Origin of the sequence: Sphingobium sp. AP50 (genome assembly GCF_900109095.1) — a bacterium.
In the GTDB taxonomy this organism is placed as follows: Bacteria; Pseudomonadota; Alphaproteobacteria; order Sphingomonadales; family Sphingomonadaceae; genus Sphingobium.
In genome coordinates, this window is the sequence record NZ_FNYZ01000024.1 from 1 (window position 1) to 57,671 (window position 57,671).

The 57,671-nt window shown below is 63.9% G+C and carries 47 protein-coding genes, 1 tRNA gene and 1 pseudogene (1 of these 49 running past the window's edge); 33 read left to right on the plus strand and 16 right to left on the minus strand.

All coding sequences use genetic code 11. From position 1 onward, the window contains the following. From BMY84_RS30655 to BMY84_RS25000, 3 genes and pseudogenes are all read left to right on the plus strand, one after another. A pseudogene (locus tag BMY84_RS30655) lies at positions 1–91 on the plus strand (2-deoxy-D-gluconate 3-dehydrogenase); the annotation flags it as partial. A gap of 84 nt (positions 92–175) precedes the next feature. Beyond that, positions 176–1,381 (plus strand): glycosyl hydrolase 53 family protein, encoded by a 1,206-nt coding sequence (locus BMY84_RS24995; protein ID WP_093087552.1) that lies wholly within the window; start codon positions 176–178, stop codon positions 1,379–1,381. Further along, on the plus strand, positions 1,378–2,334 hold the full coding sequence (locus tag BMY84_RS25000) for a glycoside hydrolase family 43 protein (protein ID WP_256215436.1): 957 nt from the start codon (positions 1,378–1,380) through the stop codon (positions 2,332–2,334). Before BMY84_RS24995 ends, BMY84_RS25000 begins: the two co-directional genes overlap by 4 nt. Here the strand turns inward: BMY84_RS25000 and BMY84_RS25005 are convergent. Then, entirely contained in the window at positions 2,331–3,041 is a 711-nt protein-coding gene (locus BMY84_RS25005) for a GDSL-type esterase/lipase family protein (RefSeq protein WP_256215437.1), read from the minus strand. The genes BMY84_RS25000 and BMY84_RS25005 overlap by 4 nt on opposite strands. A gap of 147 nt (positions 3,042–3,188) precedes the next feature. Between BMY84_RS25005 and BMY84_RS25010 the strand changes: the two genes are divergently transcribed. Then, the gene (locus BMY84_RS25010) at positions 3,189–4,148 is read left to right on the plus strand and encodes an acyltransferase family protein (RefSeq protein ID WP_093087554.1); all 960 of its coding nucleotides are present in this window, start codon (positions 3,189–3,191) and stop codon (positions 4,146–4,148) included. Here the strand turns inward: BMY84_RS25010 and BMY84_RS25015 are convergent. Both BMY84_RS25015 and purD read right to left on the minus strand, forming a co-directional pair. Continuing rightward, a complete protein-coding gene (locus BMY84_RS25015; protein ID WP_093087556.1) occupies positions 4,145–4,741 on the minus strand; it encodes a hypothetical protein in 597 nt (198 codons plus the stop codon). The two genes, BMY84_RS25010 and BMY84_RS25015, sit on opposite strands and share 4 nt — an antisense overlap. A gap of 68 nt (positions 4,742–4,809) precedes the next feature. Further along, positions 4,810–6,087: a phosphoribosylamine--glycine ligase gene (gene purD, locus BMY84_RS25020; RefSeq protein ID WP_093087644.1), complete on the minus strand. Its 1,278-nt coding sequence runs from the start codon at positions 6,085–6,087 to the stop codon at positions 4,810–4,812. 7 nt (positions 6,088–6,094) lie between these two features. Here purD and xseA point away from each other — a divergent pair, with 7 nt between their 5' ends. From xseA to BMY84_RS25035, 3 genes are read left to right on the plus strand one after another with little or no spacing between them, the layout of a single operon-like run. Continuing rightward, positions 6,095–7,588 (plus strand): exodeoxyribonuclease VII large subunit, encoded by a 1,494-nt coding sequence (gene xseA / locus BMY84_RS25025; RefSeq protein WP_093087557.1) that lies wholly within the window; start codon positions 6,095–6,097, stop codon positions 7,586–7,588. Between the two features lie 24 nt (positions 7,589–7,612). Then, a complete protein-coding gene (locus BMY84_RS25030; RefSeq protein WP_093087559.1) occupies positions 7,613–7,825 on the plus strand; it encodes a DUF2093 domain-containing protein in 213 nt (70 codons plus the stop codon). Next, a complete protein-coding gene (locus tag BMY84_RS25035; protein ID WP_093087560.1) occupies positions 7,822–8,655 on the plus strand; it encodes a M23 family metallopeptidase in 834 nt (277 codons plus the stop codon). Before BMY84_RS25030 ends, BMY84_RS25035 begins: the two co-directional genes overlap by 4 nt. A gap of 8 nt (positions 8,656–8,663) precedes the next feature. On the opposite strand, the gene BMY84_RS25040 is transcribed toward BMY84_RS25035, so the two are convergent. Next, positions 8,664–9,206 (minus strand): hypothetical protein, encoded by a 543-nt coding sequence (locus tag BMY84_RS25040; protein WP_143075158.1) that lies wholly within the window; start codon positions 9,204–9,206, stop codon positions 8,664–8,666. A gap of 362 nt (positions 9,207–9,568) precedes the next feature. Between BMY84_RS25040 and BMY84_RS25045 the strand changes: the two genes are divergently transcribed. Beyond that, positions 9,569–12,391, plus strand: a complete 2,823-nt coding sequence (locus tag BMY84_RS25045; protein WP_093087563.1) for a TonB-dependent receptor domain-containing protein — start codon at positions 9,569–9,571, stop codon at positions 12,389–12,391. Positions 12,392–12,551: 160 nt separating this feature from the next. Here the strand turns inward: BMY84_RS25045 and BMY84_RS25050 are convergent, their stop codons facing one another. Together BMY84_RS25050 and BMY84_RS25055 are read right to left on the minus strand one after the other, a co-directional pair. Further along, a complete protein-coding gene (locus BMY84_RS25050) occupies positions 12,552–14,240 on the minus strand; it encodes a 2OG-Fe(II) oxygenase family protein (protein WP_093087565.1) in 1,689 nt (562 codons plus the stop codon). Then, entirely contained in the window at positions 14,240–14,977 is a 738-nt protein-coding gene (locus BMY84_RS25055; RefSeq protein ID WP_256215438.1) for a 2OG-Fe(II) oxygenase, read from the minus strand. Before BMY84_RS25055 ends, BMY84_RS25050 begins: the two co-directional genes overlap by 1 nt. 116 nt (positions 14,978–15,093) lie before the next feature. Here BMY84_RS25055 and BMY84_RS25060 point away from each other — a divergent pair, with 116 nt between their 5' ends. Continuing rightward, the gene (locus BMY84_RS25060; protein WP_256215439.1) at positions 15,094–15,774 is read left to right on the plus strand and encodes a 2OG-Fe(II) oxygenase; all 681 of its coding nucleotides are present in this window, start codon (positions 15,094–15,096) and stop codon (positions 15,772–15,774) included. Position 15,775: 1 nt separating this feature from the next. Continuing rightward, positions 15,776–16,783, plus strand: coding sequence for a hypothetical protein (locus BMY84_RS25065; protein WP_093087569.1), 1,008 nt, complete (start codon positions 15,776–15,778; stop codon positions 16,781–16,783). Here BMY84_RS25065 and clpB read toward each other — a convergent pair. Then, a complete protein-coding gene (clpB, locus tag BMY84_RS25070; protein ID WP_093087570.1) occupies positions 16,780–19,359 on the minus strand; it encodes an ATP-dependent chaperone ClpB in 2,580 nt (859 codons plus the stop codon). The genes BMY84_RS25065 and clpB overlap by 4 nt on opposite strands. Positions 19,360–19,452: 93 nt before the next feature. Next, the gene (locus tag BMY84_RS25075; protein WP_093087572.1) at positions 19,453–21,102 is read right to left on the minus strand and encodes a M28 family metallopeptidase; all 1,650 of its coding nucleotides are present in this window, start codon (positions 21,100–21,102) and stop codon (positions 19,453–19,455) included. Positions 21,103–21,310: 208 nt separating this feature from the next. Here BMY84_RS25075 and BMY84_RS25080 point away from each other — a divergent pair, with 208 nt between their 5' ends. The 7 genes from BMY84_RS25080 (at position 21,311) to BMY84_RS25110 (ending at position 29,650) form a co-directional block, all read left to right on the plus strand. Beyond that, complete coding sequence (locus tag BMY84_RS25080) at positions 21,311–24,175, plus strand: M16 family metallopeptidase (protein ID WP_093087573.1); 2,865 nt, start codon at positions 21,311–21,313, stop codon at positions 24,173–24,175. A gap of 29 nt (positions 24,176–24,204) precedes the next feature. After that, positions 24,205–24,507: a hypothetical protein gene (locus tag BMY84_RS25085; protein ID WP_093087575.1), complete on the plus strand. Its 303-nt coding sequence runs from the start codon at positions 24,205–24,207 to the stop codon at positions 24,505–24,507. 126 nt (positions 24,508–24,633) lie between these two features. Continuing rightward, on the plus strand, positions 24,634–25,083 hold the full coding sequence (locus BMY84_RS25090) for a MarR family winged helix-turn-helix transcriptional regulator (protein WP_093087647.1): 450 nt from the start codon (positions 24,634–24,636) through the stop codon (positions 25,081–25,083). Next, positions 25,080–27,146 (plus strand): FUSC family protein, encoded by a 2,067-nt coding sequence (locus BMY84_RS25095; RefSeq protein WP_256215440.1) that lies wholly within the window; start codon positions 25,080–25,082, stop codon positions 27,144–27,146. Before BMY84_RS25090 ends, BMY84_RS25095 begins: the two co-directional genes overlap by 4 nt. Further along, positions 27,143–27,358 (plus strand): DUF1656 domain-containing protein, encoded by a 216-nt coding sequence (locus tag BMY84_RS25100; RefSeq protein ID WP_093087577.1) that lies wholly within the window; start codon positions 27,143–27,145, stop codon positions 27,356–27,358. Before BMY84_RS25095 ends, BMY84_RS25100 begins: the two co-directional genes overlap by 4 nt. Next, a complete protein-coding gene (locus BMY84_RS25105) occupies positions 27,355–28,257 on the plus strand; it encodes an efflux RND transporter periplasmic adaptor subunit (RefSeq protein WP_093087578.1) in 903 nt (300 codons plus the stop codon). The genes BMY84_RS25100 and BMY84_RS25105 overlap by 4 nt, the downstream gene beginning before the upstream one ends. After that, positions 28,250–29,650 (plus strand): efflux transporter outer membrane subunit, encoded by a 1,401-nt coding sequence (locus tag BMY84_RS25110; protein WP_093087580.1) that lies wholly within the window; start codon positions 28,250–28,252, stop codon positions 29,648–29,650. The genes BMY84_RS25105 and BMY84_RS25110 overlap by 8 nt, the downstream gene beginning before the upstream one ends. Positions 29,651–29,760: 110 nt before the next feature. Here the strand turns inward: BMY84_RS25110 and BMY84_RS25115 are convergent, their stop codons facing one another. Further along, a complete protein-coding gene (locus tag BMY84_RS25115; RefSeq protein WP_093087581.1) occupies positions 29,761–30,279 on the minus strand; it encodes an outer membrane protein assembly factor BamE in 519 nt (172 codons plus the stop codon). Between the two features lie 163 nt (positions 30,280–30,442). Between BMY84_RS25115 and BMY84_RS25120 the strand changes: the two genes are divergently transcribed. The 8 genes from BMY84_RS25120 to BMY84_RS25155 all read left to right on the plus strand — a co-directional run bounded on the left by BMY84_RS25120 (position 30,443) and on the right by BMY84_RS25155 (position 37,589). Continuing rightward, positions 30,443–30,967: a ubiquinol-cytochrome C chaperone family protein gene (locus BMY84_RS25120; protein WP_093087650.1), complete on the plus strand. Its 525-nt coding sequence runs from the start codon at positions 30,443–30,445 to the stop codon at positions 30,965–30,967. Then, a complete protein-coding gene (locus BMY84_RS25125; RefSeq protein ID WP_093087583.1) occupies positions 30,964–31,488 on the plus strand; it encodes a DUF177 domain-containing protein in 525 nt (174 codons plus the stop codon). Before BMY84_RS25120 ends, BMY84_RS25125 begins: the two co-directional genes overlap by 4 nt. A 34-nt stretch (positions 31,489–31,522) precedes the next feature. Further along, positions 31,523–32,089: a hypothetical protein gene (locus BMY84_RS25130; RefSeq protein ID WP_143075159.1), complete on the plus strand. Its 567-nt coding sequence runs from the start codon at positions 31,523–31,525 to the stop codon at positions 32,087–32,089. 52 nt (positions 32,090–32,141) lie between these two features. After that, complete coding sequence (gene dinB, locus BMY84_RS25135; RefSeq protein ID WP_093087587.1) at positions 32,142–33,221, plus strand: DNA polymerase IV; 1,080 nt, start codon at positions 32,142–32,144, stop codon at positions 33,219–33,221. Positions 33,222–33,371: 150 nt separating this feature from the next. Further along, entirely contained in the window at positions 33,372–35,459 is a 2,088-nt protein-coding gene (locus tag BMY84_RS25140; protein WP_093087589.1) for a TonB-dependent siderophore receptor, read from the plus strand. A 5-nt stretch (positions 35,460–35,464) separates the two neighbouring features. Beyond that, entirely contained in the window at positions 35,465–35,776 is a 312-nt protein-coding gene (locus tag BMY84_RS25145) for a ketohydroxyglutarate aldolase (protein WP_093087591.1), read from the plus strand. After that, positions 35,773–37,266, plus strand: coding sequence for a PepSY-associated TM helix domain-containing protein (locus BMY84_RS25150; RefSeq protein ID WP_177204195.1), 1,494 nt, complete (start codon positions 35,773–35,775; stop codon positions 37,264–37,266). The genes BMY84_RS25145 and BMY84_RS25150 overlap by 4 nt, the downstream gene beginning before the upstream one ends. Then, complete coding sequence (locus BMY84_RS25155; RefSeq protein WP_093087592.1) at positions 37,263–37,589, plus strand: DUF3325 family protein; 327 nt, start codon at positions 37,263–37,265, stop codon at positions 37,587–37,589. Before BMY84_RS25150 ends, BMY84_RS25155 begins: the two co-directional genes overlap by 4 nt. Positions 37,590–37,592: 3 nt before the next feature. Here the strand turns inward: BMY84_RS25155 and BMY84_RS25160 are convergent, their stop codons facing one another. Beyond that, positions 37,593–38,963 carry an ATP-binding protein gene (locus BMY84_RS25160; RefSeq protein ID WP_371262450.1) on the minus strand — a complete coding sequence of 457 codons (1,371 nt, stop codon included), beginning with the start codon at positions 38,961–38,963 and terminating at the stop codon, positions 37,593–37,595. Next, positions 38,960–39,691, minus strand: a complete 732-nt coding sequence (locus tag BMY84_RS25165) for a response regulator (RefSeq protein ID WP_093087594.1) — start codon at positions 39,689–39,691, stop codon at positions 38,960–38,962. Before BMY84_RS25165 ends, BMY84_RS25160 begins: the two co-directional genes overlap by 4 nt. 284 nt (positions 39,692–39,975) lie before the next feature. Here BMY84_RS25165 and BMY84_RS25170 point away from each other — a divergent pair, with 284 nt between their 5' ends. The 3 genes from BMY84_RS25170 to BMY84_RS25180 are packed head-to-tail and all read left to right on the plus strand — an operon-like array spanning position 39,976 to position 45,633. After that, positions 39,976–41,109, plus strand: a complete 1,134-nt coding sequence (locus tag BMY84_RS25170) for an efflux RND transporter periplasmic adaptor subunit (RefSeq protein WP_177204196.1) — start codon at positions 39,976–39,978, stop codon at positions 41,107–41,109. A gap of 10 nt (positions 41,110–41,119) precedes the next feature. Beyond that, entirely contained in the window at positions 41,120–44,272 is a 3,153-nt protein-coding gene (locus BMY84_RS25175; RefSeq protein WP_093087595.1) for an efflux RND transporter permease subunit, read from the plus strand. Then, a complete protein-coding gene (locus tag BMY84_RS25180) occupies positions 44,269–45,633 on the plus strand; it encodes an efflux transporter outer membrane subunit (RefSeq protein ID WP_093087597.1) in 1,365 nt (454 codons plus the stop codon). Before BMY84_RS25175 ends, BMY84_RS25180 begins: the two co-directional genes overlap by 4 nt. A gap of 76 nt (positions 45,634–45,709) precedes the next feature. Here BMY84_RS25180 and BMY84_RS29990 read toward each other — a convergent pair whose 3' ends face one another. Further along, a complete protein-coding gene (locus tag BMY84_RS29990) occupies positions 45,710–46,132 on the minus strand; it encodes a hypothetical protein (protein ID WP_177204197.1) in 423 nt (140 codons plus the stop codon). Positions 46,133–46,214: 82 nt separating this feature from the next. Continuing rightward, the gene (locus BMY84_RS25190) at positions 46,215–47,687 is read right to left on the minus strand and encodes an MFS transporter (protein WP_093087600.1); all 1,473 of its coding nucleotides are present in this window, start codon (positions 47,685–47,687) and stop codon (positions 46,215–46,217) included. A gap of 213 nt (positions 47,688–47,900) precedes the next feature. Here BMY84_RS25190 and BMY84_RS25195 point away from each other — a divergent pair, with 213 nt between their 5' ends. Beyond that, a complete protein-coding gene (locus BMY84_RS25195; protein WP_177204198.1) occupies positions 47,901–50,360 on the plus strand; it encodes a TonB-dependent receptor plug domain-containing protein in 2,460 nt (819 codons plus the stop codon). Then, complete coding sequence (locus BMY84_RS25200) at positions 50,335–51,327, plus strand: ABC transporter substrate-binding protein (protein ID WP_177204199.1); 993 nt, start codon at positions 50,335–50,337, stop codon at positions 51,325–51,327. Before BMY84_RS25195 ends, BMY84_RS25200 begins: the two co-directional genes overlap by 26 nt. Before the next feature lie 24 nt (positions 51,328–51,351). Here BMY84_RS25200 and BMY84_RS25205 read toward each other — a convergent pair whose 3' ends face one another. Beyond that, positions 51,352–52,146 (minus strand): DUF1134 domain-containing protein, encoded by a 795-nt coding sequence (locus BMY84_RS25205; RefSeq protein ID WP_093087605.1) that lies wholly within the window; start codon positions 52,144–52,146, stop codon positions 51,352–51,354. A gap of 232 nt (positions 52,147–52,378) precedes the next feature. Between BMY84_RS25205 and BMY84_RS25215 the strand changes: the two genes are divergently transcribed. The 3 genes from BMY84_RS25215 to BMY84_RS25225 all read left to right on the plus strand — a co-directional run bounded on the left by BMY84_RS25215 (position 52,379) and on the right by BMY84_RS25225 (position 55,621). Continuing rightward, positions 52,379–52,470: transfer RNA gene (locus BMY84_RS25215), tRNA-Ser, on the plus strand. Positions 52,471–52,761: 291 nt separating this feature from the next. After that, entirely contained in the window at positions 52,762–54,888 is a 2,127-nt protein-coding gene (locus tag BMY84_RS25220) for a TonB-dependent siderophore receptor (RefSeq protein WP_093087608.1), read from the plus strand. A 181-nt stretch (positions 54,889–55,069) separates the two neighbouring features. After that, complete coding sequence (locus tag BMY84_RS25225) at positions 55,070–55,621, plus strand: arsenate reductase/protein-tyrosine-phosphatase family protein (RefSeq protein ID WP_093087609.1); 552 nt, start codon at positions 55,070–55,072, stop codon at positions 55,619–55,621. Here the strand turns inward: BMY84_RS25225 and BMY84_RS25230 are convergent. Then, the gene (locus tag BMY84_RS25230; RefSeq protein WP_093087611.1) at positions 55,590–56,804 is read right to left on the minus strand and encodes a carboxylate--amine ligase; all 1,215 of its coding nucleotides are present in this window, start codon (positions 56,802–56,804) and stop codon (positions 55,590–55,592) included. The two genes, BMY84_RS25225 and BMY84_RS25230, sit on opposite strands and share 32 nt — an antisense overlap. Then, a protein-coding gene (locus BMY84_RS25235; protein ID WP_093087612.1) for a polysaccharide deacetylase family protein crosses the window boundary here: on the minus strand, positions 56,801–57,671 show its 3' portion. Its footprint extends 110 nt past the window's final position; only the last 871 of its 981 coding nucleotides appear in the window; its start codon lies off the right edge, out of view; it ends in the stop codon at positions 56,801–56,803. The genes BMY84_RS25230 and BMY84_RS25235 overlap by 4 nt, the downstream gene beginning before the upstream one ends.

Sequence of the window (57,671 nt, forward strand, 5' to 3'; positions counted from 1 at the left end):
TGGCGGGGCGGCGGTGTTCCTGTCCTCCAGCGCCGCAAACTATATCCATGGCCATGTTCTGGCGGTCGATGGCGGGTGGCTCGCGCGGTGAAGTGGCGCGCTCCTGCTTTCGCAGGAGCGCGCAATGCCAAGAGGAGGACATAGCCTCCCGCAACACAGAAACAGGAGAGGTTCCATGCCTGACAGACGCACCTTGCTTCGATCGACCGGGCTTGCGGCCCTTGGGCTGACGCTGCCGGCCGGGGCAGCCACCCATAAGGGCGCGCGACCCGGCCCCTATCTGATCGGCGCGGATATCAGCTGGATCCCCGAGGATGAGGCCGCTGGCGCCCGCTATTTCGTGGACGGCGTGCAGAAAGACCCGATCCTGATCCTGCGCGATGCCGGGTTCAATGCGATCCGGCTGCGCATCTTCGTCGATCCGGCCAAGGGCTATTCCAAGCGCGAGCCGGACAAGGCCTGGGCTGGGCTGGCGCAGACAGTGGCGCTGGGCAAGCGCATCCGCGATGCCGGACTCTATCTGGTGCTGAGCTTCCATTATAGCGATATCTGGGCCGATCCGGAGCATCAGGGCGTGCCTGCCGCGTGGACAGGCTATGACTTGCCGCGCCTCGCCAAAGCGGTCGAGACGCACACCCATGACACGCTGGTCGCGATGCGGGCGGGTGGCGCGCCGGTGGATATGGCGGTGATCGGCAATGAGACGACGTTCGGCATATTATGGCCCCATGGCCGGGTGAAACTGTCGACGCCGACGGGCAATCCCGTCACCGACGCCAATCATGCCAAGGTGGGGGCAGTCGGCGGCTTCGATGCCTTTGCGCAATTGCTGCGCGCGGGGATTGCCGGCGCGCGCAAGGCGGAACCGGGCATCGCCATCCAGTTGCACAACCATCTGGGTCGGCACTGGCCGATCGTGCGGGAGTGGACCGACGCGCTGATCGCGCGCAAGGTCGATTTCGATGTGATCGGCTTTTCCTGCTATCAACAGCGCGCGCAGGGCGACTGGGCGACGACTTTTGCCGAGTTCGTGAAGCGCTATCCCGACAAGGGGCTGCTGGTGGCGGAATATTCCAGCCGCAAACGCTATGTGAATGATCTGGTCCATGCCCTGCCCGGCAAACATGGCTGGGGCGCCTTCATCTGGGAGCCGACACGGCATCAAGAAGCGATATTCGACCAGAATGGCCATAATGCCGGTGAGGGAGCCAAGCCCGATCTGCTCTCGCAAGGCCTGAACAGTGCGGAGGCGCCCGGCGGGCTGGCGGGTCAGCCGGCGGCACCCGAACCCGAAGCGGAGGGGCCGATGGGCCATGGCGGGGATTATGTCGCCAATCCGCTGATCGACCTCTATCGCCAGATGGCGAAGGACTATCAGTGAAGCAGGGGGCGATGCGGCGGCGGGATTTCACATTGGGTCTGGGCGCGCTGGCGCTGGCCGGTTGCGCCACTACGCAGCAGGCACGGGCCGACGATCTGCTGGTCTTCGCCTATTTCACCACCGGCAAGGGTGAGGCGGACGGGCTGAAGCTGGCGGTGAGCGAGGATGGCTTTGCCTTTCGCGCGCTGGCGAGCGGGCGCAGCCTGCTGGTGCCGGAGGTGGGAGAGAAGAAGCTGCTGCGCGATCCTTTCCTGTTCCATGACGGGCGGCGCTGGCATCTGCTGTGGACCACGGCGTGGGAAGGCGTGACCATCGGCCATGCGACGAGCAGCGACCTGATCCACTGGACCGGACAGAAGGCGATTGCCGTGATGGCCGATGTGCCGGGCACGCGCAATTGCTGGGCGCCCGAAGCGATTTTCGATCCCCGCACGGGGCGGTATGAGATTTTCTGGTCGAGCACGGTCACGGGACGCTTCGGTGAAACGGCGGGTACCTCCGAATCCGCCTATAATCATCGGCTCTGGCACAGCAGCACCGCGGATTTCCAGACATTCTCGCCAGCCGAGCCGCTGTACGATCCCGGTTTCAGCGTGATCGATGGCACTTTTGCTCATGGTCCCGATGGCGGCCTGTATCTGATCGTCAAGGATGAGACGGTCGCCCCGCCCCGCAAATATTTGCAGGTCGCGCGGGCGCAAAGCCCCACCGGCCCGTTCGGTCCGCTGTCACCGCCTTTTTCGCCCGGCTGGGTCGAAGGACCGATGACGACGCGGATCGGCGACGCGCTGGTCTGCTATTATGACGTGTATAAGGAAGGGCGCTGGGACGCGGCGATGACGCGCGATATGGTGCATTGGGAGGATGTCAGCGCCCGGCTGACAATGCCCATGGGCGCGCGCCATGGGTCCTTGCTGCGGGTGGCGCGCGAAGTGGTCGACGCGATCCGCTAACCTGCCTGACCGCAGCGCTGGATCAGCGGCTGCGGCAGGATCGCGTCCAGTCGCTGGCGCACGACCTGTGCCCAGATGCGATAGCCGTGCGCATTCATATGGATGCCGTCCGACTGATAATTGTCGCCCAGCTTGCCATCGACGAGCAGCGGCGTGGTGATATCGCCATAATAAGCGCTGCGCATATGGGGCAGGAAATTGCGGATGGCCGCGTTGAACAGGCGCTGTTCGCCCAGATATTGCAGGCGTCCGGGGCTAGGCTTGGCCGATAGGAGCAGCACCGGGACGCCGGGCAGCAACCGGTCGCGCAGGTCGAACAGCGTCGCGATCTGGCGCATCACCTTGCGAACGGGCACGCCGCTGGCGATGTCATTTTCCCCCACATAGACGATGAGCGCACGGGGACGCCCTTCTTCCCTGGTATCGATAGTGGCGAAACGGGGCATGATATCCGACAGGGTTGCACCATTAATGCCGCGATTATGCGTCGCCCAGGGGGCCATATCCTGTTGCAGGCTGGTCCAGCGATGGATGGACGAACTACCCACGAACCAGAGCGCGCAATCCTGTTGCCCTACCCGATCGTCCGGCAGGGGCGCATGCACCGACTTGTACCGATTATAAAGGGCGCGCCCGGTAAAGATGAGCGCCACGACCAGCAACAGCATCAAAATCTTGGTGAGAGGCGATGCCTTGATGGTGCGCAATATGACGGTCCCCTGTTTGATCTTCGTCCGAAAGCCCGCTTCCCTCAGAAAGCGGGCATAACGCTTCTATAGTCTATTCGTTCACCAAATTGTTTAAACCGCCCTAAAGGCCATGTGCGCCACAGTCGTTATGACGCTGGGGGACATGTGGGCAAAAATCCGTCGATCGACCTGCTGAAAGGCATGCTGATGCTGCTCGTCATGGCTGGCCATGCCATGGAGCTGACGCATCAGCAGCATCTGGCGCTGTGGATCGGCGCCGGCTTCCGCATGCCGTTGATGATCGGCATTTCGGGCTATCTGCTGAATGTCGCGCGTACGCGATCCGCCCCGTCCGCCGATCTGTTCAAACGCTATGGGGAAAGGATGCTGCTGCCCTGGGCGGTGGCGCTGATCGCCTATGTGCTGGCGACCGGTGCGCCCTTGTCCTGGCAGACGCCGCTGGACCTGTTGCTGCGCCCGCCCTTCCACCTTTGGTATGTGCCGGTCCTCTTCTTCCTGATCGTGACGACGCGGCTGGTGCGATTGTCTCCGCTGATGCTGCTGGCGATCGGTGCGCCGATCAGCGTGGCGACCATGTATGCGTTCGGGCTGGACCATGCCCCGATCGGGACGAGCCTGTTGTCCCCCGACAGCCGCTATATCCGTTACCCCGTCTATTTCTTCTTCGGGATGCTGATGGCGGAACGGGGTTTGGCGACCCGCTATCTGGGGATCGTGCTGCTGGTGCTGGCGCTGGGCCTGACCTGGTGGTCGGGATTGCAGGGCAGCGGCCATGCGCTGGCCTATGTGCCCGCGCGGCTGATGATGAATCTGAGCCTGATCGCGCTGTTGCCGCTGCTGTCGACGGTGCGCCTGTCCTTCGCGCCGCTCAACCGGATCGGCCGGGACAGCCTGTTCTTCTATCTGTGGCACCCGATGGTCATGGGCATGGTGCTGATGAGCGGCTTGGGCGGCCCGATGACGCTGGCGCTGTCGGTGCTGCTGCTGGCCGGGGTCAGCCGCGCGACCGCCGCCAGTGCGCCGCTGCGCCGATGGCTGGGGAGCGCACCGCCATCCCGGCGCCCGCAAGCGGTGCCGGAAGACGGGCTGCCCCAACCCGCTTAAATCTTACCGTATTTCGCCTCGAAACCGGCAATGTCCCCGGCGGCGAGATATTTGGCCTGATCGATCCACTGGTCGCGCACCGGGCGCCCTTTGAAATTGCCCAGCTTCGCGTCGATCGTCGCAATGTCCGTATCGGTCCAGGCGGCGATCTGGGCGAAGCTGGTGACGCCGAGGTCGGTCAGCAGCGCCTTGAGCTTGGGGCCGACACCCTTGAGCCGGAGCAGGTCGTCGCCTTCATCGGCCGGGGTCGTGACGGCCGGAGAGACAGGCACGGGTTCGGCGACTGGCTCGATAATGGGCGCTTCGGGTATAGCGGGTTCGACCGGGGCAGGCTCGACGGCGACGGGTGCAACCGCGACAGGTTCCGGCTCAGCAGGAACGGGTTCAACTGCGACAGGCGCAATCACCACGGGTGCAGGAACCACCGGTTCGGCCAGCAGCGGCGCGGGCGCCGCTTCGACCGGAGCGGGTGGCGTGGCGGGTTCGGCGGGCAACTCAGCCTTGCGCTTGCCCGACAGCAGGAAGATCAAGACGATGATCACGAGCAGGGCCACCAGCAGCCACAGCCCATAGTCCATGAAAAATTCCTGCATCGCGCATCACCTCTCTGATCGTGCGTATCGGCTTATTTAAGGACGCTTGCGCGTGCGGGGCAAGGGCGTCACGCCTTTTCGCGCGCGACTTCCCGCCAGCCGATATCGCGACGGCAGAAGCCGGTGGGGAAATCGATCGCATCGACGGCGGCGTAAGCGGCCGCCTGCGCCGCGCCGACCGTGTCACCGGTGGCGGTGACATTGAGAACGCGGCCGCCATTGGCGACCAGCACGCCGTCCTTTTCGGCGGTTCCGGCATGGAAGACCTTGGCCCCGCCCTGTTCGGCCGCATCAATGTCGGCAATCGCACCGCCCTTTTGCGGCGTATCAGGATAGCCCTGCGCCGCCATGACGATGGTGAGCGCAGTGCGGTCGGCCAGTTCCACCGGCCCCTGCTCCGCCAGCCGACCCTGCGCCACGGCGAGCAGCAGGTCGACCAGATCGCCGTCGAAACGGGTCATCAGCACCTGACATTCCGGGTCGCCGAAACGGGCATTATATTCGATCAGCTTGGGGCCTTCGGCGGTCAGCATCAGGCCGGCATAGAGGACGCCCGAATAGGGAATCCCCTCGGCCGCGAGCGTATCGACGGTCGGCTGGATGATCTTTTCCAGCACTTCGGCTTCTAGTGCCGGGGTCAGGACGCGGGCGGGGCTGTAAGCGCCCATGCCGCCGGTATTGGGACCGGTGTCGCCGTCGCCGACGCGCTTATGGTCCTGCGCAGAGCCGAAGGGCAGGATAGCGCTGCCGTCGGTGAGCGCGAAGAAGCTGGCTTCCTCGCCGGTCATAAATTCTTCGAGGACGACTTCCTCGCCCGCCGCGCCGAACGCGCCGGAGAACATGGAATCGAGCGCGGCGAGTGCTTCATCGCGGGTTTCGGCGATGATCACGCCTTTGCCCGCCGCCAGCCCATCCGCCTTGATGACCACCGGCAGGGCGAAATCGTCCAGCGCGGCGATCGCGCCGTCCTTGCTGGTGACACGGACATAAGCGGCGGTCGGAATATTGGCGCGCTGGCACAGATCCTTGGTAAAGCCCTTCGACCCTTCCAGCTGGGCGGGCTTCTTGTTGGGGCCGAACACCGGCACGCCCATGGTGCGGAGGTTATCGGCCAAGCCATCGACCAAAGGCGCTTCCGGCCCGATCACCACCAGGCCGATCGAATGGCGGACGCAGAAATCCAGCACCGCGCGATGATCGGTAGCGTCGAGGTCGACCAATTGCGCATGCTGGGCTATGCCCGGATTGCCCGGCGCGGCATAGAGCGTCGTCAGCCGGGGCGATTGCGCCAGCTTCCACGCCAGCGCATGTTCGCGGCCGCCGCCGCCAAGCAGAAGGATGTTCATTTCGCCCATGGTCCCGGAATATGATGCCTATGACAGTTCGGGCCGCCTGTTAGCCGAGGAACGGGCGGGGGACAACGCGCCGCCGCTTTCGGTCAGCGAATTGTCGGGCCTGCTGAAGCGCACGGTCGAGGATCGGTTCGGCCATGTGCGGCTGCGCGGCGAGATTTCGGGCTTCAAGCGGGCGGCATCGGGGCACCTCTATCTGGCGCTGAAGGACGAGAATGCCGTGCTGGACGGGGTGATGTGGAAGGGCGGCGCGCAGCGGCTGGCCTTCAGCCCGCAGGACGGGGTGGAGGTGATCGCGACCGGCAAGCTGACCACCTATCCGGGGCGATCCAAATATCAGATCGTGATCGACCGGATGGAACTGGCCGGCGAAGGCGCGCTGATGGCGCTGCTGGAGAAGCTGAAGGCGAAGCTGGCGAGCGAAGGGCTGTTTGCGGCGGAACGCAAGAAACCCCTGCCCTTCCTGCCGCGCACGATCGGCGTGGTGACGTCGCCGACCGGGGCGGTGATCCGCGATATTCTCCATCGGCTGGCCGATCGCTGCCCGACCAATGTGCTGTTGTGGCCGGTGCTGGTGCAGGGACAGGGCGCGGCCGAGCAGGTGGCGCGTGCGGTGCGGGGCTTTTCGGCGATGGATGGCAGCGGGCCGCTGCCCCGGCCGGACCTGGTGATCGTAGCGCGCGGTGGCGGGTCGATCGAGGATCTGTGGAGCTTCAACGAGGAAATCGTGGTGCGGGCGGTGGCGGATTGCACCATCCCGATTATCAGCGCCGTGGGGCATGAGACGGACACGACCCTGTGCGACTATGCCGCCGACCGGCGGGCGCCCACGCCGACTGCGGCGGCGGAAATGGCGGTGCCGGTGCGGGCGGAATTGCTGGCGGGCCTGTCCGAAATGGGCTTGAGAGCCGGGCGCGCGGTACGGCGGGGCGCGGCGCAGGCACGGGAACGTCTGGAGATGCAGGCGCGGTTGATGCCGACGCCCGACATGTTGCTGGCGCCGCAGCGGCAGCGGCTGGATCAATTGTCCGACGGGCTGGTGAGCGGATTGCGGCACCGGCTGGCGGATGCGCGGGCGCATCTGGGGCAGGCGGGCGGCGCATTGCGGCCGGCGCTGTTGCAGCAATATATATCGCGGGCGGGCGAGCGGCTCGACCGGTTGATTTTGCGACCCGCTTATCTGACGCGCGCCTTGTCAGACCGGGCCACCGCCTTCGACCGGGTGTCGCGTCATTTCGCCTCGCTCAATCCCGACCTGCCCTTGCAGCGGGGCTATGCGCGGGTGATGGCGCAGGGCCAGTTGGTGCAATCGGTGGCGGCGGCGCAGGCGGCGGGACAGGTGACGCTGCACTTCAAGGATGGCACGGTGGATGCGGCGGTCGGGGACACCGCAACGCTTGAGAAGAGTGCGCCGGCCGTTATATCTTCTCCATCCCGCCCCGCGCGCAAAACGCGCGAGGACGGCGAAAAGCAGCAGCAGGATCTGTTTTCCTGAGCTGCGCATAGTTTGAGGCCTGCCATGTTGATGTCCAATCGCGACCGGATCGCCCGGCTCCATTATCTGCCCTACAGTTTCCGCGTGTTGCAGGCGGGCGACCATGTGCTGTGCGCGGTGACGGGGCGACGGATCGCGCTGGAGCATCTGCGTTACTGGAGCATCGCCCGGCAGGAACCCTATGCCAGCGCGGAAGCATCCGTGCAGGCGGAGATGAAGGCAGCCAGCGCGGGATGAGGGCGATTGCGGCCGCGCTGCTGCTCCTGATCGCGGGGACGGCGACCGCCCAGCCGGGCGCGGCGGACTTCCATCTATCGGGTCAGGCGATTCAGGGCGGCGCGCTGACCGGCACGGCGCCCTCCGGCACGGTGATGCTGTTGCTGGACGACAAGCCGGTGTCGGTGGACGCGGATGGTCGGTTCTTGATCGCCTTCGACCGCGATGCCCCGCCGACTGCCCGGCTGAGCGCGCGGATGCCTGACGGGCGGACATTGGACCAGTCGCTCACCGTCGCGCCGCGCGACTGGCGGATCGAGCGGATCAATGCGCCGATGCGGCCGACGAAGAGCACCGAAGCCTTTCTGGCGCTGCGCAAACCGGAGCTGGAAGCGATCGCCGCTGCCCGGACGACGGTGACGGACGCGCAGGGGTGGCGGCAGCGCTTCGTCTGGCCGCGTATGGGCCGGATTTCCGGGCTGTTCGGGGCGCAGCGCATCTATCAGGGGACGCCGGGCGCCTATCATGGCGGCGTGGATGTCGCCGCCGCGACGGGCGAGCCGGTGGTGGCACCCGCCGATGGCGTGGTGATCCTGGCCGCCAGTGACAAGCCCTTCACACTGGAGGGGCATCTGCTGATGATCGACCATGGCCATGGCCTCAACAGCGCTTTCCTGCACCTGTCGCGCATCGACGTGAAGGTCGGCGACCATGTGGCACAGGGGCAACGCATCGGTGCGGTCGGCGCGACCGGGCGCGCCACCGGGCCGCATCTGCACTGGGGCATGAAATGGAATGACGCGCGGATCGACCCGCTGCTGATCGCGGGGCCGATGCCGGCGGAGCGGTAGGGGCAGCCTTATTTGATTCGGCGAGCCCGGACAGCAGGCCAACCCGCAGGACGCAAAAGGTAGCTGCCCAATGCCGCTTTCTTCACCGTCACCGCCATGTTCACCTCTGGAACGCGGAAGGCGATGGTTTCCAAAGTCTGCCATTCGGAACCATCAGCCAGTTGCAACCGCCATCTGTCGCGAACAGTGGGCTGAAAAGAAACAACTTTAGTCTGGATTTCGTCCAGCGCTTCTTCCCGACCATTGCCACCTGAGCTTTCAGCCAAAGGCACAGCAGGCGTCGCCAAACCGAAATTCTGCCGCACGGTCTGACGGACGCTTTCCTTGTCGATGACCGCCACTTCATTCTTGGCCTGCGCGTCGCTGATCGCCGCGACCTGTTTATCATAGCAGGCCAACCTCATGTTCGCATCGGCCAACGATCGACATTGCAGCATGTCATCAAACAGTTTGGCGGACCCTATAGGCCGCGCATCTCGCGCTGACGCCTGGGTTGCCAATAATAGTCCCGAAATCAGCACCGAAGCCGAAAAATTGAGGCGCTTCATCATGCACTCCCGCTCTGTCGGCGACGGTGTTGCGCATTGGATAAGGGCTTGGCAAGTCGATTAGCGCAATTTGACTCTGCCGACGTCTAACGATGCAGCCGTGGAAATGATCTATCGCGGGGTGCACATCGCGCCGGGGAACTGAAATTTAGCGCCACATTTCACACTGTGTCATTTATGATACAACAGCACCAAAAAGGCGCTACACCCTAAGGCTCTGCCTTTACACCCTTGTTCCGCCCGCGCAGTTTGGCGGCAGTCATGGTGCGGTCCGTGCTGTCGGGCATTTTCTGGACCGCATCCATGCATTCTAGATGGCAGCTTAAACTGCATACTCCAGAGCAAGGGACTGGATTGTGAAAACTATGTCGAAGATTGCGCTTTTGCGCACCGGTGTCGCGCCGGCTATTCTGGGCGCGGCACTTATCTCCTCTGCCGCCATGGCACAGGAAACCGCAGCCGGCGCCGCCGCTTCGGATGACGTTATCGTCGTTACCGGCTCGCGCATCGCGCGCCGCAACCTCGACACGCCGGCACCGATCGCCGTTGTTGGCCAGGAAGAGTTCAAGCTGTCGGGCACCGTCAACGTCGAGCAGGTCATCAACACCCTGCCGCAGGTGATTCCGGGTACGACCTCCTTCTCGAACAACCCGGGTGGCGGCGTTTCGACGCTGAACCTGCGTGGTCTGGGCGAAACCCGTACCATGGTGCTGGTCAATGGCCGTCGCTGGATGTTCTATGATGCGTCGCAGCTGGTCGACCTCAACACCATCCCGACCTTCCTGTTGCAGGACGTCAACGTCGTGACTGGCGGTGCGTCGGCCGTGTATGGTTCGGATGCTCTGGCGGGCGTCGTGGACTTCACCCTGCGCAAGGATCTTGTTGGCGTCGAAGCCGGTGGCCAGTATAACATCACTGGTGAAGGCGACGGTCGTCGTTACGAAGCCTATATCGCGTTCGGTACCGAACTGGGCGACGGTCGTGGTCACGCTACGGTCTATGGCGAATATTATAACCGTTCGTCGATCATGCAGAGCGGGCGCAGCTTCTCCAACGAAGCACTGGGTGAAAATGACGATTCGACCGGCCTGATCCCGGGCGGTTCTTCGACCACCCCGAACGGCCGCTTCACGTCGACACTGGCTGCCGCCAATTGCCCCACCGGCAATGTCTTCTGCTCGCCCGGCGCCTATTTCACCGCTCCCGGTGTCAGCCGTCCGCGCACCGCAGCAGACCTGTACAACTATGCGCCCGATAACTATCTGATGGTGCCGCAAGAGCGCTATCTGATGGGCGGCTATGCCGACTATGAAGTTGTCGACGGCCACACTGCCTATACCGAAGTCACCTTCGTCAACAACCGCGTCGCCAACGAACTGGCCGCAACGCCGGTCACCGGCACGTTCAACGTCAATATCGATGCCGTGTCGTCCTTCCTGTCGGCCAGCGACGTTGCGGCCCTGCGTCAGCTCGACACGTCCGGCACCGGCGTCGTTCCGCTGTCGATCCAGCGTCGCGTCACCGAAACCGGATCGCGCAACTCGCTCGACGAACGCAACGCCTTCCGCTTCCTGGTCGGCATGCGCGGCGAAATCACCGACAAGATCGGTTATGACGCCTATTACAGCTATGCGCGTACCCGCAATTCGAACATCCAGGCAGGCAACATCTCGCGCTCGGCCTTCCAGGCCGGTCTCGATGGCAGCGCTTCGGCGATCAACATTTTCGGTCCGAACACGCTGACCCCGGCAATGGTCGACCAGATTTCCATCCTGGCGCAGAATGGCGACGTTTCGACCCTTCAGGTTGCAAACGCGTCGATCAACGGTTCGCTCTTCAACCTGGGCATGGGCGCCGACGACGTCGGTTTCGCGCTGGGTGGCGAATATCGCAAAATGGCATCGGAATTCATCCCCGATACCGCTCTGTCGTCGGGTGACGTGATCGGCTTCAACGCCGGTGATCCGACTGCCGGTTCGTACAACGTCAAGGAAATCTTCGCGGAACTTCGCGTGCCGATTGCTGCGCACCAGCCTGGCATCGAACTGCTCGAAGTAAACGGCGCTGCACGTTATTCCGACTATTCGCTCGGTAATGTTGGCGGCGTATGGGCCTATTCGGCCGGCGCCACCTATGCGCCGATCCGTGACATCACCTTCCGCGGCCAGTATCAGCGCGCGGTTCGTGCACCAAACGTGAGCGAACTGTTCGGTGGCCAGGCAGTCGGCTTCCCGACCGCCGTTGACCCCTGCGCGCAGGCTTCGGCAGCGACCGACACCACGATCCGCGACCTCTGCATTGCCACGGGTGTTCCCACCACGGCAGTCGGCACCGCCGGTGTGCAGATCAACTCGCAGATCCAGGGCCTGTTCGGCGGCAACCCCGACCTGCGCGAAGAAACCTCTGACTCTTACACGGCTGGTGTCGTTCTGCGTCCGAGCTTCGTTCCGGGCCTGTCGATCACCGCTGACTGGTACAATATCACGGTCAAGAATGCGATCTCGACCCTGGGTGGTGGCCTCGGCAACTCGCTGAACCTGTGCTACAATGTCATTCAGGACATCAATAGCGCTTACTGCCAGGCCTTTGTCGGCGCCCGTAACGCTCTGGGTCAGTTCGACGGTGAAGTGCCGCCGGCAATCCTGAACGCCAACGTCGGCAAGCTGGAAGTCGAAGGCATTGACGTCGAACTGAACTATTCGAAGCCGCTCGACTTCGCTCTGCTGGGCGATGGCCAGTCGCGTATCAGCTTCAACTTCATGGGCACCTACACCATCAAGAACAACATCACGCCGGTCGCTGATCTGCCTGATGAGGTGAACGAGTGCGCTGGTAAGTTCGGTGTTCTGGCCTGCGGCAATCCGACGCCCAAGTACAAGTGGACGAGCCGTCTGTCGTGGATCGACGGTCCGCTGACCACCAGCGTACGCTGGCGCCACCTGTCGTCGGTTCGTGACGACGATCCGGACTCGCTCTACTTCGTCGAGAAGATTCCGTCCTACGACCAGTTCGACCTCAGCTTCTCGCTGGACGTGACGGAAACCTTCAACATGTCGCTGGGTATGAACAACATGTTCAACAAGAAGCCCAAGATCCTTGGCTTCAACCAGGAACAGGCTAACACCTATCCGGGTACCTACGACGTGCTGGGCCGCGACTTCTTCGTGTCGGGTCGCCTGAAGTTCTGATCTCGATTATCGGCAAAAGAGAAAGGGCGGCGAGCAATCGCCGCCCTTTTTTTGTCTCGCGACGCAAATCCCGCAGATGGGATAGCGAATGGCTGCGGTGTTTCACGCTTTACCATGGATTTGGCGAGATAAGCCTGTTGGATGAGAGAAGGACGCTCGATCAGCGCTTGAGCGCGATATCGAAGGCAATAGTCATGCGCTCGCCGTGCATGAAGGGGCGCGTGCCATGATAGAGGGTACTTGGGAAGAGGGCGCAATGGCCCACAACCGGGTCGATCACGCGAAGCGGCGGTAGACCAAGGCGCAGGTCGCGGGGCGAACGGCCCAGTTCCAGCGCGCCCGGCAAATCACCAGCCTCATCCACCCCGATCGTCGGCAGAACCAGATAGAAGGCCGATGATATCACGCCTTGCTGGTGGATATGTTCATTATGATGGCCGGCCCGACGCGCGCGGATCGACCAACTGCCGGTAATCGTCCAGTCCCGGTCGCGGTGCCGCAGCAGCGGATGGGCAGAATCAAGGGGCGGCAATGCCGTGCGATAGGCTTGCAGCATCCGTTCGATATGCTGCCGCAGAAGAGCGATGTCGGGTTCGATCCGGTCGAACAATGCGCCGCGCGTTTGCGTGCCGGCGCGGATCGACTGTCCCAGCGGCACGCTGCCCCCATCATGAAGGCGGTGCAGCAGATCGACGATATCCGCCAGCGCCTGATCCGGCATGGCGGCGGAGCGCAACTGTACCAATCCGTCCTGACCGTGAAGCCAGGCGCTGCGCGGATCATCCATGAGGCGCCAGGCCAAGTCCCTGAGCGCCCAGGCCGGCACCGAATTCGGCTGCTGATCCAGAACTTGCGAAAGCAGTCGATCAGCCTGATCGGGCGCCTTTTGCCGCAACCTGTGCCGCGCCTCGTGCAACCAGCGATGTGGATTGTGCACCTGAAGGTCGGCGAAAATCCGATCGGCCCGATCATCATCACCGGCCACGCCAGCATAAGCCGCTTCGGCAAGACGTAAATCCTGCGCATCCGCCAGCCTGTTTGCGGCATCGCCGGCGATGACCGCAGCTTCAGCGTGACGATCCACGCCGGCGAGCGCTTCGCACCAGGCAAGGATCAAGGCCTTGTCATCGGGACGCTCGCGCGCAGCCAGAGCATAGGGGTCGGAGAAATTTTCGGTATTGCCTCGCGCCCAGTGGAGTTCCGCCACGAATTGCAACGCATCGATCCAACCGGGGGCCTGCTGGTTGAGAGCCAGGCCGATTTCCAGTGCGCGATCGGATTGGCCATCCCTGTCCAGCACCTGCGCATAACCGAGCCAGGCATGGGCGTCGCTCTGCTGGCCGGAGAGCAATTGTTCGAACCGTCGCGCAGCATCGGTTTCACCGCGTTCCAGGGCGATGCGCGCGCGCCCGTACCGGGCGCGCTGATGGTCGGCGTCGAGGGCGAGGCACGTGTCGTAGCTGGCGGAAGCGGCCGCGCTCAGGCCAGCTTCACGCTCGATCGACGCGCGGACCGCCCAATAGCGAACATGGGTCCGCAACTCCTTTTCCCGATCGATGAGCGCTGCCAGCGCGTCGCCACTGCGATCGAGCCGGGATAGGGACAGCGACCGGTTGAGCAACGCCTCCATATCTTTGGGCGCAAGTTTGAGCGCCTGATCGAAATAGATGAGTGCCCCCTGATAATCGCCAATGCCGAACAGGAAATTGCCGGCACTGTTGAACAGGGCGCCATTATGTGGGGCTTGCCGTGTCGCTTCGCGATAGAGTTGCCGGGCGGCGGCTTCATTGCCGGCAGCCGCCAACTGTCTGGCCCGATCCCGGATGGCGGCAATGTCCCATCCCGCCATCAGTCGCGGAACCAGCCCGTAATGGCGAAGCGCCCAACCGGCGCAAAAGGCGGGACATAGCTGACCTGATGGGCTTGCGGGACGCGCAGCAGATTGAGGCTGTTGAAACGGGGAAGCCAGCCTTCGACGATATCCCCATCCTCATTCAGGAAGTTGAGATAGCCGCCCCAGTCCGGTTTCCAGCCAGGATCGGAAAAATTCAGTACATAAGCGACGCGCCACCCTTCTTCCCTATGGCTGTCATTATGGACCGACAGAAAGTCGCCGGGACCAAAAAGGGTCGCCTGTGCATCCGCCTTGATCAAGCCAGGAATACCGGTGATGGTCCGCACCAGATTCAGAAAGGGATCGGCATTGATATATTCCAGCAGAAAGTCGTGCGGGCTGTCGGGCGCCCATTTTTCCAAATAGGCCGTCAGGATCGGATATTGGCTGAACTGGACCGCATAATCACCCGCCGCGGCGGCGCGCTGAATGCTCTGGCCCAGTGCCTGCCGTTTCGCGGGCCCGATCGCGACCGCTTCATGCCGCCGCAGCATCAGCGGTGGTTCCTTCCCGACCTGACAGGCCAGCCCCCAACTCGTATGCTGCTGTAGAACTTGACGCACCGCCTGCGCGGTCTGTGGCGTCAGAATGTCGCGGACCTGCACTCGCCCGTCGCGCGCGAAGCGGCTGCCGAGAGCGGCGATATCAAGGGTCGGATTGAGATCGAACAGGGCAACAGTCATGCCCGGCATGTACCATCGATCGCGGTCGCGGCCATAAGCATCTTTCCCAATTCGCCTGAATATGTCAGACGCCGGCCATGCAGATACTCCCGCCTCTGGCCCTTAATCCGGATCTGGATGTGGGCATGCTACGCGATATTTATGCGCGTACCGGCCGGGTGACCATTCGCGACTGGCTGCCTGTCAATGTGGCGACGACATTGGCGGCGATGCTGAGGGGGAGAACCGACTGGTGCCAGATCCTGAACAGCGGGAACAAGGCGCTGGAACTGACGCGCGATGCCCGCGCGCAACTGTCCCCCGCGCAGCAAGGCGCCCTGGACGAGGCGGTGTATGGTGCGGCACGCTATGGTTTCCAATATCGCTATGAGAGCATTCGCGTGCCCGATTGTGCGACCGAACGACAGGCGAGCGCCGATATACTTTGCCGCTTCGCCGAATGGATGTCAGGCGACGCCGTGTGTGCGGTGCTGCGCCAGATCACCCAGGACGATGATATCTGCTTTGCCGACGCCCAGGCGACAGCCTATTCGCCCGGTGATTTCCTGACCGGTCATGATGATGCTGTTGCCGGTAAAAATCGGCGGGCCGCTTATGTCATGGGCCTGACCGCGCAATGGCGCCCAGAATGGGGTGGGTTGCTGCTGTTCCACGACAGCGACGAGATCACAGAAGGGCGGCCGCCGCAATATAATGTGCTGAACCTGTTCCGCGTTCCACAAATCCATAGCGTGACCGAGGTAACAAAGGCAGCAGCATATCGTCGCTATTCCATCACAGGATGGTTGAGAAGCCAACGGCCCTGACATGAGCACCTGTAGCGACATCGTAGCGGACCCGCATTTCATGCCTGTGGGCATCACGCCCGACCTTTGTCGAATCCGCTTTGCCAAGGTGCGGCCCGAAATTATTCGGACGCATCCATTTCTGGATGGCCGCTCTCACTTCACCGAGGGAAACGAAATCCTGCTGCCCGTCGATGATGTAGCGGCCGAACTGGCGAGCCGGGCAGATATCCGGACGTCCACTATCCTGCATGTATCCTTCTGCGGATCGACTCTATTGTCGAGACTGCTGGACATACCTGGCCAGTCACTTGGATTGCGCGAACCGGCAGTCCAAATCTGCCTGGCCGATGCCGTGACTGCTCATCCCGGCAAAGTATGCGAGGTTGCCAGCGTGATCGACGCACTGCTGGGGCGCACGATCGAGGGGCAACAGACGATAGTCAAGCCAACCAACTGGGCCAATAATCTGTTGCCGACCTGGAACGAGCGCAACTCAATCAACCCCATTTTCATGGTGATGGCCCCCCGCCCCTTTCTCCGCGCCGCTTTCCGCGGTGGTCGCGATCGGTTGACCTACACGATGAGAACAGCCCAACATCTGGCACCGGGATTGAAGGATGGTTTTCGTCGGTTGGCAAAGGCGACCGGGTCGACAACTGACCCTTTGCAACAAGCAGCACGACTGACCCTGCTCGCCTTGTCCTTTCAGTTACTGATGTTTGAGGAAGCCCGAAATAAGGGGGGATGGTCGGCGGAGCGGGTCGTGGCCTTCGACGAATTGCATGACGACCCCGTCGGCATAGCAGCACGGACATCCCGATTGCTGAACCTGGACATAAGCCCCGCCATTATTGCTCGCCATTCCGAAACCATATTGGCCCGCAATGCCAAGTTACCCGATCGGCAGTTTCGAGCCGACGAGGAGGCCGAGAATAACCGGGTAATCGAGCAACATCATGGCCGCACCTTCGACAAGGCCCTGGAATGGGCCTATGCCGAAGGTTTGTACCTCATCATCGACGGTTAGGTGACAGTAAGCGCCAGTGCCCCGTCGCCATCCTCGACCTTTACCGTAGACCCATCGGGCACTTCGCCGCGCAGGATGAGGTCGGCCAGCGGGTCTTGCAGGTAGCGCTGGACCGCGCGTTTGAGCGGCCGCGCGCCATAGACTGGGTCATAGCCGACCCGACCCAGCCAGGCGCGGGCGCCTTCGCTGAGGTCTAGCGCGATCTTGCGATCCTTGAGCAGCTTGCCGATGCGCGCGACCTGAATGTCGACGATCGGCGCCATATGGGCAGCACCCAGACGGTGGAACAGGATCACCTCGTCCAGACGGTTGAGAAATTCCGGACGGAAATGGGCGCGGACGATGTCCATCACCTGATCTTCCACCTTCTCCACCGGCTCGTCGTCGGCAAGGCCGGTCAGATACTGGCTGCCCAGGTTCGACGTCAGCACGATGATCGTGTTGGTGAAGTCGACCGTGCGACCCTGCCCATCGGTCAGGCGGCCGTCGTCCAGCACCTGGAGCAGGATGTTGAACACATCGCCATGCGCCTTTTCGACTTCGTCGAACAGGACGACCTGATAGGGGCGGCGACGGACGGCTTCGGTCAGGACGCCGCCTTCCTCATAGCCGACATAGCCCGGAGGCGCACCGATGAGGCGGGCAACGCTGTGCTTCTCCATGAATTCGCTCATGTCGATGCGCACCATCGCGCTGTCATCATCGAACAGGAAGCCGGCCAGCGCCTTGGTCAGTTCGGTCTTGCCGACGCCCGTGGGGCCGAGGAAGAGGAAGCTGCCGAGCGGGCGGTTCGGGTCTTGCAGACCGGCGCGGCTGCGGCGCACGGCGGTCGACACGGCCTTGACCGCATCGGCTTGACCGATGACGCGCTTGCCCAGCGTCTCTTCCATCGCCAGCAGCTTTTCGCGCTCGCCGGTCATCATCCGCTCAACCGGGATACCGGTCCAGCGGCCGACAACGCCGGCAATATCCTCCGCCGTCACTTCCTCGCGCAGCATCGCGCCTTCCGAGGCGGTTTCCGCTTCGGCGAGGCGCTTTTCCAGCGCGGGAATAGTGCCGTAGGACAGCTCGCTCATCTTCGCGAGGTCGCCAGCGCGCTGGGCCTGCTCCAGTTCGAGCCGGGCGGCGTCGAGCTGTTCCTTGACCTTGGCTTCGCCGGCGATCTTGTCCTTTTCCGACTGCCAACGGGTGGTGAGCGCGGCGGATTGCTCCTCCAGATTGGCGAGGTCTGCTTCGAGCGCGATCAGACGATCGGCCGATGCGCGGTCCGTCTCTTTCTTCAGCGCCTCGCGCTCGATCTTCAACTGGATGATGCGACGGTCGAGATTTTCAATCTCTTCGGGCTTGGACTCCACCTCCATGCGCAGGCGGCTGGCGGCCTCGTCCATCAGGTCGATCGCCTTGTCGGGCAGGAAGCGGTCGGTGATGTAGCGGTTTGAAAGGGTCGCCGCGCTGACCAGCGCGCCGTCGGTGATCCGCACACCGTGGTGGAGTTCGTACTTCTCCTTCAGGCCGCGCAGGATGGAGATGGTGTCTTCCACCGTCGGTTCGCCAACGAAGACGGGCTGGAACCGCCGCTGGAGGGCCGGGTCTTTTTCCACATATTTGCGATATTCATCGAGCGTGGTCGCGCCGATGCAATGGAGTTCGCCGCGCGCGAGGGCAGGCTTCAGGAGATTGCCAGCATCCATCGCGCCTTCGGACTTGCCCGCGCCGATCAGCGTGTGCATCTCGTCGATGAAGAGGATGATCTGGCCGTCGGCGCCCTTCACCTCGTCCAGCACGCCCTTGAGGCGCTCCTCAAACTCGCCGCGATATTTGGCGCCCGCGATCAGGCTGCCCATGTCGAGCGCCATCAGGGTACGATCCTTGAGCGTATCGGGCACGTCGCCATTGGCGATGCGCAGCGCGAGGCCTTCGGCGATCGCGGTCTTGCCGACGCCGGGTTCGCCGATCAGCACCGGATTATTCTTGGTGCGGCGAGCGAGGATCTGGATGGTGCGGCGGATTTCCTCGTCCCGGCCGATGACCGGATCGAGCTTGCCCGCGCGCGCCGCGTCGGTCAGGTCGCGGGCGAATTTCTTGAGCGCGTCGTAACGATCCTCCGCGCCTGCGGTGTCGGCGGTGCGGCCGCCGCGGAGGCTGTTGATCGCGGCGTTGAGCGCTTCGGGCTTCACGCCAGCGGCGGCCAGCGCTTTGCCCGCCGTCGTGGTGGTGGCGAGGGTCAGCGCAAGCAGCAGCCGTTCTACGGTGACGAAGCTGTCGCCCGCCTTGGTCGCCACCTGTTCGGCGGAATCGAGGACGCGCACGGCGTCATTGTCGAGGCCGGGGGTTTGCTGCGCGCCGCTGCCGGAAACGGACGGGACTTTCGCCAGCGCCGCATCGGTGTCGCGCAGCGCGACTTCGGCGGAACCGCCTGCGGCCTTGATCAGGCCCGACGCCATGCCCTGCTGGTCCTCCAGCAGCGCCTTGAGCAAATGTTCCGGGCCGATCCGCTGATGACTCATGCGGATCGCCACGGTTTGCGCCGACTGGAGGAAGCCCTTGGCGCGGTCAGTGAATTTTTCGAGGTTCATGCCATCCTCTTGATAAAATGCCACTTAGGGAAAGTGATTGCCCGCGATGTAGTGTTGCCTAAAAAGCACACAAGGGGCGATGCGCATTTATCCTTATTTCGTCGCTTTCTGCGCTTGGGGCGCGAACAGGTCGCCAAAGAAATCCCTGGCGAACCAGAGCGGCGGGGTGTCGCCATCGGCCATGGCGCGGGTGATGCGATAATTGGCCTGGGCAAAGCGCGCGCCGGCTTCCCAGTCGATCTTCTGGTTCATGTCGTCGCCGGGATGATGATAGGCGCCGTTCAGGAAATCGCCCCATGCCTTTTCGCCGCCATTGGCATAGCCGGTGGCGAGGAAGACGGCGGGCACGCCCTGCTTTACGAACTTATAATGGTCCGAACGGACGAAGATCGTTTCCTGCGGCATGGGATCGGGCGAGAGCTTGACGCCCATCGGCGCGACCGCCTTGGCCACGATCGGGCCGAGGGTGGAGTGATCCGCACCGAAAGCGATCAGGTCGGTGAAGGGATAGAGCAGCAGCGGCATGTCGAGATCGACATTGCCGACGATCTGGCTGATGGGCACGGAAGGGTGGCGGGCATAATAGTCAGCGCCGAGCAGGCCCTTTTCTTCGCCGGTGGAGGCGAGGAAGATGATCGAGCGGCGCGGCTTGTCCGGCGATTGCGCCATGGCGCGGGCGACCTCCAGCATGGTGGCGATGCCAGCGCCATTGTCCAGCGCGCCATTGTTGATGCGGTCCTTGTCGGCCGGTTTGCCGGGCTTTACCGGGCTGACGCCGATATGGTCGAGATGGGCGGACAGGACGACATATTGATCCTTGAGCGCCGGGTCGCTGCCCGGCAGGATGGCGACGACATTTGGGCTGGTGACGCGCTGGCTGACGCTGTCGGCCTTGATCGTCACGCTGGTCTTGAGTGCGAAGCCCTTGGGCTTGCCGCCGACCTTGTCCGCCGTCTTGCGGATCGCAGCAATGGTCGTGGACGCGCCGGCGAAGACGGCTTCGGCGGCGGGATCGTTCAGTGAAGCCGAAGCGCGGATGCCCGATGCTTCATCGAAGGGCGTACCTTCGGGCGAAACCCAGGTGAAATCCGGTTCGTCGGCGAACTGCACCATACGCGCCCAGGGCCGCGCCTTCATCGACTGGAGCGTGCCGAGCGAGAGCATGCCGATCGCGCCATGGGCCTGTGCCATCTGCGCTTTCGACGCGGAGAGATGCGCGCCCTCCTCGCTCGGCAGCCCCTTGGGATAGCCGCGCAGGGTGACGACGATCTTCCCCTTCACGTCGAGGCCGGCATAGTCGTTGAGACCGAAGCGCGCATTTTCAAGGCCATAGCCGACGAAAACGAGCGGCGCCGTGACGTCCAGATGCGGTTCGGCCGCGTTCATGCCGACCAGCACGTCACCGGCATGGGTGAAGCTCTTCGCGCCGCCGGGACCGGTGATGGTCAGGGTCGCGGGCGTCTGCGCCCGGTCGGTCTTCTGGAAGGCGATGCGCTGATACCAGTCGCCGCCATCGCCGCCCGGCTTGAGGCCCAGTTGCGCGAACTGGCTGGCGACGTAGCGGGCGGCGATCTCATGCCCTTCACTGCCGGTGTCGCGCCCTTTCAGCAGATCGTCGGCGAGGAAGGCGACATGGGCGCGCACGGCTGCGGCGGAGAAGACCGGATCGGCCACCTGCTGCGCGGTCAGCGACGCGGGCAGGATCAGGGCGGTGGCGGCAGCCAGCAGGGCAAGGCGGGTCATGAGAGGGCTTTCGGATAAAGAGCTTATAGCGACAGGATTGCCGTCCGCCGGCGCCGCTGTCCAGCACGCTCTTTGCTTGCCGCATTCTGCGAGCCGTCGGCTGTTCCAGCCGCCTTCAGAATGCTTTGCCGTATTGCGCCTCTATCACGCCCCGCTATGTTGCCATCCCATCGCGACCATCCCCGTCGCATCCTGCCAGAGGCTCTTCATGACCCTATCCCCCCTGTCGCGCCGCCTGTCCCTGATGATCGGCCTTTCCGCCCTTGCCCTGACGCCGATGACACAGGCTGTCGCGGCGACGGCCCCCGCCGTGGCACCCGCGCCGCTCTCCAGCCTCGTGTCGAAGGTCGACATTCCCTATGAGGAGTTCACGCTGGCGAACGGGCTGCGCGTCATCGTGCATACCGATCGCAAGGCGCCGGTGGTGGCGGTGTCGATCTGGTATCATGTCGGATCGCGCTTCGAACCGGCGGGCAAGACCGGCTTTGCCCATCTGTTCGAACATCTGATGTTCTATGGCTCCGAAAATGCCGATGGCCCCTTCTTCGGCCGACTGGAGGATATCGGCGCGACCGACTGGAACGGGACCACCTGGTTCGACCGCACCAATTATTTCGAGACGGTGCCGACCGGCGCGATCGACCGGGCGCTGTTCCTGGAATCCGACCGTATGGGTCATTTGCTGGGCGCGGTGACGCAAACCAAGCTGGATACCCAGCGCGGCGTGGTGCAGAATGAAAAGCGCGCGGGCGAGAACCAGCCCTATGGTCTGGTCGAATATGCGCAACTGGCGGCGCTGCTGCCCGAAGGCCATCCCTATCGCCATTCTACCATCGGATCGATGGCCGACCTGAATGGCGCGAGCCTGGCGGACGTACAGAACTGGTTCAAGACCCATTATGGGCCGAACAATGCCGTGTTGGTGCTGGCGGGCGATATCGATGCGGCGACCGCCAAGGCGAAGGTGGAAAAGTGGTTCGGCAATATCCCCGCCGGCCCCGCCCCCAAAGATGTGGACGCGACCGTCCCGACTTTGGCCAAGGATGCAGAAGTGGTGATGCACGACAATGTCGCCGCCACCCGCCTCTATCGCAACTGGATCGTGCCGGGCGTCAATTCGGCCGACCTGCAACAGCTGGATCTGGCGATGACCGTGTTCGGCGGCCTCAAATCCTCGCGCCTCGACAATGTTCTGGTGCGGGACGAGAAAGTCGCGGTCGGCGTGTCGGCCAGTATCCAGCCGTTCGAGAAGCTGAGCATCGCCGAGATCACCGTCGACGTGAAGCCGGGTGTGGACCCTGTGGCCGTGGGCAAGCGGCTGGATGCGCTGCTCGCCGACTATCTGGCGAAGGGGCCGAGCGCCGACGAAGTGCTGCGCGCCGCCACCGGGCAGGCATCCGGCACGATCGGCGGGCTGGAAAAAGTCGGCGGCTTTTCGGGCAAGGCGGTGACGCTGGCCGAGGGGGCGGTCTATTCCAACGATCCGGCGAAATATAAGAAGGATCTGGCCGTCTATGCCGCCGCCACGCCGGAAAGCGTGACCGCCACCGCCCGCAAATGGCTGGGCCGGCCGGTGCTGCGCATGACGGTGGCGCCGGGCGAGCGGACCGCCGCCGACAATGCGCTGGCGGGGAACGCGACGCACAAGCCGGCCTTCTTCCGCAGCCCCGATGCGCCGGCTCCCACCGCCGCGACGCCGCCCGCGCCGACCAAGATCGCCGAACCGCCGATCGAACCGGTCAAGGATCTGGACTTCCCCGATGTCGAGCATGCCACGCTGAAAAACGGCATATCGGTCGTGTTCGCACGGCGCACGGCGGTTCCGACGGTGCGCGTGTCCGTCGCCTTCGACGCAGGCAATGCGGCCGACGACAAGGCGAAGCTGGGCACGGCCGGCCTGACCACCGCCCTGCTGGACGAAGGCACGACGACCCGTTCGTCATTGCAGATCGCCGAGGAACAGGAGCGGCTGGGTGCGTCGATCAGCGCGGGCAACAGCATGGATCGGACCAATGTCGGTCTGTTCGCGCTAAAGCCCAATCTGGATGCGTCGCTAGGCCTGCTGGCCGATGTGATCCGTAACCCCGCCTTTGCCCCGGCCGAAGTGGAGCGGCTGCGTGGGCAGGTGCTGACCAGCATCGCCGCGGAAAAGACCGAACCGATGGCGATCGCGCAGCGCATGTTGCCGCCGATGCTGTACGGGCAGGCGCATCCCTATGGCATCCCCTTCACCGGCTCCGGCACCGAAACGGGCGTGAAGGCGGTGACGCGGGCGGACCTGACCGCTTTCCATGACACATGGATGCGACCGGACAATGCCACCATCTTCGTGGCGGGCGACACGACGCTGGCCGAGCTGCTGCCGCTGCTGGAAAAGCGCTTCGGCGACTGGAAGGCGCCGGCCAGCCCCAAGGGCACCAAGCTGTTCCGCATGGACCGCATGATGCGCCCGGCGAAGATCGTGCTGATCGACAAGCCGCAAAGCCCGCAGTCGATGATTCTGGCCGGCCTGCTGACCAACAAGTCGGGCACGGACAATCCGGTCATATTGCAGACCGCCAATGAAGTGCTGGGCGGCAGCACATCGTCGCGGCTGTGGATGGACCTGCGTGAGACGAAGGGTTGGGCCTATGGCGTCGGCACGGCGCTGTCGGGGGTCAAGGAAACCATTCCGCTGCTGGTCTATGCGCCGGTGCAAACCGACAAGACCGGCGAATCCATCCTCACCCTGCGCAAGGATATCAGCGAGTATCTGACCAGCAAGGGCACGACCGAGGCGGAGCGGAACCAGACGATCAATGGCCAAATCCTGTCGCTGCCGGGCAGTTTCGAAACATCGTCCGACCTGCTGGGCGCGATGATGCGCAACAGCCTGATCGGCCGGCCGGACGATTATTATGAGACGCTGCCGAAGGTCTATCGCGCCATGACCGCGGCCGAGATGGACAAGACCGCGCGTGAGGCGATCAACCCCGACCGGCTGATCTGGGTCGTGGTGGGCGACGCGAAACTGGTGCGGCCACAGCTTGACGCGGTGGGCCTGCCGGTGGAAATGGGGACATTGGCTGATTGACGCCAACGTAAACGTAAAGGAGACGAGAGATGGCAACAGTGGATGGCGCCTTTGATTGCGTGGCCAAGACGCCGATGGGCGATCAGAAGGGCGTGTTCACCGTCATCAGCAGCGGCGATCGCTTCAACGGCACCTTTGCCGGCATGATGGGATCGCTGGACGTGGTCGATGGCAAGGTCGACGGCGCCAAGTTGACCTGGAAGATGGAAATGACCATGCCGATGCCGATGACGCTGGAATGCGAGGCGGAAGTGGCGGGCGACGCGATCACCGGCACGATGCAGTTGGGCGCATTCGGCGCGTCCGCCTTCAACGGCACGCGACGGGCCTGATCCGATCTTATTGGCCGGGGATGCCAGGTGGCATCCCCGGCCAATTGCATTATGCGCAAATGCGACGACGAAGTGGACAATTGTCAGCAATATTGAATCAATTCATTAGTTAGCTATCTAATGAATATGTCCATCACCGAGTCGAAGCGCCTGCTGGCGCATAAAATGGCCCCTGTCGCCCGAGGCTGGCGACAACTGGCCGATAGCGCGCTCGCCGAATTCGGCGTGTCGAACAGCGCGGGCTGGTGCCTGATCCATATCGACCGCATGGGTGGCGATGTGCGGCAGGCCGAACTGGCCGAATCGCTGGATATCAGCCAGCCTTCGCTGGTGCGGACGCTGGATCAGGTGCAGGCCGCCGGACTGGTCGGCCGCACGCCGCATCCCGAAGACAAGAGATCCAATATCATCGGGCTGACGCCGGCCGGGAAGGATCTGGTCGGCCGGATCGAGGAGCGGCTGGGCCTGCTGCGCGCCGACCTGTTGCAAGGCGTGCCGGACGAAGCGATCATGATCATGGTCGAGATGCTGGACCTGCTGTCGCAGCGTATCGGCGAGCGGCGGAGCCAGATGTGAGCCAGCACGCCCTGCGCGAGAAATTTGGTATTCCCGCCGCGCTCTTTTCCGTCAAATGTCTGGCCGCTTCCATGCTGGCGCTGTTCGTGGCGTTCAGCATCGGGCTGGAGCGTCCCTATTGGGCGTTTCTGACCAGCTATATCGTTGCCCAGCCGATGGCGGGTGCAGTGATATCCAAGGCGTTGTTCCGCATCATCGGCACCTTCACCGGGGCGATGTTCGCGGTCGCGATCGTGCCGCCGCTGGTCAATTCGCCCGAGTTGCTGTCGCTGGCGATGGCGAGCTGGACGGGATTATGCGTGTTCGTGTCGCTGCTGGACCGCACGCCGCGCGGCTATATGTTCGTCTTGGCCGGCTATACCGCCTGCCTGATCGTCTTCCCCGATGTCGACACGCCACAGACGATCTTCACCGTCGCGTCGCTGCGCGTGCAGGAAATATTGATCGGCATCCTGTGCGGCAGCCTGATCCACGGCATCATCCTGCCCGGATCGATCACCGGCGTGCTGCTGGGCCGGGTGGAAGCGATATTGCGCGACGCCGAGCGCTGGTCGCGGGACGCGATTGCGACCGAGCCGGTCGCCGGGTTGGACGCGGAACGCCGCCGACTGGCGCAGGACGTGACCGAATTGCACCAGATGTCGGCGCATTTGCCCTTCGACATCAGTCGTCTGGCGCCGCGCGTACGCACCGTGCGGGCCTTGCAGGATCAATTGTCGATGCTGTTGCCGCTGGGTGCAGCGGTGGAGGACCGGTTGGCGCAGCTCAAGGTCGCGCATGATGGCGTCGTGCCGCCACAGGTCGAGGCGCTGATTGCCGATGTACGGCTGTGGCTGGATACGCCTGCACCGGACAATGGCGTCCGGGCGGAACGGGCGCAGGCCCTGATCGACCGGTGCGTGGCCATGGAACCGGAAGCCGATGCGCAGATGGGCTGGGGCGACATGATGCGGCTCAGCCTCTATGCCCGGCTCGCATCGCTGGTCGCCGTGCATCGCGATTGTCGCGATCTGTACGACCAGATGGGGACGCATAGTCGCGCCGCCGTGACACCCCGCGTTGCCGAACTGCTGGAAGGGCGGCGCAATCGCGAGATGCATCGCGACTTTACAGGAGCGGCACGGGGCGCCTTCGCCGCCTTCATGACTATCGCCATCGGCTGTGCCCTGTGGGTCGGCAGCGGGTGGAAGGATGGCGGCACGGCGGTCATGCTGGCCGGCGTCTTCCTGTCGCTCTTCTCCGCGTCCGACAATCCGCTCGCCCCATTGAAAGGCTTCATGATCGGGACGATTGCCGCGTCTGCGCTGGGTGCCGTCTATGGCTATGTCATCATGCCCCGGCTGGATGGTTTCGGCATGCTGGCCATGGCCTATGCGCCAATGTTGTTGCTGCTGGGCACGATGATGGCGTCGCCCCGCTGGATGGGGATCGCGCTGCCTACCCTGCTGGGCCTTGGCAGCCCGGTGCTGTTGTCCGACCGCTACGAAAATGCGTTCGGCTCCTATATCAACGGCGCGATCGCGCAGATCGTCGGCATCTGGTTCGCGATCATCATGGCCGGGCTGTTCCAGTCCGCAGGGGTGGAGCGGGCGATCCGCCGCACGATTCGCGCCGGCTGGATCGACATCGCCAATCGCGCGACAAAGATGTCGCCGCCCGATGTGCGCGGCTGGATCAACCGGATGCTCGACCGTATCGCCCTGCTCGCGCCGCGTCTGGCCGCGACCCGGCGGGACAGCGGCAAGCCGCTCTATGACGCGCTGCGCGACCTGCGCACCGGTGTCGCGATCGGCGAGTTGCGGCAATTGCGGCTGGACCTGCCCGTGCAGGAAGGCGGGCATCTGGCCACCGTATTGCAGGGCGTGAGCCATCATTATCGCCAGATGGACCCGGATGCGCCGCAAGCGGCCGACCCGGCCTTGCTGAACGACATCGATGCGGCGATCGACGATCTGGCGGCCAATCCCCGCCCGTCGATCCGCCGTGAGGCGGTGCTGGGCCTCGTCAGCCTGCGCCGCAACCTGTTCCCCGACGCGCAAGGCTATCGGAGGGCCATCGCATGACCGGAGAGATCGCCCTGGGCGGCATCTTCATCCCCACCCTGCTGCTGCTGGCGCTTGTCGCGCTGGTGCTTGCCTGGGTCGTCACCCGCCTGATCGGTGCGGCCGGCCTCTATCGTTTCCTCGCCTATCGGGCGGCTGTCGACCTCAGCATCTTCGTGCTGATCCTGGGCGGCCTCGCCATCCTCGTCCCAACCCTTGGAATCCGTCTATGAATCGCCTGACCCCCGTGCTGATCCGCAGCGCCGCCACCATCGCCCTTGTCGTCGCCGCCACGATCGCGGCGATATGGATGTGGAATCATTATGAGGGCAGCCCCTGGACCCGCGACGGGCGCGTGCGCGCCGATGTGGTGCGGGTGACGCCGGATATCAGCGGCCTCGTCACGTCGGTCGCGGTGCATGACAACCAGACGGTCAAGGCCGGCGACCTGCTGTTCGTGATCGACACACCGCGCTATTCGATGGCGCTGGAGGAAGCGAATGCCCGGATCGCCAGCGCGCAAGCGACATTGGGGCAAGCTAGGCGCGAGGCGCGGCGCGACACGGCGCTGGGCGATCTGGTCGCAGCGGAAACCCATGAGCAGAATCTGGCCAAGGTCGAAACGGCGCAGGCGGCGCTGGCCGAAGCCTATAGCGGGCGCGACGCGGCGGCGCTGAACCTGAAGCGCACCAAGATATTGGCATCGGTCAATGGCGTCGTCACCAACCTCGACCTGCATCCGGGCGACTATGTCGGCGCGGGGAGCCAGGCCATGGCCCTGATCGACAGCGATTCGCTGCGGGTCGAGGGCTATTTCGAGGAAACCAAGCTGCCGCTGGTCTGCATCGGCGCGCCGGTGACGGTGCGGCTGATGGGCGAGGCGCAGGATGTGCATGGCCGGGTGGAAAGCATCGCCTATGGCATTAATGACGACAGCCGCAGCAATTCGGGCAATCTGCTGCCCTCGGTCGAGCCGACCTTTTCCTGGGTGCGGCTGGCCCAGCGCATTCCGGTGCGGGTGAAGCTGGAGAAGGTGCCGGCGGGGCTGCGCCTGATTTCCGGCCGGACCGCGACCGTGACGGTGCAGCCGGCAGGCAAGAATGCCAAGCCGGGGGACTGCCGCCATGCGTAAATCCGTTTACGCGCCGCTGCTGGCGCTGAGTCTGGCCGCCTGTGCGACTGCGGGACCGGACTATCGCCCGCCCGCGCAGTCCGCCGCGACCACGCCGGGGGCGACCGGGGCATTCCATTCGGCCCAGGGCGCGCAGTTCGCACAGGCGGACTTGCCCGATCACTGGTGGCAGCTTTATGCCGACCCGCAACTGGATGCGCTGGTCGCGCAGGCGCTGACCGCCAATGCCGACCTGCGCACGGCCGACGCCAATCTGGAACGGGCGCAGGCGGTGTTGCGCGAGGCGCAGGCGGGCCGGGACATCACCACATCGATCAGCGGCGGCGAGACGATCGCCCGCGCTTCGGGCGTATCGCAACATCTGCCCGGCACGGTCGGCTATGATCTGGGGCTGGCGGCATCCTATCCACTGGACCTGAACGGACGCATCAAACGCGCGATCGAGGCGAGCGGCGCGGATGTCGAGGCGGTGACGGCGGCGCGCGACTATGTGCGCGTCAGCGTGGCGGCGGCCACGACGCAGGCCTATGCGCAGGTATGCGCGGCCAACTATAATCTGACCATCAACCGCAAGGTGGTGGCGTTGCAGCGCGACACGCTGAATGCGACGCGGCGGCTGGCCAAGGGCGGGCGCGGCACCGCGTTCGACGTCAGCCGGGCGCAGGCGGCGGTGGATGTGAGCGAGGCGGCGCTGCCCGGCTTTACGGCGCAGCGGCAGAACGCGCTCTATCTGCTGGCGACCTTGCTGGGCCGCGCGCCGGCCGACTATCCGCGCGAGGTGGAGAATTGCGCCACGCTGCCGACGCTGGGCCAGCCTTTGCCGGTGAGCGACGGCGCGGCACTGATCCGGCGGCGGCCCGATATCCGGCAGGCCGAACGCACCATTGCGGGCGATACGGCGCGGCTGGGCGTGGCGATGGCGGACCTCTATCCACAGGTCAGCATCGGCGGATCGGTGGGGCTGACCGGGCCGCTCAAGGATTTCGGGTCGGGATCGGCGTTCGGCTTCAGCCTGGGGCCGCTGCTGAGCTGGAGCTTCCCCAACAGGCCAGTGGTGAAGGCGCAGATTGCGCAGGCCGATGCACAGGTGAAGGCCGATCTGGCCGGATTCGACGCATCGGTGCTGGAGGCGCTACGCCAGACCGAGACGGCGCTGGAAACATACCGTCGCAATGCGGAGCAGGCAGGGGCGCTGGACCGGGCGCGCGATAGCGCCGGCGTGTCGGCGGGACAGGCGAGCAAGCTGTTCCGCTTTGGCCGGGGCGATTTCCTGTCGCTGCTGGATGCGCAGCGCAGCCTGGCGAGCGCAGAAGCCTCCGCCGCCGCCGCGCGGGCACAACTGGTGCAGGATCAGATCGCCATCTTCCTGGCGCTGGGGGGCGGCTGGTCCTGAACCCACGGATCAGCAGCATCAAAAAAGGGGCGATCCGGCCATTGCGGATCACCCCTTTTTTGCATCGTGCGTCTCGTGCAGTCCTGCGGCCATCCAGTGGCCGACCAGGCTTAGCTGCCGTTCGGGCCGCCGCCGGGGCTGGTGGCCCCGCCACCGCTGCCGCCCATGCCGGCAGCGCCGACCGCACCGATATTGCCGAAGATTTCGTCGAACAGGCTGCGATGACGACCCAGCGTCGGGGTCTTGTCCCCCGTGGGCGAGATATGCGCGACCTGTTCCAGCCCCATGCGGTCGACGGCGGTCACATTGCCCGCCGTATCGAAACGGACACGCAGCACGGTCTGTTCGACCGGCTTGGGGTTGGAAAAGGCGAGCGCGCGCATGTTGCGCGACACATAATACCAGTCCTGCTCGCCAAATTGCGAAGCGAAGCTGGGGCGACCCAGCGTGCCTTCGACCGAGGCGCGATTATCGATGCCGGGCTGAACCGAATCCACCAGCAGTTTGTCGACCTGATAGCCCTGATGGCTGCGCAGGCGAGTGCAGGCGGACGTGCCAAACAGCAGCGCGCTGAGGCCGATGGCGATCATCACGCGCCCACGGCGGGAGTGGCGGCTGAACTGCGGCATGAACTTCTCCTGCGGGGGACGGTCCCGCGAACCCAAGAAACCTTATGTCGCCATTGCATTGGGCGACGCAGCGATCAATATGGAAATGCGCACGCCCCGGCAAGGGGCGCAAAACATCGGACGGCGCGCGGCCGCTCGATCCGTCTCGAAAAGCCCTGATCCGATGCCCTCTTCCCCCTCCTTCCTGCAACGCCTGTTCGGCCGTACCGACGCCCGGCGGGGGCTGCGGCCGCTCTATCATGCCGTCGTCGCGGAAGGACGGCAGCCGCACTGGTATCTGGACGGGGCCGTGCCGGACACACTGGACGGCCGGTTCGACATGATCGTCGCCATCCTGGCGCAGGTGTTGATCCGGCTGGAGCAACTGGGCGCGGCGCAGGATAGCGTCTGGCTGACCGAATTGTTCGTCGATGATATGGACGGGCAATTGCGGCAGGAAGGCATTGGCGATGTCGTGGTCGGCAAGCATGTCGGGCGGATGATGAGCGCGCTGGGCGGGCGAATCAGCGCCTATCGCGATGCCTTGACCGGGGAGGCCGATTTTGCTGTGGCGCTGCGCCGCAACCTGTATCGCGGGGAAACGGTGGGCGATGACGCCGTCGCCCATGTGGAAGGCGCGCTGCGCACGCGCTGGACGCGGCTGGGGTGCCTGACGCGCGATGCCCTGCTCGCAGGAGATATTGGATGAACATGACTGTCGAATTTTCCCGCCCGATCAAGGCCGATCAGATCAAGCGCCTGACCGGGGAAACCCATATCGAGGCGAACGAGGCCGAATGCCTGGCGCTGGCGCGCCGCTTCGGCCTGTCGTCGCTCGACCGGCTTAGCGCAGATTATAGCCTGATCGAGGAGACTGGCGCGGTGATGGCGCGTGGCCGGATGTCGGCGGCGCTGGCCCAGCCCTGCGTCGCGACGGGCGTGCCGGTGCCCGAAACGATCGACACCGACTTCCTGCTGCGTTTCGTGGTGGAAGGCGATGATGTGCCCGAAGGCGAGGAACTGGAGCTGGACGCCAATGATTGCGACACGATCGGCTATGACGGTCAGCTGATCGACATGGGCGAGGCGGTGTCCGAGACGATGGCGCTGGCGATGACGCCCTATCCGCGCGCGGCCGATGCCGATGCCTATCTGAAGGAATCCGGCGTGCTGAGCGAGGATCAGGCAGGCCCATTCGCCGCGCTGTTGGCGCTGAAGGATAAGAAATAAGGGAACGGTGCGCGCATCCATGCGTCCATCGGCCATGCGCATGCCCTATCTGATCGCCGCCATTCTGGTCGCCGCCGCAGCCCCGGCTTCCGGTAGTGGAAAGGCACCCGCGCGCTGGGCTACCGGTACGCCGCTGATCGGCGAGGCGGTTGCGCGCACGCAATGGGACATGGCGGAAAATCGCACGCAATGCGGCCCGTTGGCGTTACTGTCGGACGGTGGGGTGCGCGGCAAAGCACGGCCGGCCGCTTTTGGCGGCGGATGGGCCGTCGCGTTCGACCTTCCGGGGGTAAGGAGCGCCTATGGCTTTGCCGGAACGGGCCTGTTGCCGCAGGACGCGCAAGCCAGCGGCTGGCAACGGGAGCGACTGATGCAGCAATGGCCGCATATGCGCGACCTGAACGCGCTGCCCGGCCCCGCCTTCGCCGGCTATGGCGTGGTCGGTGCGGAACCCTATCCGGCGGATAATCGCGCGGGCAAGGGGCTGCATTCGCTGGCCTATATGCGGATCGAGGGACAGCGCTGCACCTATAATGTCTGGAGCCGGATCAGCCGCGCGCATCTGGAGACGCTGCTCGACAATCTGCGCTTGCTGCGCTGACCGGACGCCTCGCGTTTCCCTTTCGTTCTTGTCTGTGGCATAGCAGGGCGCCATGGACCAGCCGGTGCGCAAGATCATCCATATCGACATGGACGCCTTTTATGCGTCGGTCGAACAGCGCGACGATCCTGCCCTGCGCGGCCTGCCGATCGCGGTGGGAGGCGGCGGGCCGCGCGGGGTGGTGGCGACATGCAGCTATGAAGCGCGCAAATTCGGGGTGCGATCCGCCATGCCGGGCGCGCGGGCGCGACGGCTGTGCCCCGATCTGGTATTCGTGAAGCCGCGCTTCGAAGTGTATCGCGCGGTGTCGGCGCAGGTGCGGGAGATATTCGGCCGATTCACCGACATCATCCAGCCGCTATCGCTGGATGAAGCCTATCTGGACGTGACCGTGAACAAGCCGGGCATCGCATCGGCCACGCAGATCGCCGAAGAGATCAGGCGGATGATCCGGGACGAAACCGGCCTCACCGCTTCGGCCGGCGTTTCCTATAACAAGCTGATCGCCAAGCTGGCGTCGGACCAGAACAAGCCCGACGGTATCTGCGTCATACGGCCGGGCCAGGGCGAAGCCTTCATTGCGGCGATGCCGGTGCGGCGCATCCATGGCGTCGGCCCGGTGACGGCGAAGCGGATGCAGGCGCTGGGGATCGAAACGGGTGCCGATCTGCATGCCCACGACCTGCGATTCCTCCAGACGCATTTCGGCAGCGCGGCGGATTTCTATTATCGCGCGGCAAAGGGTGAAGATGACCGGCCGGTGCATGAGCGGCAGACCCGCAAGTCGGTGAGCGTCGAGGATACGTTCTTCGACGATCTGATCGAGGAGGCGCCGCTGGTGGCAGAACTGGACCGGATCGCGGTCAACCTGTGGACCCGGATCGAAAAGGCGCAGGCCTGGGGGCGGACGATCGTGTTGAAGCTGAAATTCGCCGATTTTCAGATCGTCACACGATCCCGCAGCTTTGCTACGCCGGTGCGGTCGCCCACCTTGCTGGCGCAGGCGGGCCGGGATTTGCTGCTGGCCCAGTTACCATTGCCAAAGGGGGTCCGTCTGCTGGGGCTGGGCGTCCATAATCTGGCGGGTGAGGAAGCAGAGGATGAGGGCGATCAGTTGGCGCTGGGCCTGTAGCGCGCAAAGAGCGATTTACACTCGGCAAGCAGCGGAATGGCAATAATGTCACCACAGAGAGAAATAAACAGGCAAAAATGCTAATGCGATTGACTCGCATTCCTTTATTCCTCTAGCGGGCGCCCCGATCATATATTGAAGGGGAATCCGATGAATCGTCCGCTGCGTTCCGCGCTGCTTGCAGGCGTTATAGCCCTTATTCCCGCCGGCCATGCTCTGGCCGCACCACTGGCGGAGGCCGATGTCGGCTCCAATGTCGATTCCACCATCATCGTCACCGGCGCAGCCGATCAGGCGTCCAGTTCGGCGACCGGCCTGTCGCTGACGCTGCGCCAGACGCCGCAATCGATCAGCATCATCACCCGCGAGCGGATCGAGGATTTCGCGCTCACCAATGTCAACGACCTGCTGGATCAGGCCGTCGGCATCAATGTCGAGCGGGCGGAAACCGACCGCACCCAATATAATTCGCGCGGTTTCGACGTGAATAATTTTCAGATCGACGGCATCGGCCTGCCGCTGATCTGGGGCATCCAATATGGCGATCTGGACACGGCCCTGTTCGAGAATGTCGAGACGATCCGGGGCGCCAATGCGCTGATGACCGGTATCGGCAACCCGTCGGCTACGATCAACTATGTCCGCAAGCGGCCGGTGGAAGAGTTTCAGGCGAAGGCATCGGCGCAGGTCGGCTCCTGGGGCAAGTGGCGGCTGGAAGGCGATGTGTCGGTGCCGCTGACCGACACGGTCGCCGCCCGCCTGATCTATGCGCATGAGGAACGCGATTCCTATCTCGACTATAATCATGGCAATCGCGATGTGATGGGCGGCCTGCTGAGTTGGGAAATCACGCCGCAGTTGAAGGCCACGGTCGGCTTCTCCAGGCAGGAGAATAACAGCGACGGCGTGCTGTGGGGCGCTCTCCCGCTGGTCTATAGCGACGGCACGCAGATATCCTATCCGCGATCGGCCTCCACCTCGGCCGACTGGACCTATTGGAACACGGTCGACCAGAGCGCCTTTGCCGAACTGGCCTATAGCTTCACCAATGGCTGGGCGCTGAAGGGCGTGCTGACGGTCAAGCGGTTCGAGGAAGAGGCCAAGCTGCTCTATGCCTATGGCGCGCCGGACAAGGATACGGGTCTGGGCGTCTATGGCATGTCGGGCATCTATCCGTCCGTCTACAAGCAATATCTGGGCGATTTCTATGCGTCCGGCCCGGTCAGCCTGTTCGGGCGAGAACATAAGCTGGCCTTCGGCGTGTCGACATCGACCTCCAAGGCGAAGGAGTGGGAGGCCTTTTCCTCCGAAACCATCGTCTATCCCTCGTTGGACAGCTGGGATCAGGGGCTGATCGCCGAGCCGACCTATGACGATTCCTATCTGGCGAGCGACTATAAGGACCGGCTGACCCGCATCTATGGCGCGGCGCACCTCAATCTGGCCGACAATCTGAAGGCAGTGGTCGGTGCGAGCGTGATGTGGCTGAAGACCACCGGCACCTCCTATGATGCCGACCAATATCGCAAGGATAGCAAGATCAGCCCCTATGCCGGCCTGATCTATGACCTGACGAGCCATGTCTCGCTCTATGCCAGCTATACCGACATCTATAATCCGCAGACCGAAGTGGACGCCAATCACGTCAGGCTCGATCCCGCCAAGGGCACCAGCGTCGAAGCGGGGGTGAAGAGCCAGTGGTTCGACGATCGGCTCTATGTGACCGCCGCCGTCTTCCGCGCGAAGCAGAGCGGGCTGGCGGAATATGCCGGAACGTTCGAGGATGGCGTGAAAAGCTATTATAGCGGTGTGGACACCACGTCGAAGGGCTTCGAACTGGAGATCGCGGGCCATATCACCGACCAGTGGAGCGTGAATGGCGGCTATACCTATCTGGATATCGAGGATGATGCGGGCAATGACACCCGTACATGGCTGCCGACGCAGACGTTCAAAATGTCGACCACCTATGCCATCCCGCAATTTAACGACCTGAAGCTGGGCGGCCAATTGCGCTGGCAGAATGCAATCTCTACCGAGGTCGATGGCGGAACCGCGAGGCAGAAGGGCTATGCCGTGGTGGATTTGATGGCGAGCGTGAAACTGGCTGATCATGTCAGCGCCAGCGTCAACGTCCGCAACCTGACCAACACCTATTATCTCAACAGCCTGATGTGGGGTCAGGCCTATTATGGCGCGCCGCGCAGCGCGATCGCCACGCTGAGCCTGGACTTTTGACCGCAATGCCCGGCCTTGATCGCCGCAAGGGGCGAAATGGCTGGGCCTATCGCGCCAATGTGACATTGCGCCTGCTGGCGGGGACGGTGGGCGCCTATGGCGTCGCCGCGCTCGCCAGCATGGCGCTGGCGCGCATCCTGCCTATGAGCCGGGTGGAAGCGGTGACGACGGCGACGATGATCGCCTATCTGGTGATGCCGGGCGTGACGATCTGGGCCTTTCTGGCGCGGGGGCCGTGGCGGGCACTGGCGGGCGTGGTGCTGGCGGCGGCGATGCTGGGCGGCATCGCCTGGCTGGCGGGGCAGCCGGCGGCATGACGATGGTTCGCGACGGCGCGCGCCAGTGCATGGCCTGGCTGCACGGATGGACCGGGCTGTTGCTGGGCCATATCCTGTTCGTCATGTGCCTGGCCGGGACGCTGAGCGTGTTCAAGCCGGAAATCGGGCGCTGGATGCGGCCCGAAGTCAGCGGTCCGGCCGATCCGTCCCGCGCGATAATGGCCGCGACATCCTGGCTGTCGGCCAATACGACCGGGTCGACCGGCTGGTATCTGTCCGCGCCCGATGGCCGGTCCAACACCGTCGACGCTACCTATGACAGCGACGGCGCTTATCTCACCAAATCGCTCGATCCGGTCAGCGGCGCGCCGGTCGCGCGCGACACGCTGGGCGGCGAATTTTTCTATCGCCTGCATTTCGAGCTGCAACTCCCCTATCCCTGGGGCCGGCTGCTGGCGTCGCTGGCGGCGATGCTGATGCTGGTGGCGATCGTCACGGGGATCATCGCGCACAAGCGCATCTTCAAGGATATCTTCACCTTCCGCCCGGCCAAGGGCCAGCGATCCTGGCTGGACGGGCATAATGCGCTGGGTGTGCTGTCCCTGCCCTTTCACATCATGATCACCTTTACCGGGCTGCTGACGCTGGCGTCGCTGAACCTGCCCTGGAGCATCACGGCGGCCTATGGCGACGATGTGATGACGATGTACAGCGATCTGACCCCCGGCGCGGTCAGCCGGGTGGCCAGCGGCGAGAAAGCGACGCTGGCGCCGATCGGCCCGATGCTGGATGAGGCGCAACGCTATTTCAGTGCGCCGATCGGCCGGGTCTATGTCTTCAATCCGGGCGACAAGGCGGCGGTCGTCACCCTCTATCCGGTCGAGCAGAAGGCGATCGGCTATCTGCCGGCGGAAATCAGTTTCGACGGGGCGACCGGCAAGCTGCTGAAGGCCTGGACGGAAAAGCGGACGGGCGTGCGCGCCTATCAGACCGTCTATGGGCTGCACATGGCGCATTTCGCGCCGGGGCTGACGCGCTGGCTCTATTTTCTGGGCGGGGCGATGCTGAGTCTGGCGATCGCTACCGGCATGGCGCTGTGGGTGGTCAAGCGCCGGGAGCGGGCGCCGCTATCGGTCGGCAACCGGATATTGGAGCGGCTGAATGTCGGCGGGCTGATGGGCGCATCGATTGGCATGGCGGCGTTTCTGCTGGCCAATCGACTGTTGCCGCTAGATCTGGCCGCGCGGAGCGAGGCGGAAGTGTCGGTAGCCTTGTGGAGTGCGGGCGGCGTGCTGCTGGTCGGTCTGACCCTTGCGCCTGCGCGGGGCTGGCCGCTGCTGCTGGGCGTGCTGGCGCTGTGCTGCGCGACGGCGGCACTGCTGGGGCCGGTCTGGGCGACCGACCCGGTGCTGATGACCGGCAATGGCCTGTTGCTGGCGACGGCGGCCGGGTTGGCGCTGATCGTCTGGCGGCAGGTGCGGCGCAAGCCCGCAGTCACGCCCGCTCGGCGCCGAATGGTGCCGGCATGATGCTGACGGCGGGTCTTCTCTATCTGTCGTTGTTCGCGCTGGCGGCGCGGATGCAGCGGCATCGGCCGGTGCTGCTGGGCGGCTGGCAGAAGCGCGGCTTCGTGCCGCATCTGGAGATGACGGGCTGGACCTGCTTCGCCCTGTCGCTGCTCAGCCTGTTGCGCCACGCCGACCCCGGCATGGCGCTGGTGGGCTGGGTCGGGCTGCTGGCATTGCTGGGCGGCCTGGTGATGCTGGGCATGACCTATCGGCCCGCCCTGCCGCGTATCGGCGTGCCCGTTGCATGGGCGATGATCCTGCTGGGGCTGATCCTGCGCGCCTGAGACTCAGCCCTTCATCTCGATGGTGGCGATCAGGCCGCCTTCCTCCGCATTACGCAGCCGCACCGATGCTTCGAAACTCATCGCCAGCGAGCGGGCGATGGTCAGGCCGATGCCGGTGCCGTTGCGGCCGCCGGGCTGGCTGCTCGGCCCCCTTGTGAAGGGTTCGAACATCTGGTCGATCTGATCGGCGGGAATGCCAGGGCCATGATCGCGCACATGGATCATCAGTCGACCGGCCGCCTGTTCGCAAGCGATTTCCGCGCAGCCGCCATATTTGACGGCATTGTCGACCAGATTGCCGATGCAGCGGGTCAGCGCATTGGGCTTCACTCTTACCGTGCCGCCGCATCCCGATACGAAGCGGACCGGTTGCCCCAGATCTTGCGCATCCTCCGCCATGCTGGCGAGCAGGGAATCGATATCGAGCACGGACCATTCCTCGCGCGCCTCTGTACTGCTGGCGAGGTCCAGCCCCTCCCGCACCAGAGTCTGCATCGCCTGATGATCGGCGAGCAGCCGGTCGCGCAGCTCGACATTGTCGACCAGTTCGAGCCGCAGCCGCAGCCGGGTGAGCGGGGTCTGAAGATCATGGCTGATCGCCGCAAGCAACTGGGTACGCTCGGCAAAACCCGCGCGGGCGCGACGCTGCATCAGGTTGAAGGTGGAGAGCGCGGCACGCACCTCCTCCGGCCCGGCCTCCGGCACATCTTCGGGATCGAGCGACAGCGAAAAGGCCTCCGCCGCCCGCTCCAGCCGGCGCAGCGGCTTTGATACGAAGCGCGCGACCAATATCGCCAGCCCCGCCGAGGCCGCGATGATGACGATCAGATAGATGGGGTTGAAGATGGTGCTGCCGGGTTTCACGATCCGGGGGAAGGTGAGCGCCATGGCGCGGCGCTGACCGCCGGCGTCGGTGAAGCGCACGATCCAGCAATCCGGACGCGGCGCGCCGATCAGGCCAGCGGCCCGGTCCTTTTCCTCCTTATGATCGGGAAAGCAAAGGCCAACGGGCAATTGCGCCGCTTCGGGCTGGGACTGCGGGCCGAAACGATCGGCCAGCGACTTTTCCAGATCGGAATCCGTATCGCTCAGCGCCACGCCTTCGGGTGCGGGATAGGCGCCGATGATATTATGGTCGGCCATCATCGCTTCGACCCCGGCGGGATCATGGCGCAGCCGGGCGGCGATATCGACCGCGCTGGCGACCACGCGCTGGCGCCGGACGCGCTCGAAATCATGATGGCGGGCCTGTTCGGCCACCAGTAGCGCGAGGATCGCCGCCACCGACATGCCCAGCGTCAGGATCAGGAAAATCTGCCCCGCCATCGTGCCGAAGAAGCTGCGCACGCGCCCGATCCAGTGGAGCAGGATCATGAATAATCGACCCCGCTGGCCAGCACATAGCCTTCACCCCGGACCGTGAGGATCAGTTCGTCACCACCCGATATGGCCGCCAGTTTCTGACGCAGGCGGCTGACCTGAAGATCGATCGAGCGGTCGAACGCGGCAGTGGCGCGTCGTTCCGGCAGCAAGGTTTCGCGCGCCAGCACGACATTGGGTTCTTCCAGAAAGCGATTGAGCAGGCGGAATTCGGCGGAGGACAACATCACCAGCTTGTCATCCGGCGCGATCAGCCGCCGCTGTTGCAGGTCGAGCCGCCATGGCCCGAAATGGGCATAGCGCATCGTCGTCGCGCCGCGCAGGGCCGGTTCGCTGCGCCCACGCCGCAGGAGATTGCGGATGCGGACCAGCAGTTCGCGCGGCTCGAACGGCTTGGTCAGATAATCGTCGGCGCCCAGTTCCAGCCCCAGTACCCGGTCGATCGCGCTGCCCCGCGCCGTGACCATGATGATCTGCACGTCGGAGCCATCACTGCGCAATTCTCGGCACAAGGACAGGCCGTCCCCATCGGGCAGGTTGAGATCAAGCACGATCAGGTCGACCGATTCGTCGCGCAGATACTGGCGCAGTTCCGCCAGATTGGACGCACCGAACAGACGATAATTTTCCTGTCGCAACTGGCCGACGATGAGATCGCGGATATCCGCATCATCATCGACCACGACGATCGTCGCACCACGGGAAGGGGCAAGGTCAGCCATATTATCGCTGTAGCGCCGATACAGGGCGAAGTCTGCCCGTCAGGTGCCCTGATACAGGCTGATACAAAGCGATACCGCGCAAAACGCAGGGAGACAGAATGACGACAAGTTCCTCTTTCCTGTAACAGGCAAACTATCGATGAGGGCAAGGTCGGCAGCCCCCGCCGACGCCAGTCGGAGTGCTCGCCTCGCGTCCAGTCGCATGGTCCCCTCCCCCCTCCCCCTGCCATGTGCGGGATGTGTGGCGAGGCTCCTTCTGGTCCACCAAGGATATGCGCCAAAACATGTTTTCGCCCTCTTCCCGCCTGAGCCTTCGGGTCGCACCGCTGGCTATCTGTATTCTGATCGCTGGTTGCGGAGAGAAGAAGCCGCCGCAAAAGGGGCCGGTGGAAGTGGGCGTCGTGACACTGACGGCGCAGAATGCGACGGTGTCGAGCGAACTGCCCGGCCGCACCGTTTCGACCATGATGTCGGAAGTGCGGCCGCAGGTGGCGGGGCTGATCCAGAAGCGGCTGTTTACCGAAGGATCGATGGTGACGGCGGGGCAGCCGCTCTATCAGATCGACGCGCGCCTCTATCGCGCATCGCGTGACGAGGCGGAGGCAACACTGGCCAGCGCGCAGGCGACCGCCGTCGCCGCGCAGGCCAAGGCGCAGCGCTATCGCACGCTGGGCGACACCGAGGCGGTAAGCGCGCAGGATCGCGACGATGTGATCGCCACCGCCCGGCAGGCGCAGGCATCGGTGATGCAGGCGCGTGCCAGCCTGCAAACCAGCAACGTCAATCTGGAATTCACGCTGGTCCGCGCACCGATCAGCGGGCGGATCGGCCGCACGCTCTTCACTCCCGGCGCGCTGGTGACGGCGAGCCAGACCGACCCGCTGACCACGATCCAGCAGCTTGATCCCATCTATGTCGACGTGACTCAGTCGAGTTCGCAGATATTGGCGCTTCGCCGGTCGCTGGCGGCCGGCAAGACGTTGGCGGCCAGCGCCACCATCCGGCTGAAGCTGGACGACGGGACCGACTATCCGCAGGAAGGCCGGATCGAATTTGCCGAGCCGATCGTCGATGTGAACAGCGGCACGGTGACGCTGCGCGCGCGCTTCCCCAATCCCGACGGGCTGCTGATGCCCGGCATGTTCGTGCGCGTGGTGGCGCCGCAATCGGTGGTGCCCGGCGCCATCCTGGCGCCGCAGCAGGGCATCAACCGCGATGCCAAGGGCAATGCGACCGCGCTGGTCGTGACCAAGGCAAACAAGGTCGAGCGGCGCATCGTCACCACCAGCCAGGCGATCGGCGACAAATGGCTGGTCACGGCGGGGCTGAAGAATGGCGACAAGCTGATCGTCGAAGGCACCGACAAGGTGAAGCCCGACGATATGGTGAAGCCGGTCGCCGTCGCGGCATCGAAGTAGGAGCCGCGCCGTGCTGAGCCGTTATTTCATCGACCGGCCGATCTTTGCCTGGGTCATCGCCATCGGCATCATGCTGGCCGGGATCGGCGCCATGCTATCGCTGCCGATCGCGCAATATCCCGATATCGCACCGCCGGGCGTGGGCATCAGCGCCACCTATCCGGGCGCATCGGCCGAAACCGTCGAAACCAGTGTTACGCAGGTCATCGAACAACAGCTGACCGGCATTGACGGGCTGATGTATTTCTCCTCCTCGTCCAGCGCGACGGGGCAATCGCGGATCACCGTGACCTTCCAGAAGGGCACGGACCCGGACACTGCACAGGTGCAGGTGCAGAATAAGGTGCAGCAGGCGCTGAGCCGCCTGCCCAGCGCCGTGCAGCAGCAGGGCCTGTCCGTCACCAAACAGCAGACCGACTTCCTGATGCTGGTCGGCCTGTATGACGAGACGGATACGGCGACGCAGGCGGATATCGCCGACTATCTGGTCAATAATTTCCAGGACCCGATCGCCCGCATCGACGGTATCGGCGCCACCCAGATTTTCGGGTCGCAATATGCGATGCGCATCTGGCTGGACCCCTATAAGCTGGCCGCCGTCAAGCTGATGCCGTCGGACGTGCAGAGCGCGATCTCGGCGCAGAATGTCGAAGTCTCGGCCGGTCAGATCGGCGCCGATCCCGCCCCCGTCGGGCAGCAGATCAACGCCACGGTCACGGCGCGCGCGCGCCTGCAAACGCCCGACCAGTTCCGCAAGATCATCGTCAAGACCCAGACCGACGGATCGATCGTCCATCTGTCAGATGTCGCCCGTGTCGAACTGGGCAATGAAAGCTATACCACGTCGGCGCGGCTGAACGGCCATCCGGCGTCCGGCATCGCGCTCCAGCTCGCGCCGGGCGCCGATGCGCTGAAGACCGCGGAAATGGTCAAGGCCAAGGTTGCCGAGCTGTCGTCCAACCTGCCGCACGGCTACAAGGTCGTCTATCCGCGCGATACCACGCCCTTCATCAAGCTGTCAGTCGAGGAAGTCATCCAGACGCTGCTGGAAGCGGTGGCGCTGGTCGTCGTGGTGATGTTCATCTTCCTCCAGAGCTGGCGCGCGACGCTGGTGCCCGCCGTGGCCGTGCCGGTCGTGCTGCTCGGCACCTTCGGCGTGCTGGCCCTGTTCGGCTATTCGATCAACACGCTGACTTTGTTCGGCATGGTGCTGTCCATCGGCCTGCTGGTCGACGACGCGATCGTCGTGGTCGAAAATGTCGAACGCATCATGGAGGAAGAGGGGCTGTCGCCCCGCGATGCGACGATCAAGTCGATGGAGGAGATTGGCAGCGCGCTGGTCGGCATCGCCCTGGTCCTGTCCGCCGTGCTGCTGCCCATGGCCTTTTTCGGCGGGTCCACCGGCGTCATCTATCGCCAGTTTTCCATCACCATCGTCTCCTCGATGCTGTTGTCGGTAGTGGTCGCACTGATCCTGTCGCCCGCCTTGTGCGCGACGCTGCTGAAGGGATCGGACGAGGAAAAGCGGCACAAGGGATGGGCCGGCAAGTTCAACCGCTGGTTCGAGCGGATGACCGACGGCTATGTGCGCCGCACCGGCAAGGTGATGCACAGGCGCAAGCTGTTCTGGGGCCTGTATGTCGTGGTGCTGGCGCTGCTGGTGCTGTTGTTCGTGCGGCTGCCCTCCAGCTTCCTGCCGGTCGAGGATCAGGGACAGGTGATGGTGCAGGTCACGCTGCCCGCCGGCGCCAAGTCCAGCCGCACCAGCGCCGCGATCGACCAGGTGCAGAATTATTTCCTGAATGACGAGAAGGACAATGTCGCCTTTGCCTTCATCATGACCGGATTCAGTTTTCAGGGTCAGGGTGAGAATGTCGGGCAGGGCTTCATCAACCTCGCCCCTTGGGACGATCGCAAGGGCATAGTGAACACCGCCGGGTCGATCGCCGGGCGCGCCACCAAGCAACTGGCGGCGATCCGCGATGCCAAGGTGCTGGCCATGACCCCGCCCGCCATTCGCGGTCTGGGCCAGTCCAACGGCTTCACCTTCGAACTGCTGAACAGCGGCGGCCTGAGCCGTGACCGCTTCCTGGAACTGCGCAACCAGTTGATCGCCGCCGCGTCGAAAGACCCGATGCTGGCAGGCGTGCGCGCCGCCACGCTGGAGGATACGCCGCAGCTCAAGGTGAATGTGGACGCGGAAAAGCTGGCCGTGCTGGGCCTGACGCAGGCCAATGTCGACGATGTGCTGAGTTCCGCCTGGGGCAGCACCTATGTCAACGACTTCGTCGATCGCGGCCGGGTGAAGCGCGTCTATATGCAGGCAGATGCGCCCTATCGCGCGCTGCCCACCGACCTCGACAACTGGATGGTGCGGTCGAGCAGCACGGGCGAGATGGTGCCCTTCTCCGCCTTTGCCACGACGCAGTGGACGATGGGTCCGTCGACCGTGTCGCGCTTCAACGGCCTGTCCTCCTTCGAGATTCAGGGGCAGGCCGGTGATGGCGCCAGTTCCGGCGACGCGATGGACCGGATGGTCGAATTGCAGAAGCAGCTTCCGGCCGGGACCAGCTATGCTTGGAGCGGCCTGTCCTATCAGGAGCAGATTTCCGGGGGACAGGCGCCCTTGCTCTATGCCCTGTCGGTGCTGGTCGTCTTCCTGTGCCTCGCCGCGCTGTATGAAAGCTGGTCGATCCCGCTGGCGGTGCTGTTCGTCATTCCGCTGGGCCTGATCGGTGCGGTCGTGGCGGTGTGGGGTCGCGGGCTGGAGAATAATATCTTCTTCCAGGTCGGCCTGCTGACCACCATGGGTCTGGCCGCGAAAAATGCGATCCTGATCGTGGAATTTGCCGAAATGGCGCACAAGCAGGGCAAGAATGCGCTGGAGGCGGCGCTGGAGGCGGCCAAGCTGCGCTTCCGTCCGATCCTGATGACATCGCTCGCCTTCATCGCCGGCGTCATTCCGCTGGCGACGGCGACCGGTGCGGGCGCGCAGAGCCGCGTCGCCATCGGGACTGCGGTGGTGGGCGGCATGACGACGGCGACCTTGCTCGCCATCTTCTATGTGCCGCTCTTCTTCCTAACGATCGCCCGCCTGTTCGGCAGCGACAAGCCCCATGGCGCACCGCCAGCCACCACGCCCGACGCAGGAGTCCCGGCATGACCCGCGCCCTTCTTCCGCTGAGTGCCGGGCTGTTGCTGGCCGGGTGCAATATGGCGCCGGATTATGTGCGCCCTGCCCCGCCGGTGCCCGCCACCCTGCCGACCGGTGAAGCCTATGCCGCGCAGGCGGAGGGTAAGGCCGGTCTGCCCTGGACCGTGCTGGTGCAGGATAGCAAGCTCAAGACGGTTATCGACCGGGCGCTGGCCAATAATCGCGACCTGCGCGCCACCCTCGCCAGCGTCCAGTCGGCGCGCGCGCAATATAAGGTGCAGCGGGCAGCGCAATTGCCGACCCTGACCGCCGATGCCGGTGCCAGTTTCGCGCGGCAGAATGATGCCCGGCAGAATAGCTATAGCGCGGATCTGGGCTTCAGCGCGTTCGAGATCGACCTGTTCGGCCGGGTGCGCAACCTGACGGAATCGGCGCTGGAAACCTATCTGGCGACCGAGGAAGGCGCGCGATCGACCCGCATCACCCTGATCGCGGAAACCGCGACCGCCTATGCCACGCTGGCGGCGGATCAGGCATTGCTGGCGCTGGCACGCCAGACGCAGGCCAGTGCCCAGCGCACGCTGGACCTGACAAAATCGCTCAACACCGCCGGGCTTGCCGGCAAGCTGGACGTGCATCAGGCGGAAACCACGGTGGAGCAGGCCGCGTCCGACGTCGCCGCCAATATCACCCAGGTCGCGCAGGACCGCAACGCGCTGGACCTGCTGGCTGGCGCGCATGTCGAGGATGCCCTGCTGCCCGGTTCGCTCGACAGCCTGATTGCAGGCGTGGCGAAAGTGCCGGCGGGCCTGTCGTCCGACATATTGCTGCAACGGCCCGACGTGCTGCAGGCCGAACATCAGCTCAAGGCCGCCAATGCGGATATCGGCGCCGCGCGGGCCGCCATGTTCCCGAAGATCAGCCTGACATCGGCGATCGGCGTCGCCAGTTCGGCGCTGTCGTCGCTGTTCACCGGCAATGCCTTCACCTGGTCGGCCAGTCCCTCCGCGAGCCTGCCGATCTTCGGCGGCGCGAACCGGGGCAATCTGGACTATAGCAAGGCGCAGCGCGACATGTACCTCGCCCAATATGAGCAGGCGATCCAGACGGCGTTCAAGGAAGTCAGCGACGGACTGGCCCGCGAAGGGACGATCGACGCGCAACAGGCCGCGCAACAGCGGCTGGTCCGCGCCAGCAGCCAGGCCTATGATCTGTCCGATCAACGCTATCGCGCCGGGATCGACACCTTCCTGACCGCACTGACCAACCAGCGGACGCTCTATTCGGCGCGGCAGTCGGCGATCGCGACCGACCTGGCGCTGGTGAGCAATCGCATCCTTCTCTATCGGGTGATCGGCGCCGACCAATAGGGTGCCGTCACGGCAATCCGTACTGCATCGTATCATTTGATAGGAAGGCCGTTCCGCCCCTTCTCTCCCCAAATGCTTATGCTATGATGAAGGCATAAAGATTATGGAGAGGGCCATGCTGCTTCTGGCACGGTGTCTGGACTGGATTTGCCGGGCTTTTGCGTCCGGCGCGCAGGATGCGATGCGTCTTAATCAGCTTATCTGTCCGCTGGCGGCGCAGCGGCACCAGAATGATGGTGCAGCGCGGCGGCCCTAAGCCGTTTTTGCCTTCATCCACCATTTCTCTGATGGAAGCGTAACGCCCGACCTGCGACTGCCGATCTTCAGCCCGGATCAACCGTTTAACAGCAAAAAAAACGGACCGATCCGAAGAGCAGCCCGTAAAAGTTTTAGGAGAGGATGCCTGAAAGGCAGGTTCTTTTTGACTTAAGCGCAGGCTTGCCGCAAGTGCGAACGCTCTGTTCGCGATTGCAAAATATGCATCCGTAGCGACATGCAACGCTTTCCGTAGCGGAAACCATGATCTCCAACGGGTTGTTCGTGAACGCCGGATTCGCCTTTTTCGTGCGAATCACCGCGAATCAGGCCTTGATTCGCAACGATGCGAGGGCAGCGACCATCCATGTTGCGGCGCCAAAGGCCATGGTCCAGATCGGATCGCCGGGGAAGAAGGCCTTCATGATCGATCCCATCGCGGTCGCGACCAGCAATTGCGGCACCACCACGAAGATGTTGAACAGCCCCATATAGACACCGATCTTCCCGGCCGGCAGGCTGGAGGCGAGCATCGCATAGGGCATGGCGAGAATGGAGGCCCAGGCGATGCCGATGCCCACTTCGCTGAGCAGCAGCCAGTCAGGATCGCGCACGAACAGGAAGCTGGCAAATCCCGCAGCACCGGCCGTGAGACACAGGGCATGGGTGCGCGCCTGGCCGATCCGTCGGGCGATCCAGGGCAGCAGGGTCAGGGCCGCGACCGCCGCCACGCCATTATAGACGGAAAAGAGCACGCCCACCCAGTTGCCGCCCGCCTGATAGGCCGCGCTCGCCGGATCGGCCGATCCGAACATATATTGGGCGACGACCGGGGTGGTGTGAATCCACATGATAAACAGCGCCGACCAGCTGAAGAACTGGATGACGGCAAGGCGGCGCATGATCGGCGGCATCCCCGCCACATCGCCCACGATATGGGCCAATATATTGTCGCCGCGCCCTGATCGCGCCAGCAGGATCGCGACCATGCTGGCCAGTCCATAGCCGGCCAGCAGCGCGCCCAGCAGATAGACTTCCTTCTCCATCCCCCACAGATCGACGGCCAGAGCGACCAGGGCCCCTGCCCCGATCCATGCGCAGCAGGGCAGCAGCAGCCGTTGCGCCAGATCGGGCGCGGCAGGTGTATCCGCATCGATCGCGAAGGCGCGCATTTCGTCCGGCGCATATTCGCGCGTCGTCAGCACCGTCCACAGGACCGCGCCCAGCAAGGCGGCACCACCGGCCCAGAAGCTGTAACGCACCGTATCGGGCACGCTGCCCACCGGGGCGACGTTGGCAACGCCCAGATGATCGAGCAGATAGGGGAAGAGCGACCCCACCACCGCGCCCGCGCCGATGAAGGCGGTCTGCACGGCATAGCCGACCACATGCTGGTCCTTGCGCAGCATGTCGCCGACGAAAGCGCGGAACGGCTCCATCGAGATGTTGAGGCTGGCGTCCAGCATCCAGAGGAGGAGCGCTGCCATCAGCAATCCGTCGCTGCGCGGCATGAAGATCAGGGCGATCGCGGCCAGAATTGCGCCAAGCAGGAAATAGGGGCGCCGTCGGCCAAGACGGCCGAGCCAGGTACGGTCCGACAGATGGCCGATGACCGGCTGGACCAGCAGCCCGGTCAGCGGCGCGGCGATCCACAAAGCGGACAGATCGTCGATGCTGGAACCCAGCGACTGGAAGACGCGGCTCATATTGGCGTTCTGCAACGCAAAGCCGATCTGGATGCCGAAAAAGCCGAAGCTGATATTCCACAGCCCGGCCAAGCCCTGACGCGGCTTTTCCATGCCTTTCCTCCTCATCGCGCGGCGGGCCTGCCGCCCGCCTGCGCTCCATTGCCAGCGCTGGCATGGGGCGCTGCGCGGAGCAAGTCACGCATACGAATACATCGGGCGATGATAGCAGGGTTGAGCAGAACCAATGAGGGAATGAGGGCTTCTCGTTGGCTCGTCCGGACGCCGTGGCTTAGCCGATCCTCGATCAGAATAATCGGGGGTCCAATGACAAGAGATATTCGCCACGCGCTGACCATCGCGCTGCTTGGCTCCGCAGCATGGCATGGCAGCGCGATCGCCGCCGACGCGCCGGATACCGATGCCACCGCCGGTGCGGACATCGTCGTGCTGGGCAGCCGCAGCGCCGACCGCACCGTCGCTCAGAGCACAGCGCCGATCGATGTGGTGGGCAATGACGCGCTGGTGGCGACCGGTGGCGCAGCAGGCCAGCTACGCGATGCGCTGTCGGCACTGGTGCCCAGTTTCAAGGTCGATACCGGCTCCAACGCGGCCTATAACACTTTCGGGCGCCCGGCGGGCCTGCGCGGACTTTCCGGCGCGCATGTGCTGGTGCTGGTAAACGGCAAGCGCCGCCATCCCAGTTCGATTCCGCTGCCGACCACGGCGCAGGCTTCGGGCGCGAATGCCGTCGACCTCGACCAGATTCCGATGAGCGCGATCGACCATGTCGAAATCCTGCGCGACGGCGCGGCCGCTCAATATGGATCGGATGCGGTCGCGGGCGTCATCAACATCGTGCTCAAATCCGACGCCTCGGGCGGATCGGCCACGATTTATGGCGGCCAACGCTATGAAAGCGATGGCGAGCAGGCGCAGATTCGCCTGAACCATGGCTTTCGCCTGCCCAACAATGGCTTCCTTAACCTGTCGGCTGACTATTTCCTGCAGGATTTCGCTTTCCGCCCCGGCCTGGCCACGGTGCAGATCTATCCGAAGATCAACGGCGTGGCTGACCCGCGCGAGACGACCCGCGACCGCCATCTGACGCGCGGGGGACTCGCCCGGACCCGCGCGCTCTATACCGCCTATAATGCCGAACTGCCGCTGAGCGAGGGCGGCACGACCACCCTTTACAGCTATGGCACGCTGGGCATCCGCAACATCAAGAATGGCCAGACCTATCGCCTGCCCAACAGCACCAGTTACATCCCCGAACTCTATGACGATGTGATTCAGCCGACCGGCCGCTTCCCCGACAAGGATTTCCAGATTCTCGCCGGCCTGAAGGGCAAGGCCGGCGCCTGGGACTGGGACGTCAGCTCCACTTTCGGCCGCCACCATGCCGACAATGGAATGGAAGATACGCTGAACCCCTCGCTGGGGCCGGACAGCCCGACCCGGTTCGACACGTTCGACGCGATTTTCGACCAGTGGACCAGCAATGCCGATATCCGGCGCGGCTTCGACATCGGGCTGGCTTCACCGCTGAATGTCGCGGTCGGCGCCGAATTCCGCCACGAACGCTGTCAGACGATCGTGCAGGATGAGGCGGCCTATGCCAATGGTGGCTATATCTATCCCGTCGGCAGCCCCTTTGCGGGTCAGGCCGCCGCGATCGGGGCGCAGGGCGGCATCACCATATTGCCTCAGGACGCCGCCGACCTGCGCCGCAACAATATCTCCGCCTATGTCGACCTGTCGACCCAGCCGCTGCCGGGTTGGGACGTGGGTGTCGCCGGCCGCTTCGAACATTATGACGACAGCGCGGGCGATGTGGTGGTGGGCAAATTCACCACCCGCGTCGAGCTGACCCCCACGCTGGCGCTGCGCGGCACGGTGAGCAACGGCTTCCGCGCCCCATCGCTGACGCAGCAGGGCTTTGCCAGCGCGGCGCGCGGCTATTCGATCGTCAATGGCGTGATCACGGGCCTGACCACCACGCGAACGGTCAAGCCCGACAGCGCAGCGGGCATCGCACTGGGTGCCAAGCCGCTAAAGCCGGAAAAGTCGGTGAACCTGTCGGGCGGCCTGTCCTTCACACCATCGCCCGGCGCAACCCTGACGGTCGATGGCTATGCGATCTGGTTGAAGGACCGCATTTCCCAGACCGGGCAGCTTTCCGGCGCGGGGGTCAACGCCATCCTCGCCGCCAACGGGCTGGAGACGGGGCAGATCGTCAATTACTATACCAATGCGATCGACACCCGCACGCTGGGCGTCGACGTGGTCGGCCAATATGCTCAGAATCTGGGCGATTATGGCAAGATCAACTGGTCGCTCGGTTTCAACTACAACAACACCAAGATCACCGACATCGCCGCCACGCCGACGCAACTCGCCAGCCTTGGCCTGACGCTGTTCGACCGGGTGGCGCAGGGCTATATCGAGGTCGGCAATCCGCGCACCAAGCTGATCCTTGGCGCATTGTGGGATAGCGACCCGATCAGCATAAATCTGCGCCTGCAACGCTATGGGTCGGTGCAGTTGCTGACCGCCGGGGCGGTCAACGACCAGCATTATGGCGCACGCTGGATCACCGATCTGGAGGCGACATGGCATATCACGCCCAAGGTCGATTTCGCGGTCGGCGCGAACAATCTGTTCGACGTCTATCCCGAACGCAGCACCATCGCCGACAGCAGCGGCTCCCAATATTATGCGTCGAACAGCCCGTTCGGCTTCTATGGAGGCTTTTATTATGCCCGCGCAACCTGGCGTTTCTGAGTCCGGCTTCAGTCGGCGTGCGATTTTGGGCGCGGGCGTGGGTCTGGCAGGCGCGATCGCCCTGCCCGGCTGCGCCACGGCCAAGGGGCGCACGCTGGGCATCTCCACGACCAAGGAAGGCTATCAGAATTTCTTCAAGCCGGCCGGGCAGGCGGACACGCCCTATGCCGTGAATTACGCCATTCTGCCTTTCGACCTGTCGCTTCAGGCAATCAGCAGCGGGGAACTGGACGCCGGGTCGAACTTCACCGATATTCCGCTGACCATCTGGGGCGGATCGCTGAAAGATAACCGCATCGTCGCGCTGATCCGGTCCGACGCGCAGGCGCGGCTGCTGGGGCTGGTGGCGCGCAAGGGGCTTGGCGCGCGATCGGCCGCCGGCCTGAAGGGGAAGCGGGTCGGCTATCTGCGGTCGTCCAACTATCATTATTATCTGCTGCAACTGCTGGAGCAGCAGGGGCTGACATGGGACGATATCGTGCCGGTCAGTCTGGCCCGCGACACGCTGCCCGCCGCCTTCGCGTCGGGCCAGCTCGATTTCTGGGTGACGCAGGGGATCGAAACGATATTGGCGCAGCGCCATTATGGCGGTCGGCTGGTGGCGCAGGCGGAGGGCGATTATGCCGGTAACGGCGTCGTCATCGCCAATCGGGCATCGCTGGACGATGCCGACAAGGCCCGCGATCTGGGTGATTATCTGCTGCGGTTCCGGGCGACCATCGACTGGATGGAAAACCATAACGAACAATGGGCGCAAATATTGGCCAAAGCCACCGGCATCGACCAATCCTATTATCTGGAATGGCGCCGCCTGAAGAAGAATCCGACCCGGCTGGTGCCGATCGATGACAAAGCGATCGCCGACCAGCAGGGTGCCGCCGACCTGTTCCGGCGATTCGGCGTGGCCAAGGGCGGATTTGACGCCGGCGCACTGTGGGACCGGCGTTTCAACGGGCTGCTGGCATAAGCCCGGCAGCCCGCGAAGCTGCCGTCAGAAGGGCAGCCAGTTCCGCTTTTCGGTGAACTTCATATAGCCGGCGTTGACGCCTAGCCGATAGCCGACGCCCAGTCGGATCGGGATCAGCACCACATTGCCCCAGCGCAGATAGCTGGCGGTGAAGCCACCGACCAGATAGGCCGTGCCCTCCGCCGCCGGGAAGCGATGATAGAGATCCTGGCTGTCATAGAGATTATAGACGAGGACGAAGGTGTTGGCCGCATTGCCGCCAACGTCGAAACCGATGGACGGGCCGGTCCAGTAGACTTCGCGCTTGCCCTCCACCTTGTGGTTGAGCGTGCCCGAGCCGTAGCGCAGGCCGACGACGAAGGCGCCCGACGCTTCACGCCCGGCGATATAGGCGTTGGGCCGCCCCTGATCCTTCAGCACCTTTTCGATGATGCCGGCCAGACCTTCCGCGCCCTTGCCGAACACGCCCTCGGCCGCCCCGATCAGATCGTCTTCCTGATAAGATTCGGCAGGCGATATGGTGGAAGGTGGCGAATCGGCCGTGACGGGCGCGCCGGTAGCGGTGGAGCCGCCTGCTGCCGGAGGGGGGCTGTAGGTGGTGCCATTGTCCTGATTGGCGCTGGAATCGACACCCGGATCGGTCGGCGCGCTGTTGGCCGGTGGGGGCGGGGCAAGATCCGAATCGATTGCCGTGTTGGGATCGATCGTGCGCACCTGCGCAGAGGCGCTGACCGGCGCCAGCGCGACACCCGCGAGGGCAACGCCCAATGTCGCGATACGCGCGATTCGGGCGCTCATGCGCCCTGTAATGCCGATCATGCCCGTTACTCCCCGGAAGGCCGCTCTTGAAACCATGTACCAGATTATCGGGTTCGAAGCTGAAACGACAATGAACGAACGGCAGCCCGAGTCGATTCCACGCCGGATCGAATCCGACAAGAAAGCTGCAATGCAAAAAATCCGTGCGAAGGACCGTTGCCATGCCGCTAAGGCCCCGCTATAGCGCGCCTTAGCCACTGCCCGCCTCCACAAGAGACAGGCAAATCCGTGCGGAGACGTGGGTGAGTGGCTGAAACCAGCGGTTTGCTAAACCGTCGTGGCCTTAAGGGGCCACCGAGGGTTCGAATCCCTCCGTCTCCGCCACTTTTCCTTTTTTCAGGTCTAAGCCGCTAGCCAGCATGCCGGCATGCCTTGCCATTCATACTGGGTCATCGGACTTTCGCTGAACAGTAAGGCTTTCATGCCTTCCGTCAGAATCATGTGAGAGATTCGGCCAAGCACCTCATTATGTCCTGTCCTTGCGTATTAACTCGCGTCTCTATGAACGCCCTTGAACCCTGACTGCACACACGCCGATTTGTCCGAAATATTTCTATGCATTGCTATTGAAAGTGACTCTCAGTATCTGCTCACCGGGTATTTGGGGAGTGGGTAATGATCAACTGGCATATATCGGCAAGTTCAATCGCAATGGTCTGGCTGATGCCTTTGGCAGCGCAGGCGCAGCAGCCGGCATCTGAAGAGGAAACGCCGCCGAGCCAGATAGTGGTCACCGGCATGCATCTGGGCGAAGCGAATGCCGCCAAGACCGATGTGCCGCTCATCAAGACACCGCAAGCCATTTCCGTGGTGACCGCTGACACGCTCAAGGAGCGCGGCGTCACGCGCCTGGCCGATGCGTTGCGCAGCGTTGCGGGCGTATCGCGCAGCAGCACCTATGGCTTTTTCGACGCCTATACGATCCGCGGCTATGATGCAGCCTATGGCAGCGTTTATCTTGACGGCATATTGAGCGAGGCTGGCGTAGGCAGCAATAACGAACTGGCTGGCCTGCAACAGGTGGAGGTCGTCAAGGGACCGGCATCCGCCCTGTTCGGATCGGCACCGCTGGGCGGCATCGTCAACCTCGTCAGCAAGCGACCACAGGCGGATGCCTTCATGGACATGACGCTGTCGACCGGCTCCTATGATCTGATCGAAGGGGCGATCGATGCCAACGCGCCGCTAAACGAGGATATTTCGGCCAGACTGAACCTGATCTATCGGGACGTCGATTCCTTCGTGCGCAATTCGGGCCAGAACCGGATTTATGCCGCGCCCTCTATCAAGTGGCAGATCGCGCCCAGCACCAGCCTGACCCTGCTGGGTGTCTATCAGCGTGATCGGGACAATCCCTTCTCCCCGGTCAGCGGCTGGGGCACGGTGTTGCCCAGCGCCTATGGCCCGACGCCGATCGATTTTTCGATCAACAATGGCGGGGACCAGAAGGCCGTGTACAATCAGAATCGCAAGTCGATCAGCGCCATGTTCGATCACCGTTTCAGCGATGCATTCGGGATCAGTCAGACGCTGCGCTACACCCATCGCACCACTTATTGGGATCGGTGGATGTTCGTTGGCGGTTTCCTGGACGATAATGTGGTGGACGGCGTGCAGCAGGGGCGCACGCTGGGCCGCTACTATTATGGGCCCTATAGCAGCACCGACAAGGATTTTGCCGTCGACACGCGGGCAACCGGAAAGTTCGCCACCGGATCGATCCGTCATGCTATCCTTGCTGGCGTGGACTATCGGCAGAATCGGGAACGCTATCAGGGGGATGGCGATTTCGATGCGTCGCATTTCCCGCTGGACGTCGTCTCACCCGATTATGACGCGCCGCTGGTGCCGACCGCCGCGCCCTATTCGGGCAGCGCAAAGAACGACCAGCTTGGCTTCTATCTTCAGGACCATGTCACACTGACAGACCGTTTCACGGTGACGCTGAGCGGACGATGGGACCGGGCGAAATCCAATGGCGAATTGCAGACGGCGTTCAGCCCCCGCGTCGGCGCCACCTATGAACTGGTGCCGGACCTGGCCCTGTACGGAACATGGGCGAAGTCCTTCACCCCGCAGTTCGGATCGCAGATCGTGCTGGAGAAAGATGCCAGCGGCGCCCCCAGCCTGATCGGTCAGGCACCGCCGGAACGCGGCCGGAACATAGAGGGCGGCATCAAGTTCGCACCGACCGACGGCACCGTCAGCGGCATGATATCGCTCTATGATCTGGAACGATCGAACGTGCTGACCAGCGATCCCGATTTCCCCAATTTCTCGCGCGTGACCGGCAAGCAGCGCAGTCGCGGGATCGAGGTAGAGGGGCAGTGGCGGCCTGTGCCGGGCGCCACGGTGAATGTCGCCTACGCCTATATCCGCGCAAAGATATTGGAGGATGAAACGATCCCGGCCGGCACCGAATTGCAGAATATTCCGCGCCACAATGTCAGCCTGTATGGACGCTATGTCATCCCCACGGGGCCGCTGGCCAATGTCGGCGCCAATCTGGGCTTCGTCTATAATAGCAGCCGCAATGGCGCCGTCCCCGACGCGGCCCTGTATCGACTGCCTTCCTATATTCTGGTGGATGCAGGCCTGTCCTACACGATCGGCAATTGGGGCCTTCAGTTGACTGTCAATAACCTGCTGAAGGAGCGCTATTTCCCCGACTCCTGCTGTCTCGACCGCATCACCCCCGGCCAGCCGCGCAATTGGCGCCTGTCGCTGAGCCGACATTTCTGAAGCCTGAAATCGTGCGGGGCGGCGATCATCGGCCGCCCTGTCATGACCCGAAACGGCAAATCATGGTTGTGAAAAGGACATGTAGGGAAATTTTAGCGGATTTGGTGGACAAACAGGCTATTCCGACAATGTTGGCCAGTCCATTGATCGTCCCGTTCCCGCCATTCTTTCAGGGTAACCCATGATCCGATCCCGTTTTGGCACCTTTCGCGGCCTGGTGCGGCTGGCTTTGTCCTATCCGCAATTGGCGTTAGGCCAGTCGGCCAGCCTGACGCCTGATCCGGCGCAGGTCCGGCGGCTGGTGTTCGTATGCCAAGGCAATATCTGTCGCAGTGCCTTTGCCGATATCGTCGCGCAGCGCACAGGGATGAACAGTGTTTCCTTCGGCCTGTCGACCACTACGGGGCGGACAGCGCATGGTCCGGCGATCCTAGCCGCCGAAGCTTTGGGATATGACCTGTCGGCGCATCGGGCCATCGACCTTCAGGATTATGTGCCGCAGGAGGGCGATCTGCTGCTGGCGATGGAAGTGCGGCAATTGCACCGATTGGCGGCCGATCCGCGCGTCCGGCATCTGCCGCGCATGTTGCTGGGGCGCTGGACGCGCCCGATGTTGCCGCATCTGCATGATCCCTATCAACTGGACGACCGCTATATGGTGCGCTGTCTCCGCCGCGTCGAGCAGGCGATTGGCGCGCTGGTCATCGCCTTTCCCGGCGCACGGCTTTCCTGAATATCTGCCCCATGTCGCGCAGCCATGGCCGCATGTCGGCACGGCTGAAGACATAATAGCGGGCGCGCGGATCGAGAAAGTCCAGCAGATAGGCGGTGAGGTCAGCGAAGGGTCGACGGCGGAAAAAGGGGTCGCCGATGCGGCCCGGCGCCAGCAGGATGCGCGCCAGACGCTTGGTTTCCGGCACCATGTAGCGGGCGCGCAGATCGTCACGGGCGGATGGCGCGGGATCGGTCTGGCCCAGCACCGCGCGGCGATAGGCTTCCCAGGCAAAATGGGCGCCGCAATAGCGGGCCAGCGGCAGGCTGCCCCAGAAACGGCCATTGACCTCCATCAGCCAATAGCGGCCGCTATCAGGTTCATAGCGATATTCGACCATCGCCTGCCCTTCCCAGTCGAGCGCCTGCAACAGCTTTTCCGAAAGGGCCATCTGCGCCTGATGCGTGGCGGCGGGTTCGGCCCGGCAATAGGTCGACACCCCGCCTTCGGGTGGCCATTCATGCAGGCGGCGATGCTGGAAGCGCAAGGTTGCCTGCCCGTCCTGCATGTAGAGCATCTGGCCCAGACCCACGCCCCGGCAATATTGCTGGATCAGCGGCCAGCGCCCGATCGGCGCATAGCGATCCAGCAAGGCGGCCAGTTCCTGCGGCGTGCGGATATAGTCGGTCTTGATCCATTCAAGCCCCGCCTGCTCCAATATCGGCTGGACTTCCGGCGGGTTGGACCATTTCGCAACCAGCGGATAGGGCATGGTCGCTGCCCGCTCGGCAAAATCCTCGCCCGCGCGCGGTTGCCAGGTCTGCGGCGTCAACAGTCCCACGGTATCGGCAATTTCCAGCGTGCGGAATTTATCGAGCACCTTCTCCAGCGGAGCGAGACGCGGGGTCAGGATATGGCAATCGCCGATCCGCGCGGGTAGCGATGACAGGTCTAGGAGGTCCGGTTCAGAGATGGCCAGAACCGCGCGGGCACCGGTCTGCGCGATCAGATCGGGCAGCCATTGCGATATCGGACCGGGGAGCCGTGGCGACCAAGTGCTGCAATAGCGCGAGGCAACGCCGACGGCATCGGCATCCCGCGCCACGCCATGCACCGGCACACCATGCTGGCCCAGTTCGCGCACGACCGTCAGGCCGATCGCATTCTCGACACCTAGGACGATTGCACCGGGAAGATCGCTCACGCAGGGACCAGACGATGTTCGTAGCGCCAGGTCGCCCAGGCCTGCCCGGCGACGCGCAGTCCGGTGCGCAGGCGATTGGGCGCCACGCGGCTGAAGAGCCGCGTCGGCCGGTCGGCCAGATCGACCGGCAGGTCGTTGAAGCCGGCGCCATGCACCGCAGGCAGACGGTCGGCCTCCCGGCAAAGCGCCTCAAAACGGGCGATCACCGTGCCGTTGGGCCGCTGGCGATCGCGTGAGAGCATTTCGAAACTATGGGTGACGACGGTGAAGGCATCATGCCCTTCTCGCGCGGCGTGGCGCAGACCCGCACGCATTTCCGCCGCCGACATGGCGCAGATCTGGGCTGGGCGAAAGCCGCCGGGACGATCGGCAATGCCCGACACGGGTAGTTCGGCAACGCCAAGTTTACGGGTTGCGCCGACCTGCGCCGGATCAGCGGATATGCCGCATTCGCGGCCGAGATAGGCGGGATTGACGCTGCTGTCCCAGACGATGCCGATAGCAGCGAGCGCCCTTAACGTGTCGTCATTGGCGCCGAAATTGCCGGCGCGAAAGGCCGTGATAGCCGGGGCGCCGACATCCTCCAGCAACTGTCGGGCAAGACCGAGCAGGATGATCTGATCATCCAGCGTGAAGTCCCCGATATTGCGCCCTTGACGGCCGCCGACAGGGGAATGTTTCGCCCAGGCCAGCCATTCGGTGTGAATATGCATCTGCACCTCATGCCCGCGCGCGACGATCGCGCCGACGATCGGCTTGAGGAAGGCGGGACCATGGACCAGCGCGGGCATCGGATCGAGGAAGAAGACCCCCTTCAACCCATGGCGATCGAGCAGGTCCATCTGCCAGCCGATGCCGAAGGGCTGA

What these genes read in the sequence shown, in the direction of transcription:
- BMY84_RS24995 (WP_093087552.1), top strand. Translation starts at nt 176, where the DNA reads ATGCCTGACAGACGCACCTTGCTTCGATCGACCGGGCTTGCGGCCCTT.
- BMY84_RS25015 (WP_093087556.1), bottom strand. Translation starts at nt 4,741, where the DNA reads ATGCAGGAATTTTTCATGGACTATGGGCTGTGGCTGCTGGTGGCCCTG.
- purD (WP_093087644.1), bottom strand. Translation starts at nt 6,087, where the DNA reads ATGAACATCCTTCTGCTTGGCGGCGGCGGCCGCGAACATGCGCTGGCG.
- xseA (WP_093087557.1), top strand. Translation starts at nt 6,095, where the DNA reads ATGGTCCCGGAATATGATGCCTATGACAGTTCGGGCCGCCTGTTAGCC.
- BMY84_RS25030 (WP_093087559.1), top strand. Translation starts at nt 7,613, where the DNA reads ATGTTGATGTCCAATCGCGACCGGATCGCCCGGCTCCATTATCTGCCC.
- BMY84_RS25035 (WP_093087560.1), top strand. Translation starts at nt 7,822, where the DNA reads ATGAGGGCGATTGCGGCCGCGCTGCTGCTCCTGATCGCGGGGACGGCG.
- BMY84_RS25040 (WP_143075158.1), bottom strand. Translation starts at nt 9,206, where the DNA reads ATGATGAAGCGCCTCAATTTTTCGGCTTCGGTGCTGATTTCGGGACTA.
- BMY84_RS25045 (WP_093087563.1), top strand. Translation starts at nt 9,569, where the DNA reads ATGTCGAAGATTGCGCTTTTGCGCACCGGTGTCGCGCCGGCTATTCTG.
- BMY84_RS25050 (WP_093087565.1), bottom strand. Translation starts at nt 14,240, where the DNA reads ATGGCGGGATGGGACATTGCCGCCATCCGGGATCGGGCCAGACAGTTG.
- BMY84_RS25055 (WP_256215438.1), bottom strand. Translation starts at nt 14,977, where the DNA reads ATGCCGGGCATGACTGTTGCCCTGTTCGATCTCAATCCGACCCTTGAT.
- BMY84_RS25060 (WP_256215439.1), top strand. Translation starts at nt 15,094, where the DNA reads ATGCTACGCGATATTTATGCGCGTACCGGCCGGGTGACCATTCGCGAC.
- BMY84_RS25065 (WP_093087569.1), top strand. Translation starts at nt 15,776, where the DNA reads ATGAGCACCTGTAGCGACATCGTAGCGGACCCGCATTTCATGCCTGTG.
- clpB (WP_093087570.1), bottom strand. Translation starts at nt 19,359, where the DNA reads ATGAACCTCGAAAAATTCACTGACCGCGCCAAGGGCTTCCTCCAGTCG.
- BMY84_RS25075 (WP_093087572.1), bottom strand. Translation starts at nt 21,102, where the DNA reads ATGACCCGCCTTGCCCTGCTGGCTGCCGCCACCGCCCTGATCCTGCCC.
- BMY84_RS25080 (WP_093087573.1), top strand. Translation starts at nt 21,311, where the DNA reads ATGACCCTATCCCCCCTGTCGCGCCGCCTGTCCCTGATGATCGGCCTT.
- BMY84_RS25085 (WP_093087575.1), top strand. Translation starts at nt 24,205, where the DNA reads ATGGCAACAGTGGATGGCGCCTTTGATTGCGTGGCCAAGACGCCGATG.
- BMY84_RS25090 (WP_093087647.1), top strand. Translation starts at nt 24,634, where the DNA reads ATGTCCATCACCGAGTCGAAGCGCCTGCTGGCGCATAAAATGGCCCCT.
- BMY84_RS25100 (WP_093087577.1), top strand. Translation starts at nt 27,143, where the DNA reads ATGACCGGAGAGATCGCCCTGGGCGGCATCTTCATCCCCACCCTGCTG.
- BMY84_RS25105 (WP_093087578.1), top strand. Translation starts at nt 27,355, where the DNA reads ATGAATCGCCTGACCCCCGTGCTGATCCGCAGCGCCGCCACCATCGCC.
- BMY84_RS25110 (WP_093087580.1), top strand. Translation starts at nt 28,250, where the DNA reads ATGCGTAAATCCGTTTACGCGCCGCTGCTGGCGCTGAGTCTGGCCGCC.
- BMY84_RS25115 (WP_093087581.1), bottom strand. Translation starts at nt 30,279, where the DNA reads ATGCCGCAGTTCAGCCGCCACTCCCGCCGTGGGCGCGTGATGATCGCC.
- BMY84_RS25120 (WP_093087650.1), top strand. Translation starts at nt 30,443, where the DNA reads ATGCCCTCTTCCCCCTCCTTCCTGCAACGCCTGTTCGGCCGTACCGAC.
- BMY84_RS25125 (WP_093087583.1), top strand. Translation starts at nt 30,964, where the DNA reads ATGAACATGACTGTCGAATTTTCCCGCCCGATCAAGGCCGATCAGATC.
- BMY84_RS25130 (WP_143075159.1), top strand. Translation starts at nt 31,523, where the DNA reads ATGCGCATGCCCTATCTGATCGCCGCCATTCTGGTCGCCGCCGCAGCC.
- dinB (WP_093087587.1), top strand. Translation starts at nt 32,142, where the DNA reads ATGGACCAGCCGGTGCGCAAGATCATCCATATCGACATGGACGCCTTT.
- BMY84_RS25140 (WP_093087589.1), top strand. Translation starts at nt 33,372, where the DNA reads ATGAATCGTCCGCTGCGTTCCGCGCTGCTTGCAGGCGTTATAGCCCTT.
- BMY84_RS25145 (WP_093087591.1), top strand. Translation starts at nt 35,465, where the DNA reads ATGCCCGGCCTTGATCGCCGCAAGGGGCGAAATGGCTGGGCCTATCGC.
- BMY84_RS25150 (WP_177204195.1), top strand. Translation starts at nt 35,773, where the DNA reads ATGACGATGGTTCGCGACGGCGCGCGCCAGTGCATGGCCTGGCTGCAC.
- BMY84_RS25155 (WP_093087592.1), top strand. Translation starts at nt 37,263, where the DNA reads ATGATGCTGACGGCGGGTCTTCTCTATCTGTCGTTGTTCGCGCTGGCG.
- BMY84_RS25160 (WP_371262450.1), bottom strand. Translation starts at nt 38,963, where the DNA reads ATGATCCTGCTCCACTGGATCGGGCGCGTGCGCAGCTTCTTCGGCACG.
- BMY84_RS25165 (WP_093087594.1), bottom strand. Translation starts at nt 39,691, where the DNA reads ATGGCTGACCTTGCCCCTTCCCGTGGTGCGACGATCGTCGTGGTCGAT.
- BMY84_RS25170 (WP_177204196.1), top strand. Translation starts at nt 39,976, where the DNA reads ATGTTTTCGCCCTCTTCCCGCCTGAGCCTTCGGGTCGCACCGCTGGCT.
- BMY84_RS25180 (WP_093087597.1), top strand. Translation starts at nt 44,269, where the DNA reads ATGACCCGCGCCCTTCTTCCGCTGAGTGCCGGGCTGTTGCTGGCCGGG.
- BMY84_RS25190 (WP_093087600.1), bottom strand. Translation starts at nt 47,687, where the DNA reads ATGGAAAAGCCGCGTCAGGGCTTGGCCGGGCTGTGGAATATCAGCTTC.
- BMY84_RS25195 (WP_177204198.1), top strand. Translation starts at nt 47,901, where the DNA reads ATGACAAGAGATATTCGCCACGCGCTGACCATCGCGCTGCTTGGCTCC.
- BMY84_RS25200 (WP_177204199.1), top strand. Translation starts at nt 50,335, where the DNA reads ATGCCCGCGCAACCTGGCGTTTCTGAGTCCGGCTTCAGTCGGCGTGCG.
- BMY84_RS25205 (WP_093087605.1), bottom strand. Translation starts at nt 52,146, where the DNA reads ATGATCGGCATTACAGGGCGCATGAGCGCCCGAATCGCGCGTATCGCG.
- BMY84_RS25220 (WP_093087608.1), top strand. Translation starts at nt 52,762, where the DNA reads ATGATCAACTGGCATATATCGGCAAGTTCAATCGCAATGGTCTGGCTG.
- BMY84_RS25225 (WP_093087609.1), top strand. Translation starts at nt 55,070, where the DNA reads ATGATCCGATCCCGTTTTGGCACCTTTCGCGGCCTGGTGCGGCTGGCT.